The 56,793-nt window shown below is 60.2% G+C and carries 51 protein-coding genes and 1 tRNA gene (1 of these 52 only partly in view); 20 read left to right on the top strand and 32 right to left on the bottom strand.

Annotated elements, in window-relative coordinates; translation table 11 throughout:
- Positions 1-6 precede the first annotated feature (6 nt).
- Complete coding sequence (locus LVD11_RS12085; protein WP_237059350.1) at positions 7-1,425, top strand: rhomboid family intramembrane serine protease; 1,419 nt, start codon at positions 7-9, stop codon at positions 1,423-1,425.
- On the opposite strand, the gene LVD11_RS12090 is transcribed toward LVD11_RS12085, so the two are convergent.
- Together LVD11_RS12090 and LVD11_RS12095 are read right to left on the bottom strand one after the other, a co-directional pair.
- Entirely contained in the window at positions 1,426-2,637 is a 1,212-nt protein-coding gene (locus LVD11_RS12090; RefSeq protein ID WP_237059351.1) for a hypothetical protein, read from the bottom strand.
- Positions 2,638-2,969: 332 nt separating this feature from the next.
- A complete protein-coding gene (locus LVD11_RS12095) occupies positions 2,970-3,938 on the bottom strand; it encodes a tetratricopeptide repeat protein (RefSeq protein ID WP_237059353.1) in 969 nt (322 codons plus the stop codon).
- A gap of 146 nt (positions 3,939-4,084) precedes the next feature.
- On the opposite strand from LVD11_RS12095, the gene pepB reads away from it, so the two are divergent.
- From pepB to LVD11_RS12110, 3 genes are all read left to right on the top strand, one after another.
- Positions 4,085-5,374 (top strand): aminopeptidase PepB, encoded by a 1,290-nt coding sequence (pepB, locus tag LVD11_RS12100; protein WP_237059355.1) that lies wholly within the window; start codon positions 4,085-4,087, stop codon positions 5,372-5,374.
- 98 nt (positions 5,375-5,472) lie between these two features.
- Complete coding sequence (locus LVD11_RS12105) at positions 5,473-6,675, top strand: DUF3667 domain-containing protein (RefSeq protein ID WP_237059357.1); 1,203 nt, start codon at positions 5,473-5,475, stop codon at positions 6,673-6,675.
- Positions 6,676-6,961: 286 nt separating this feature from the next.
- Complete coding sequence (locus tag LVD11_RS12110; protein WP_237059366.1) at positions 6,962-7,795, top strand: helix-turn-helix transcriptional regulator; 834 nt, start codon at positions 6,962-6,964, stop codon at positions 7,793-7,795.
- A gap of 18 nt (positions 7,796-7,813) precedes the next feature.
- On the opposite strand, the gene LVD11_RS12115 is transcribed toward LVD11_RS12110, so the two are convergent.
- The 4 genes from LVD11_RS12115 to LVD11_RS12130 all read right to left on the bottom strand — a co-directional run bounded on the left by LVD11_RS12115 (position 7,814) and on the right by LVD11_RS12130 (position 11,364).
- Entirely contained in the window at positions 7,814-8,221 is a 408-nt protein-coding gene (locus LVD11_RS12115; RefSeq protein WP_237059367.1) for a DUF805 domain-containing protein, read from the bottom strand.
- A gap of 64 nt (positions 8,222-8,285) precedes the next feature.
- Complete coding sequence (locus LVD11_RS12120) at positions 8,286-9,821, bottom strand: PhnE/PtxC family ABC transporter permease (RefSeq protein ID WP_237059369.1); 1,536 nt, start codon at positions 9,819-9,821, stop codon at positions 8,286-8,288.
- Positions 9,818-10,495, bottom strand: coding sequence for an ATP-binding cassette domain-containing protein (locus LVD11_RS12125; RefSeq protein ID WP_237059371.1), 678 nt, complete (start codon positions 10,493-10,495; stop codon positions 9,818-9,820). Before LVD11_RS12125 ends, LVD11_RS12120 begins: the two co-directional genes overlap by 4 nt.
- Entirely contained in the window at positions 10,495-11,364 is an 870-nt protein-coding gene (locus tag LVD11_RS12130; protein ID WP_237059373.1) for a putative selenate ABC transporter substrate-binding protein, read from the bottom strand. Before LVD11_RS12130 ends, LVD11_RS12125 begins: the two co-directional genes overlap by 1 nt.
- A gap of 218 nt (positions 11,365-11,582) precedes the next feature.
- Between LVD11_RS12130 and LVD11_RS12135 the strand changes: the two genes are divergently transcribed.
- From LVD11_RS12135 to LVD11_RS12155, 5 genes are all read left to right on the top strand, one after another.
- A complete protein-coding gene (locus LVD11_RS12135; RefSeq protein ID WP_237059375.1) occupies positions 11,583-12,266 on the top strand; it encodes a CAP domain-containing protein in 684 nt (227 codons plus the stop codon).
- Positions 12,267-12,268: 2 nt separating this feature from the next.
- Positions 12,269-12,955: an ABC transporter ATP-binding protein gene (locus tag LVD11_RS12140; protein ID WP_237059377.1), complete on the top strand. Its 687-nt coding sequence runs from the start codon at positions 12,269-12,271 to the stop codon at positions 12,953-12,955.
- Positions 12,931-15,300, top strand: coding sequence for an ABC transporter permease (locus tag LVD11_RS12145; protein ID WP_237059379.1), 2,370 nt, complete (start codon positions 12,931-12,933; stop codon positions 15,298-15,300). Before LVD11_RS12140 ends, LVD11_RS12145 begins: the two co-directional genes overlap by 25 nt.
- Complete coding sequence (locus LVD11_RS12150; protein WP_237059382.1) at positions 15,293-16,369, top strand: lipocalin-like domain-containing protein; 1,077 nt, start codon at positions 15,293-15,295, stop codon at positions 16,367-16,369. The genes LVD11_RS12145 and LVD11_RS12150 overlap by 8 nt, the downstream gene beginning before the upstream one ends.
- A 244-nt stretch (positions 16,370-16,613) precedes the next feature.
- Entirely contained in the window at positions 16,614-18,572 is a 1,959-nt protein-coding gene (locus LVD11_RS12155; protein ID WP_237059384.1) for a DUF3604 domain-containing protein, read from the top strand.
- A gap of 13 nt (positions 18,573-18,585) precedes the next feature.
- Here LVD11_RS12155 and LVD11_RS12160 read toward each other — a convergent pair whose 3' ends face one another.
- A complete protein-coding gene (locus LVD11_RS12160) occupies positions 18,586-19,071 on the bottom strand; it encodes a DUF2306 domain-containing protein (RefSeq protein ID WP_237059386.1) in 486 nt (161 codons plus the stop codon).
- A gap of 328 nt (positions 19,072-19,399) precedes the next feature.
- On the opposite strand from LVD11_RS12160, the gene LVD11_RS12165 reads away from it, so the two are divergent.
- On the top strand, positions 19,400-20,131 hold the full coding sequence (locus tag LVD11_RS12165) for a DNA recombination RmuC family protein (RefSeq protein WP_237059388.1): 732 nt from the start codon (positions 19,400-19,402) through the stop codon (positions 20,129-20,131).
- Positions 20,132-20,279: 148 nt separating this feature from the next.
- Here the strand turns inward: LVD11_RS12165 and LVD11_RS12170 are convergent, their stop codons facing one another.
- Positions 20,280-20,732: a DUF2721 domain-containing protein gene (locus LVD11_RS12170; protein WP_237059390.1), complete on the bottom strand. Its 453-nt coding sequence runs from the start codon at positions 20,730-20,732 to the stop codon at positions 20,280-20,282.
- A 245-nt stretch (positions 20,733-20,977) separates the two neighbouring features.
- On the bottom strand, positions 20,978-21,364 hold the full coding sequence (locus LVD11_RS12175; RefSeq protein ID WP_237059392.1) for a DUF3775 domain-containing protein: 387 nt from the start codon (positions 21,362-21,364) through the stop codon (positions 20,978-20,980).
- 528 nt (positions 21,365-21,892) lie between these two features.
- Between LVD11_RS12175 and LVD11_RS12180 the strand changes: the two genes are divergently transcribed.
- Together LVD11_RS12180 and LVD11_RS12185 are read left to right on the top strand one after the other, a co-directional pair.
- On the top strand, positions 21,893-22,852 hold the full coding sequence (locus LVD11_RS12180; RefSeq protein ID WP_237059394.1) for a hypothetical protein: 960 nt from the start codon (positions 21,893-21,895) through the stop codon (positions 22,850-22,852).
- Positions 22,833-23,012 (top strand): hypothetical protein, encoded by a 180-nt coding sequence (locus LVD11_RS12185; RefSeq protein ID WP_237059395.1) that lies wholly within the window; start codon positions 22,833-22,835, stop codon positions 23,010-23,012. The genes LVD11_RS12180 and LVD11_RS12185 overlap by 20 nt, the downstream gene beginning before the upstream one ends.
- Before the next feature lie 478 nt (positions 23,013-23,490).
- Here the strand turns inward: LVD11_RS12185 and LVD11_RS12190 are convergent, their stop codons facing one another.
- The 8 genes from LVD11_RS12190 to rpsU all read right to left on the bottom strand — a co-directional run bounded on the left by LVD11_RS12190 (position 23,491) and on the right by rpsU (position 31,089).
- Positions 23,491-24,018 carry an RNA-binding protein gene (locus tag LVD11_RS12190; protein ID WP_237059399.1) on the bottom strand — a complete coding sequence of 176 codons (528 nt, stop codon included), beginning with the start codon at positions 24,016-24,018 and terminating at the stop codon, positions 23,491-23,493.
- A gap of 236 nt (positions 24,019-24,254) precedes the next feature.
- A tRNA-Ile gene (locus tag LVD11_RS12195) sits at positions 24,255-24,331 on the bottom strand.
- An 88-nt stretch (positions 24,332-24,419) separates the two neighbouring features.
- Positions 24,420-25,424: an autotransporter domain-containing protein gene (locus LVD11_RS12200; protein ID WP_237059400.1), complete on the bottom strand. Its 1,005-nt coding sequence runs from the start codon at positions 25,422-25,424 to the stop codon at positions 24,420-24,422.
- A 126-nt stretch (positions 25,425-25,550) separates the two neighbouring features.
- On the bottom strand, positions 25,551-25,940 hold the full coding sequence (locus LVD11_RS12205) for a diacylglycerol kinase (RefSeq protein ID WP_237059402.1): 390 nt from the start codon (positions 25,938-25,940) through the stop codon (positions 25,551-25,553).
- A 119-nt stretch (positions 25,941-26,059) separates the two neighbouring features.
- Positions 26,060-27,931, bottom strand: a complete 1,872-nt coding sequence (rpoD, locus tag LVD11_RS12210) for an RNA polymerase sigma factor RpoD (protein WP_237059404.1) — start codon at positions 27,929-27,931, stop codon at positions 26,060-26,062.
- Between the two features lie 193 nt (positions 27,932-28,124).
- Positions 28,125-30,128: a DNA primase gene (gene dnaG / locus LVD11_RS12215; RefSeq protein WP_237059407.1), complete on the bottom strand. Its 2,004-nt coding sequence runs from the start codon at positions 30,126-30,128 to the stop codon at positions 28,125-28,127.
- Between the two features lie 78 nt (positions 30,129-30,206).
- The gene (locus LVD11_RS12220) at positions 30,207-30,653 is read right to left on the bottom strand and encodes a GatB/YqeY domain-containing protein (protein WP_237059409.1); all 447 of its coding nucleotides are present in this window, start codon (positions 30,651-30,653) and stop codon (positions 30,207-30,209) included.
- 220 nt (positions 30,654-30,873) lie between these two features.
- Complete coding sequence (gene rpsU / locus LVD11_RS12225; RefSeq protein ID WP_020411530.1) at positions 30,874-31,089, bottom strand: 30S ribosomal protein S21; 216 nt, start codon at positions 31,087-31,089, stop codon at positions 30,874-30,876.
- 358 nt (positions 31,090-31,447) lie between these two features.
- Between rpsU and tsaD the strand changes: the two genes are divergently transcribed.
- From tsaD to folK, 3 genes are read left to right on the top strand one after another with little or no spacing between them, the layout of a single operon-like run.
- Positions 31,448-32,485: a tRNA (adenosine(37)-N6)-threonylcarbamoyltransferase complex transferase subunit TsaD gene (tsaD, locus tag LVD11_RS12230; RefSeq protein ID WP_237059411.1), complete on the top strand. Its 1,038-nt coding sequence runs from the start codon at positions 31,448-31,450 to the stop codon at positions 32,483-32,485.
- Positions 32,485-32,865: a dihydroneopterin aldolase gene (gene folB / locus LVD11_RS12235; protein WP_237059413.1), complete on the top strand. Its 381-nt coding sequence runs from the start codon at positions 32,485-32,487 to the stop codon at positions 32,863-32,865. The genes tsaD and folB overlap by 1 nt, the downstream gene beginning before the upstream one ends.
- A gap of 2 nt (positions 32,866-32,867) precedes the next feature.
- Positions 32,868-33,359, top strand: coding sequence for a 2-amino-4-hydroxy-6-hydroxymethyldihydropteridine diphosphokinase (folK, locus tag LVD11_RS12240; RefSeq protein ID WP_237059415.1), 492 nt, complete (start codon positions 32,868-32,870; stop codon positions 33,357-33,359).
- Between the two features lie 87 nt (positions 33,360-33,446).
- On the opposite strand, the gene LVD11_RS12245 is transcribed toward folK, so the two are convergent.
- The 6 genes from LVD11_RS12245 to LVD11_RS12270 all read right to left on the bottom strand — a co-directional run bounded on the left by LVD11_RS12245 (position 33,447) and on the right by LVD11_RS12270 (position 39,832).
- Positions 33,447-34,361: a dienelactone hydrolase family protein gene (locus tag LVD11_RS12245; protein ID WP_237059417.1), complete on the bottom strand. Its 915-nt coding sequence runs from the start codon at positions 34,359-34,361 to the stop codon at positions 33,447-33,449.
- A 219-nt stretch (positions 34,362-34,580) separates the two neighbouring features.
- Positions 34,581-35,684 (bottom strand): type 1 glutamine amidotransferase domain-containing protein, encoded by a 1,104-nt coding sequence (locus LVD11_RS12250; protein ID WP_237059419.1) that lies wholly within the window; start codon positions 35,682-35,684, stop codon positions 34,581-34,583.
- Positions 35,685-35,824: 140 nt separating this feature from the next.
- Positions 35,825-37,072 carry a histidine kinase gene (locus LVD11_RS12255; protein ID WP_237059421.1) on the bottom strand — a complete coding sequence of 416 codons (1,248 nt, stop codon included), beginning with the start codon at positions 37,070-37,072 and terminating at the stop codon, positions 35,825-35,827.
- Positions 37,062-37,751: a response regulator transcription factor gene (locus LVD11_RS12260; RefSeq protein ID WP_237059423.1), complete on the bottom strand. Its 690-nt coding sequence runs from the start codon at positions 37,749-37,751 to the stop codon at positions 37,062-37,064. Before LVD11_RS12260 ends, LVD11_RS12255 begins: the two co-directional genes overlap by 11 nt.
- Positions 37,752-37,869: 118 nt before the next feature.
- Complete coding sequence (locus tag LVD11_RS12265; RefSeq protein WP_237059425.1) at positions 37,870-38,604, bottom strand: pteridine reductase; 735 nt, start codon at positions 38,602-38,604, stop codon at positions 37,870-37,872.
- Positions 38,597-39,832 (bottom strand): multifunctional CCA addition/repair protein, encoded by a 1,236-nt coding sequence (locus LVD11_RS12270; RefSeq protein WP_237059428.1) that lies wholly within the window; start codon positions 39,830-39,832, stop codon positions 38,597-38,599. Before LVD11_RS12270 ends, LVD11_RS12265 begins: the two co-directional genes overlap by 8 nt.
- Positions 39,833-40,346: 514 nt before the next feature.
- On the opposite strand from LVD11_RS12270, the gene LVD11_RS12275 reads away from it, so the two are divergent.
- The gene (locus LVD11_RS12275) at positions 40,347-40,913 is read left to right on the top strand and encodes a response regulator (protein WP_237059430.1); all 567 of its coding nucleotides are present in this window, start codon (positions 40,347-40,349) and stop codon (positions 40,911-40,913) included.
- A 10-nt stretch (positions 40,914-40,923) separates the two neighbouring features.
- Here the strand turns inward: LVD11_RS12275 and LVD11_RS12280 are convergent, their stop codons facing one another.
- From LVD11_RS12280 to LVD11_RS12290, 3 genes are read right to left on the bottom strand one after another with little or no spacing between them, the layout of a single operon-like run.
- Positions 40,924-42,504: a SpoVR family protein gene (locus LVD11_RS12280; protein ID WP_237059433.1), complete on the bottom strand. Its 1,581-nt coding sequence runs from the start codon at positions 42,502-42,504 to the stop codon at positions 40,924-40,926.
- Complete coding sequence (locus LVD11_RS12285) at positions 42,504-43,784, bottom strand: YeaH/YhbH family protein (RefSeq protein WP_237059434.1); 1,281 nt, start codon at positions 43,782-43,784, stop codon at positions 42,504-42,506. Before LVD11_RS12285 ends, LVD11_RS12280 begins: the two co-directional genes overlap by 1 nt.
- A gap of 16 nt (positions 43,785-43,800) precedes the next feature.
- Positions 43,801-45,726, bottom strand: a complete 1,926-nt coding sequence (locus tag LVD11_RS12290; RefSeq protein ID WP_237059442.1) for a PrkA family serine protein kinase — start codon at positions 45,724-45,726, stop codon at positions 43,801-43,803.
- 368 nt (positions 45,727-46,094) lie between these two features.
- Between LVD11_RS12290 and galE the strand changes: the two genes are divergently transcribed.
- The gene (gene galE / locus LVD11_RS12295; RefSeq protein ID WP_237059444.1) at positions 46,095-47,120 is read left to right on the top strand and encodes a UDP-glucose 4-epimerase GalE; all 1,026 of its coding nucleotides are present in this window, start codon (positions 46,095-46,097) and stop codon (positions 47,118-47,120) included.
- Positions 47,121-47,164: 44 nt separating this feature from the next.
- On the opposite strand, the gene LVD11_RS12300 is transcribed toward galE, so the two are convergent.
- Positions 47,165-48,256 (bottom strand): CapA family protein, encoded by a 1,092-nt coding sequence (locus LVD11_RS12300; protein WP_237059447.1) that lies wholly within the window; start codon positions 48,254-48,256, stop codon positions 47,165-47,167.
- Positions 48,257-48,524: 268 nt separating this feature from the next.
- Positions 48,525-48,689 (bottom strand): hypothetical protein, encoded by a 165-nt coding sequence (locus tag LVD11_RS12305; RefSeq protein WP_237059448.1) that lies wholly within the window; start codon positions 48,687-48,689, stop codon positions 48,525-48,527.
- A 349-nt stretch (positions 48,690-49,038) separates the two neighbouring features.
- Between LVD11_RS12305 and LVD11_RS12310 the strand changes: the two genes are divergently transcribed.
- Genes LVD11_RS12310 through LVD11_RS12320 form a run of 3 tightly spaced genes read left to right on the top strand, consistent with a single transcriptional unit; the run spans position 49,039 to position 53,560 of the window.
- Entirely contained in the window at positions 49,039-50,139 is a 1,101-nt protein-coding gene (locus LVD11_RS12310; protein WP_237059449.1) for an MvdC/MvdD family ATP grasp protein, read from the top strand.
- A gap of 33 nt (positions 50,140-50,172) precedes the next feature.
- The gene (locus LVD11_RS12315) at positions 50,173-51,387 is read left to right on the top strand and encodes an HlyD family secretion protein (RefSeq protein WP_237059450.1); all 1,215 of its coding nucleotides are present in this window, start codon (positions 50,173-50,175) and stop codon (positions 51,385-51,387) included.
- Positions 51,380-53,560: a peptidase domain-containing ABC transporter gene (locus LVD11_RS12320; protein WP_237059451.1), complete on the top strand. Its 2,181-nt coding sequence runs from the start codon at positions 51,380-51,382 to the stop codon at positions 53,558-53,560. The genes LVD11_RS12315 and LVD11_RS12320 overlap by 8 nt, the downstream gene beginning before the upstream one ends.
- A 267-nt stretch (positions 53,561-53,827) precedes the next feature.
- On the opposite strand, the gene LVD11_RS12325 is transcribed toward LVD11_RS12320, so the two are convergent.
- The 4 genes in view from LVD11_RS12325 to LVD11_RS12340 are tightly spaced (at most 31 nt apart) and all read right to left on the bottom strand, a layout consistent with a single transcriptional unit that may run on beyond the window.
- Positions 53,828-54,643: a symmetrical bis(5'-nucleosyl)-tetraphosphatase gene (locus LVD11_RS12325; protein WP_237059452.1), complete on the bottom strand. Its 816-nt coding sequence runs from the start codon at positions 54,641-54,643 to the stop codon at positions 53,828-53,830.
- Between the two features lie 31 nt (positions 54,644-54,674).
- Positions 54,675-55,472, bottom strand: coding sequence for a 16S rRNA (adenine(1518)-N(6)/adenine(1519)-N(6))-dimethyltransferase RsmA (gene rsmA, locus LVD11_RS12330; RefSeq protein WP_237059453.1), 798 nt, complete (start codon positions 55,470-55,472; stop codon positions 54,675-54,677).
- 16 nt (positions 55,473-55,488) lie between these two features.
- Positions 55,489-56,535: a 4-hydroxythreonine-4-phosphate dehydrogenase PdxA gene (pdxA, locus tag LVD11_RS12335; RefSeq protein WP_237059454.1), complete on the bottom strand. Its 1,047-nt coding sequence runs from the start codon at positions 56,533-56,535 to the stop codon at positions 55,489-55,491.
- Positions 56,532-56,793, bottom strand: the 3' end of a protein-coding gene (locus LVD11_RS12340) for a peptidylprolyl isomerase (protein WP_237059455.1). Its footprint extends 1,082 nt past the window's final position; only the last 262 of its 1,344 coding nucleotides appear in the window; the start codon falls outside the window, past its right edge; it ends in the stop codon at positions 56,532-56,534. The genes pdxA and LVD11_RS12340 overlap by 4 nt, the downstream gene beginning before the upstream one ends.

A 56,793-nucleotide genomic window follows, 5' to 3' on the forward strand; every position in this document is an offset into this window, starting at 1 on the left:
CTTCCATTGCTGATAATCCCCGTCCAGAACAAGCCCGACTGGCGGCGTCCACCGTTGATGTGCTTCGTGCTGATCGCGATCAACCTGCTGATGTTCGTCTTCTACCAGGGTGGCGATGAAGAGCGCTGGCAGAAAGCCGAGAATTACTATTTCTCCAGTGACCTGCCGGTCCTGGAGGAGCAGCGTTTCCTGATCTACGTGAATGAGGAGCACCCCGAGTGGCGCGTACAGATGGACGCCATGGGGGAGGACTTTGTCTATCGCGAGCTGCTGTGGAATGTCGAGTTTCACCAGTGGTTGCTGCCCCGGCTCCGCAGCGAGGGCGAGACCGAATGGCTGGAGCAGCGGCAGCACTTTGCCGGGCTGCGGGACCGGGTGAGCACGCTGGCGCTGGGGCTGGTGCCGGCGGATCCCGACGTGAAAGGCCTGTTCGGGCATATGTTCCTGCACGGCAGCTGGGATCACCTGATTGGCAATATGCTGTTCCTGCTGTTATTCGGGCTGTCGGTGGAGCTGGCCCTCGGGGGGATCTGGTTTGCCTCCCTCTACCTCCTCGGTGGCCTGGCTGCGGCCGGCCTGCATATGCTGGTGGAGGCGGGCAGTGCGGTGCCCATGGTCGGGGCGTCCGGTGCAGTGTCGTCGGTCATGGGTATGTTTGTGGCCGTCTACGGTGTGCGGCGCCTGCGGTTTTTCTACACCGTGGGCTTCATGTTCGGTGAGTTCAGTGCGCCGGCCCTGGTGGTATTGCCCCTGTGGCTGGGCAAGGAAGTATTTGGCTATGTCTATGGCGATGCCGGGATTGCCTACTGGGCCCACTTCGGCGGGCTGGTAGCGGGGTTTGTCACCGCCCTGGCCCTGGTTTCTGTCCGCGGTGGTGTGCATGCGCTGCCGATGGAGGGAGCGGAAGACGAAGCGGAGTTGCCTTCCGGTGAGCGCCATGCGCTGGAGCGTATCCGCCACCTGCGTGAGGAGGGTCGGCTCGACGAGGCCGCCCGGGCGGCACTGGCCGCGTTGCGCCAGTTTCCCCGTTCCGTGGACCTGATCGAGCTGGCCATCCAGCTGAACGCAGTGGCGCCGGAGAGCGAAGCCTACCACCGGGCCAACCTGGCCCTGTTCGGGCTGGCTGACGATGCATCGGTAGACGGGCACATTGTTGCTGACGGCTACTACCGTTACCTGCAGATGAGCGATAACCCCCGGGCCCTGACCGGGCGGGTGAACCTGTTACTGGCGCGCCGCGCCGCGCGAGATCGCAACTGGGACTGGCTCGAGGAGCTGTTGCACAGACTTAACCGGCAGCAGGTCCAGCACCCCCTGTTGCCGCGCCTGGGGATGGCGCTGGTGGAGCACTACCGCCGGCTGGGCGAGGAGGTGCGGGCGAGGGAAATCCTGCAGCTGACACAGCCCGCCGGGGCAGCTGACTGATCAGTGGGCCAGGATTCCCTGCAGTGTGGTGATCTCGTCCCGCAACTTGCTGTCCGGGAAGTGCTTGCGGATAAAGGTCAGCAGTTTTTGGGCCATGTCCTCGCGATTGAAGCCGTCCACGTAAACCCTGGCTAGCAACAGGTAAGCGGCGTCAAGGTTTCCGTAGCCCGGATCGTCGCGGTGCAGGTTGTTCAGCAGCCGCGCCGCTGCGCGGAATTTCTGCTGCCGGTAGAGCGCCTCGGCAAGGGCGTGGCGCAGGCGGGAATTGTCGATCACCGGGGGCGGATCGGTGGCTATATAGAGCTCCGCGGCCTTGTAGGCGCGGTCCTGGCGCACGAACTTCTCCAGCAGGTGCGGTGCCAGTTCCCGCAGGGCCCCGGTGTCGTGCTGCGCGAGTAGCAGCCGATAGTAGCGCTCGTTAAGCGCCGGGTCCTCGCTGTAGCGACGCAGGGTCTGGACCAGGGCCTGCCGCGCCCCCTGGTAATCCCCCTCGCTGAGGAGGATGTGGGTTTCCGCCAGCGTCCGCGCCCGCTCGAATTCCCCCTCGTCCATCAACTCGGAGTCATCTTCCATGTCGGGCGTGATGCCCAGTTGCTTTTGCCGGGTGAGGCAGATGTAGCCCATCATGGCGCTGGTGACGATATAGAAATACCCGGTGCTGGCGGCGATGGCCGGCAGGATCGCCCACCGGGGCAGTTCATCGCCGATGGCCAGGATCAGGTAACCCGGCGCCGAGGATACGGCACCGGTGGCGAGCCACAACAGCCAGTAGGGCCAGCCGATCACCACGGTGAAATAGAACAATTTCAACGGATTGATGGCCGCCCGCAGGCTGCCCTCCACGGCCAGCACGATCATGGCCGCCGGGGCCAGCAGGGACAGCGCAATCGAGTAGAGTTGCAGCGTGCGCTCGCCCAGGGGAATCAGCTTGTAGCCCACGAAACCGGCGACCAACATCATGGCGATCACTTTCAGGAACATCGGCGCGCTGCGCCCGTCCAGGGCTTCGCCCAATGGTGGTGCCGTCAGGCGCCCGCGGGCCAGGGTCTCAATCACCAGCAGGTTGTAGCGGGTGACCAGAGCCATGGCGCCCACCAGCATCGCCAGGGATACCAGGTTAAGGCCGGAAATCAGCAGGCTTGCGAGGGCGCTGAGCCCAATGACCGTCAACGGGCCCGGTTGCAGGGCGTAACGGAAAAAGAATGGGCCCATCTGCCAGAACGGCCGGGCACTGTTGCTGGCACCGGTATATTCGAGTGCTTGGCGGCAGAGCGGGCAATCGGGCTGGCCGCCTGGGTAATTGGCTGCTGCGCCGGGGATGCAGCTGCGGCACAAATCCCTGCTACAGGACGCACAGTGCCATTCGGCCGTCGCACGGCGGTGGTAATTACAGGACTGCGCCATTGTTCTTTCCCTAGACCAGGCAGAATTTCCTTTTCGCTGGCGCGATTGTAAACGTCGCACTCCGTGACGGGCAATTTCAACGGATTACACGGTCGTGGATAGTGGCGCGCAGGTGGTGACCCGGGGGCACGGCCGGAATTTCAGGCTGGTCGTTGCGTATTGGCTATGCACTTCTGCAATGACTGCACCTGGCGGGTCAGGCGTCCCTGGGGAAATTCCCGGCGCAGGTAGAGCAGTAGCCTGGAGGCGTCTTCCGGGCGCTTGAGTCCCTCGAGATAGATGCGTGCCAGCAGCAGGTAGGCGGCCTCGAGTTGTCGGTAGTGGCTGTCCTCGCGGTGCAGGTTCTTCAGCAGGCGTGCCGCCTCATGGAATTTGCGCTGTTGGAACAGCGCCTCCGCCAGTGCGTGGCGCAGGTGGGATTTGTCGATGGCTGGCCGGGGTGTAGTGGCCAGGTAGAGCTTTGCCGCCTTGTGCCCCCGGTTGAGCCGCACCAGCTTCTCCAGCAGGTGCGGGGCCAGTTCCCGCAATGAGCGGGTGTCCTTCGACACCAGTAACAGGCGGTAGTAACGCTCATTTAATTCCGGATCGTTGTTGTATCGCCGCATGGCGTCCATCAGTACCCGCCGGGCCCCGTTGTAATCCCCCTCGATGGAAAGGTTTTTTACCCGGGCCAGGGCGTCCTCGCGATCCCTGCCCCCCGTTGATTGAGTGGCCTGGCGACCGGTCTTGTTCGGTTGGGAAAGCGCTTTTGCGGCGGCTGTCCGGGATCTCCGCTTGAGGAAAAAAAGCAGTATGAGGACTGCCACCAGTCCCCAGGTCACCGGCAGCAGCCACTGCGGCCCGGCCGGCAGAAAAATGCTGACGGCCGCTGCCAGAGCCAGCAGGATCAGGGGAATAGGGTGGAGCAACACCGCAGGGAGGGCACGGAACCAGCGGCCTGTGCCATTGCCGGCGATGGGCGACAGGGCCCTGCGGCACCGTGGACAGCGATGTGACTGGCCGGGGGTGGCAGTGGTGCCGGGGAAACAGTGCGCACAAAAGCCGCGCGCGCAGTGCTCGCAGGAGAATGCGGCCCGGTTGGCCGGATGGTAATGACAGGCAGTTGCCATAATGACTTCCTGGAATCACTCGCGATGGCGAACAAGGCTGATTTGTGGCGCCGGGACGGTCCGGACCGGCATTGCTGTCCGCGCCTGTTAGAATATTGCGCAAATCGATGGAACAAACTGTAAGCCAATTCACAACAAGGTGGACTATGACGAAAGCAATGCAGGTCAAGCTGGATCAGAACCCCGCGGCAGAGGCCTGGGGCGACAAGGCACTGCTGAGTTTCTCCGGCGCCGCAGCCACGGTGCATACAACCGGAACCAACGGCGATGCCAACCTGGCCGCGCAGCGGGCCGCGCGGCGCCTGGATGGCATGGGGGTGCCGGCAGTGGCGCTGGCCGGCGACGGCTGGGACCTGGAGAGTCGCTGGGCCTTCTGGGCCGGTTACTACAACCCGCTGAAGGACAACCGGCTGGATTGGGGCCTGTCGTCCGGCAGGCAGCTGAAGGAGCTGGAGGCCCGCGAGGCCGCGGCGCGCTGGGTGCGGGAAGTAACCAATGGTACGCCGGAGGATGTGTCCCCGCGGGTACTGGCAGAGAGTGCGGCAAACATGCTGCAGAAACTGGCCCCGGATGCGATCAATTACCAGATCATTGCCGGCGATTCCCTGCTAGAGCAGGGGTTCGCCGGTATCCACAATGTGGGCCGCGGCAGTGTGCGCGAGCCGGCCATGCTGCAACTCGACTATAACCCCGGCGGTGATCCGGATGCGCCGGTGGATGTCTGCCTGGTGGGCAAGGGCATCACCTTCGATTCCGGTGGCTACAGCATCAAGCCCTCCAACAACATGGCGGCGATGAAATCGGACATGGGGGGCGCGGCCATGGTCAGTGGCGGCCTGGCACTGGCGATCGCGCGCGGCCTGAAGAAGCGGGTCAAGTTGTACCTGTGCTGTGCGGAAAACCTGATTTCGGGGCACGCTTACAAGCTGGGGGATATTATCCGCTACAAGAACGGCGTTACGGTGGAAATCCTCAACACCGATGCCGAGGGACGGCTGGTACTGGCGGATGGGTTGATCGCTGCCTCGGAGGAAGAGCCGCGCTGGATCCTGGATGCGGCCACCCTGACCGGTGCCGCCAAGATGGCAGTAGGTCGCGATTACAATTCCGTGATGAGCTTCGAGGATGACAGTGCCCAGCGTGTACTGGACGCTGCAGCGGCGGAACACGAAAAGGCCTGGCGCCTGCCGCTGGACAGCCTCCACCTGGAGCAGATTCCCTCCGGCTTTGCGGAGATCGCCAATGTCGGCATCGATGGCAGTCCCGGTGCTTCCACCGCGGCGGCGTTCCTGGCGCGCTTCGTGCGCGATACCGGGCGCAACTGGGTGCATATGGACCTGTCCGGTTCCTACCTGCCGTCGGCCAATGACCAGTGGGCCCAGGGCGCCAAGGGCCATGGCCTGCGCACCATCGCCCGCTTCCTGCAGGACAGCTGACGGCGGACTGCCACCAGCCGGCCTCGTCCCGCGATTGCGGGGCGAGGGTTGGCGGGCGTGGATATAATCCAAGAATAAAAACAGAAAAGGCACAAGCCATGCACGCTGATAGCGCGATTGCCGATGCGGCCGGGGCCGGGGCCGGGGACACAGGGCGCCCGGTTCAGGGGGAGCCCACGACCGAAAACGGTACAGACACACCGCAAACCTGCGCCAACTGCCATACCTCGCTGCTCGGCCCGCACTGTCACCAGTGCGGCCAGCCGGTAAAGGGGCTGGTGCGGCATTTCTCCAGTGTAATCGGTGACCTTTTCGATACCCTGCTGGCCCTGGATTCCCGGATCTGGCGTACGCTGGTGCCGCTATTATTGCGGCCGGGCTACCTGACCAGGGAATATCTTGACGGGCGGCGGGTGCGCTACGTCAGTCCCGTGCGCTTGTTCATCTTCCTGTGCCTGACCACCTTTTTTGTGATGCGCCTGACCACCGACTGGGGCACCGGGCTGGATACCGACAAGCTGACCGGAAACTTTGCCGGGGCGGAGACGGTGGAGGAAGTCGAGCGAATTCGCCGGGAAGCGCTGGACGGTCTCGACAGCGCCATCGTGGAAGGTGAGGACGAAAATGTCCCCGGCGTGGTGACCGGTGGCCTCGAAGTCGCGCGAGAGGAAGTCAACCGGCAGGCGGACCGGCGCCTTGCGCAGCTGGGCGGGGAAGCAGCCGATGCCGCCCCCCCTGCGGACGCCGGGTCCGTCGACGAAGATGCCGCGGTCTCCGGTGAACCCCACTGGACCAGCGTCGAAGCCTTCAGTCCGGGGCTGAACGAGTGGCTGAGCACGCGACTGCAGCGGGTTGATAAAAACGCGCGCCTGATCCGGGAGGACCCCAACCTGTTCCGGGAGGCCCTGTTCGGTGCCATCCCTTCCATGCTGCTGGTGCTGTTGCCGCTTTTTTCCCTGATGCTGTGGGTCCTCTATGTGTTCCGACGCCGGCTGTATATGGAACACCTGATTGTGGCCCTGCACAGTCATGCATTCCTGTGCCTGGCCCTGCTGCTGGTTGAACTGTTGAGCGAGGCGGAAGACTGGCTGGCCCCCGGCCTGGTGCGGTCTGCGCTGGGCTGGGCAGGGGCGCTGCTGGTGGCCTGGATGCCGCTTTACCTGCTGCTGATGCAGAAACGGGTTTATGGCCAGGGTTGGGGCATGACCCTGTTCAAATACAGCCTGCTGGGGCTCCTCTACAGCCTGCTGGTAGGCCTTGCTACCTCGATTACCGCGCTGGCAACCCTCGCCAGCCTGTGACGGCCGGCAAGGGGCGTGCCTGATCAACGGGAGGCGGGACCGACGGGAGTTTCTCGAGGGGGCTGATCCCGGGTTTCACCTTCCCGCAGCAAACGCAGCGCGGCTAATCACCGTTGACAGAGCCATGATGCCCGTACAAGTCGGCTGCCGGACCAGGCGGTATGCCATGCCCGTTTCCTGTGAAAACGGCTCCCTTCCTGTATCATATTGATCTCGATCGCGAGAGGCCGAAGTAAAATTCTCGATAAATATAAAATAGTTGTTAAGCCGGTTGTCGGGACTGACCATGCATAGTGCCCTGGAGTACGAAAATGTCGACCTGCCTGTGGGGCAGTCGGTCCGGGTGGCGCACTACCGTTTCCCCGCGGGCCATGCGCTGGAAATCGCACCGCATTTTCACGGGTTGCTGGAAGTGATGGTGTTCGTGCGCGCCCGTGGCCACGCAATGCTGGACGGCGAGCGCTATGAAATTGAGCCCGGCAGTGTGTTGTTCCTGCCCTCGCTGGCGGTCCATGAACTCAGCCTGGAGGGCGTCGACCAGGACTTTTTCCTGCTCCAGTTCAGACCCGGCCTGCTGGACGGGGAGGAACCGGAGGCCGACCTGCAGAGGTTTGCTCCCTTCCTGGGCCGGGTGGATGACCAGAACCTGGGCCGCCTGGCGGTACTTCTGGACTGGTGCTGCGACATCAACGAGGAGCCGTCCCAGTTGGCCCTGTGTGACCGGGTGATGCAGCTACTGCTGCACAACCTGGCACAGCTACTGGCCGACCGCGGCACCGGCCGCCCGCCGGTGGCAGGGCGGCTGGAGCCCGTACTGCAGCACTTCAAGGACAGCAGGCAGCTGTCGCTGCCACTGGACGCCGCCGCCACGCTCTGCGGTATCTCCCGCAGCCATTTCTCGCGCCTGTTCCACCAGACCCTGAACCTGCGTTACCAGGACTTTGTTCTCAAGCGCAAGCTGCAGCATGCGGTCTACCTGCTAATAAACACGCGACTGCGCATCGCCGATATCGCCTGCCAGTGCGAGTTCAGTGACAGCGCCCACTTCTGCAGCAAGTTCAAGCGGCTGTTCTCGGTTACCCCGCAACAGTTCCGCAAGGCTGCGGCGGAAAACCGGTAAGAAAACCGGCGCGGCCGCTCAGTCCAGGGTGTTCTGCAGGCCGGTCTTGGGGTTGGGGCCGTACTCGTTCCTGCCCGCCTCACTGTCCAGCAGCATAAACACGAGCAACACGATGGTGCCCAGCACCGGGATCAACGCCAGCAGGAACCACCAGCCGCTGCGGCCGGTATCGTGCAGCCGGCGCACCGTGACGGCGATGGAGGGAATCAGCACCAGCAGCCCGTAGATACCGCTGACCACACCCAGCCCGGTTTCGGGGTGGAAGTTGCCGGTGGCGCTGTCGACCGCGCCCAGCACCAGGCTGATCAGGATGTTGAACAGCACGAAGTACCAGTATTCCTTGCGCCGGGCCCGGCCGCGGAATACCGCATATTTACGCAGGACTGCCAGGTACCAGTTCATCGGGATATCTCCGCTGCCTTTCACGCCAGTTGCCCGGTCGCGGCCACGGGGCCGCATCCTAACCAGAGGTTAGACCAGTCCCGGGCGGTCAGGCACCGGGGAGCGGCCTGCGGTAGGCAGCGGATTCCACTTGCAGCGCCGGTCTGGCCAGGGGCGGTGCCAGCAGGAACTGCCGGCGCAGGCGTCGCGACAACCAGTCGGCCGCGAGGATCAGAGCGGCGTTGACGCCGATCAGCAGGATGGCCACGTCGAAGCGCATGAACTGGAAGGCCGAGTCGATATAAAAGCCCAGCGTGGGGATGCCCAGCACACCCAGCACGGCAGTCTCGCGAATGATGATCTCCCAGCGATAAAAGCAGTAGGCCAGGAAACGCTGGTACAGGGTGGGCACATAGAAGTACGCAAAGCGCCCCAATGGGCCCGCCGGTACCGGTGGCGCTGGCATCTCGTCGCTGTGCCGGCCCAGCAGGTGGCCGATGATGGCGCCATTGTGCAGGGTCATGGCCAGTGCGGCCGGCAGCATCGACGGGCCCAGTACGATCAGGAAAATAAAGTTCAGCAGGTACTCCGGCAGCGAGCGCAGCACCAGCAGCACGCCATCGCCGGCGCGACGTGCCCAGCCACTGACAAAATGGGAGGAGTTGAGCGGCGAAGCCAGCAGTGCGAACAGGGCGGTCAGGACCAGGGCAACCTGGGCCAGCAGCACCGTGTTCCAGGTTCCCGCCAGCACCTGCTCCCCCAGCCAACCCAGCCAGCGCTGGGTTTTCTCCAGCGGCCAGTCCTGGCGCAGCGGTGCCGGCACACACTCCCACAGGAAGCGCATCAGGTTGGCACCATGCCACTCCGCCGCAACCGGCCTGGCGATAAATGCCGTCGGTACCAGCACCAGCAGCCAGCGGGTGCGGAACCAGAAACGCAGGGAATACACCAGTGCCAGTACCGTCAGCAGCAGGGCGCTGGCAGCGCTGTACTCGCCGGTGCGCAAAGCGGTTTCCAGGTGAAAGCCGATGGTGGGCAGGCCAATAAATCCCAGCACTACCGATGAGCGAATCGCACACTCCATGCGGTAGGCGGTGTAGTTGCGCATGGCGTGCAGGGCCAGCGGCAGCCGGGTGTAGCAGAAATGGCTGATACCGCCGCGCCCGGGCGAAACGGCGCTGGCGGGACGCTGGTCGATCTCTTCCAGCTGCTCGCCGAAAACCTTGGCGATGGTGCCACAGAAGGGCAGGGTGATGGCCAGGACACCGGTCAGGGCAGTAAAGCCGAACACCTGGATAAAAATCAGCGCCCAGAAAACCTCATGCACCGAGCGCAGGCCCGCGGCCAGCCGGCGGGCCCAGGGCCGCTGGTAGAAGGCAGACAGCACCAGTCCCAGTGCCGCGGCCAGGGTAACGCCCTGCAGCGCGAAGGCCACGGTGGTCAGGGTGGCATCCAGCCACTGGGTCAGGTCGGCAATGCGCGGGCTGAACAGGCCCGCCAGCATCAGCCGCAGTTCGCGGCCCGGGTCTGGCGCACTGATCTCGATATCCGCCAGCGCCAGGCACAGCAGCGCCGATAGCGCGAAGTAAAAACTGAGCCGGCGCAGGCTGCGGCGCTGGCTGAAAAAGCGCAGCGTTCCGCTCACTGGTAGAGCCGCCGCAGGGCGTCCTCGTGCAGCTGATCCACCGGGGTATCGAACTGGATTTGCCGGTCCTTCAGGCCAATCACGCGGTTGCAGGTGCGCAGCCCCAGGTCGGCATGGTGCAGCGCCACCACCGCGGTTGTGTGCTGGCCGAGCAGGTGCGTGAGCACCTGCTCACCCTGCTGGCGGTCCAGGGCAGACACCGGTTCGTCGGCGAGCAGGAGAGGTTTCCGTTGGTACAGGGCGCGGGCGACGGCCACACGCTGCTGCTGGCCGCCGGACAGTTCATCGGTCTTGCGCCAGAGCAGTTCGTCGATGCCCAGGGCCGTGGCAATCTCACCGATCTCTGCCTTGCGCCCGGCGGAGGGCAGGAACAACGTTTTCAGGTTGGCGAGCCCGGAATAGCGGTCCAGGCCACCGGCATAAATATTGTGGAACGCCTTGAGCTGCGGCACCAGGGAGCTCTCCTGCGGGCACCAGCTGGCGGCGTAGGGGAGCTGGCTGCGCAGGTGACGCAGCAGGGTGCTCTTGCCGGAACCGCTCCTGCCCAGCAGGGCGATGTGGTCCCCCTCACGGATGGCCAGGTGCCCGATATGCAGGGCCAGCTGCTCCGGCTGATCCGTATGCGGGGCCGGGTAGGACAGGTCGCAGTCTCGCAGTTCAATCGCGATCGTCATCAGAACTCGTCGAGCAGGCCGATGGCAGTGGCGGTTTCCTCGATCGCCCGGTAAACGCTGTTATCGGCGGGCACGAAGCGGGAGCGCGGAAACGCCTGCAGGATGGAGTCGTTCTCGAGTTGCAGCAGCGCACGGGTGAGGCGCTGCTTGAAGCCGGCGCCCAGTTGCCGGTCGATATCGCCGCGCACGGTCCACTGGTAGTCGGCGTAGGGGGGGGTGGTCCAGATCACGGATACCTGGTCCGGATTCACTTCACCGTTGTCCACCGCCTTTTCCCATACCGCGTAATTCACCGCGCCCACCTGGTAGGCACCGGACTGCACCAGCGCAATGGTGCGGCTGTGGTCACCGCTGAAGCCCACCCGGGAGAAAATTTCGCCGGGGGCTTTACCGAAGGCTTCACGCAGGTGGAACTCGGGCATCAGCCGCCCGGAGGTGGAACCCTTGGAACCGAAGGTAAAGGTCTTGCCGCGCAGGGTATCGGTCAGGGCCTCGGCTGGTTGCAGGCCGGCGCTTGCGTGGGCGATAAAGTAGGTCTTGAAGAACTGGTCCTCGTATCCCTGGGCAATGGCCTCGGAACCGGGCACGGCACGCCGGGCCTGCACCCCGGACAGGCCGCCGAACCAGGCCAGCTGCACCTGGTTGTTGCGGAACGCGGTAATGGCGGCCGGATAGCTCTTCACCGGCATATAGTTCACGTCCACATCCAGTTCCGCGGAGAGGTAATCGGCCACCTGCTGGAAGCGCCGTACCAGCTCGGCCTCGTTCTGGTCGGGGATGGCGGTGAAGGTAAATTGCGGGCGCTGGTTATCGGCAGCGATGCTGCCCAGGGACACCAGCATTGCCAGCAGGGCAAACAGGTAGCGCATGTTGTGGGCCTTGTTGTAAAGCAGGGAGAACGGGTTGCGGGCGCCGTTTTAGCCCAGGGGGGGGCGATTATACAAGTGATCTGCGCTGCCAGCGCCGTGGCGGCTTGGCCCGGGAACAGGCTGGCGCTAGGACTGCAACCAATACAGGCTGCCGCTGACGCTTGAACACGTGGCACCGCATCACTAAGGTTTGTGAGTCGCACCGCAATGGAATCCCCATGAAACTGCTGCTCCTCGCCAGCCTCTGCGCGCTGGTTCTCTCTGTCGCAAGCCCTGTCTCTGCCGGCCCGGCCTCGTCGGCGGGGGATGTCCATCCCGGTCTGTGCCTGGACGGGGATGCCTGCCCGGAGGTGCCGCTGCACAACGCGGTGCGCAAGCAGCTGAACCGCGGCCAGCTGCCCAACAGTCCCAGGCCCCTGCCGCCGGTGGACATGCTGGTGCACGATTCGGCGCTGAGCCTGACCGCCTTCAACTGGGCCCGGCAGATGTGCGAGCGCGACGCCATGAAGCACAACCGCAATCGGGTGCGGGACTTCCACGCCAACGGTGGCAACCCCCACTACCGGCATATAGGCGAGAACCTGGCCGTGTTCTCCTCCACCCGGCCGGATATTTTCCCGGTGGGGGAGGGTGCCATTCGCCGGGCGGTGGATTACTGGCGGTCCGAGGCCGGTGACTACCGTTTCCGTCCCTTTACTTCCCGCGGACCGGTGGTGGGGCACTACACCCAGCTGGTGTGGAATGCCACCGAGGTATTCGACAGTGCGGGCAACCGGCTGCCCAAGGCGGTGGGTTGCGGTTCTTACCAGTGCCGGTCGGGCAAGTGGTACAAGACCTACATTGCCTGCAACTACGCGCCGGGTGGCAACTATAAAGGGCAGCTTCCCTACCGGCCGGAATAACCATGAATGACATCCTGATACAGGCGCGGGGTCTGTGCGTGTCCTACCGCAATGGCCGCGAGCGGATTAATGTGCTGCGCGACCTGTCGCTGGAATTACGGCGCGGGGAGGCGGTGGCGATTATCGGGCCTTCCGGCTCCGGCAAGAGCACGCTGCTGAACCTGCTCAACGGCCTGCTGCAAGCCGACAGCGGCAGCCTGCGGGTGCTCGACCGGGACGCGGCCGGACTGGCAGAGAACGACTGGGCCCGGCTACGCCGCACGCGCATTGCCACTCTATTCCAGGATGGCAACCTGGTTCCCACGCTGACGGTGGAGCGCAATATTGCCTTTCGCGCCGGACTCGCCGGCCTGCAGCGGCACACTGGCCAGGCATTGCTCGAGCGGCTGGGCATCGCCGATATCGCCCGGCGCTATCCTGACCAGGTTTCCGGCGGCCAGCGGCAGCGGGCGGCACTGGCCTGTGCCTTCGCCATGGAGCCGGAAATCATCCTGGCGGACGAGCCCACCGGCAGCCTGGACCAGGCCACCGCCCGGCGGGTAACGCCGCTGTTCTTCGACGCCATCCGCGAACGGGCGCTGGGCGCCCTGATCGTCACCCACAATACCGAGCTTGCCCGGCGCTGTGACCGGGTGCTGGAACTGCGGCAGGGAGCCCTGGAGCCATGGGACTCGGCACTGTCTTCCTGAGCCACTACCGGCGCCATCCAGGGCAGCTGGCCGGCCTGCTGCTGATCCTGGCCTGCGCCGCCACCCTGTGGAGCGGGGTCCGCTCCCTGACCGGTCGCGCGGAGGACGCCGTGGCCCAGTCCCGGGCGGCGCTGGAGCCACGCCTGAGTGTGTTGCGCGCCGACGGTCATGCCGTGGGGGTGGAGGATTTCGCCCGCCTGCGCCGGGCGGGGCTCTGCGCCTCGCCGCGGCTGCAGGTGTATTTACCGGCGAGCGAGGCGCCCGAAATCGTGGGCATCGATCCGTTCACGGCCGCTTGCCTGCGCCAGTACAGCGGCGGGGCAGCGGTGGTCGAGGAGCTGCTGGCCGGGCCCGGGCGGCCACTGTTGCTCGGCAATGCGCGGGACCTGGCGCGCTGGCGGCAACTCTCCCTGCCGGGCAGCGGCGATTACCGGCTGCAACCGGCCGAGGGGGTGCCGCCGGGCCTGTTGCTGGCGGATATCGCCGTCGCCGCGGAGCTGGCTTCCAGCGGGCGTGCCGAGCTCGAGATCCTGCTGCCGGCGGCTGAATTACAGGGGCGGGCGCTGCCGCCGGGCTATACCACCCGGGTCGAGGACTACGGCGTGGAACCGGAGTCGCTGGTGGAAGCTTTCCTGTTGAACCTGGATGCCCTCGGGGCGCTGGCACTGTTGGTGGCCGCGCTACTGGTGCGCAGCATCTACCGCTTCGCGCTGGAGCAGCGACGCCGCAGCCTCGAGATCCTGGTGCGCCTGGGCGTGCCGGTGGCCCGGTTACGGCTGGTGCTGGCGGCGGAGGTACTGCTGCTGGCGGTGGCGGGCGGCACCCTCGGTGTCTGGCTGGGGGGCATGCTGGCATCCGCACTGGCCGGTGGTTTCCAGTCCACACTGAGCGGGCTTTTCAGTGTGGACACCCTGGCGCAAAGCCCGCCCGCGCTGGAGACCTGGCTCGGCATGGTGCTGATCCTGGCGCTGGTGGTGGGCTGGGCCTGTATCGACCTGCTGCTACTGCGCCGTGGGCAGCGGGACACGGCGCCCGAGGGCGGCCGGCGGCAGCTGGTCCCGGTCCTGGTGGCGCTGGTGCTGGTGGCGGTATCCCTGCTGGTATTGCTGGCGACGGAAAAGCTGTGGCTGGTATTCCTCGCCGCCAGCGGCTGCCTGGTGGGCGCCGGCCTGTTGTTGCCCGCGCTGCTGGATCGGCTGCTGGCGGGGGCCGAACGGCGCAGCCGCGCGGCCGGCAAGGCGTCACTATGGGAGTGGTCCTGCTCCGAGATGCGCGCACTGTGCCGGCTGCTGCAGTTGCCGCTGGTGGCGCTGGCATTCGCCATCGCGGCGTCCATCGGGGTGCAGGCGATGGTCACCGGCTTCGAGTCCACTTTCGGGCGCTGGCTCGACCAGCGCCTGCAGGGCGATCTCTACCTGGATCCCGGCCGGCCCGTGGCGACCGCCACCTGGAATAAACAACTGCAGCGATTGCCTGGGGTAAAAACAGTGCTGCCCATGGTGCGCGGTCGGGGCCTGCTCGACGGCCAGGCGGTGGATGTCATGGCTGTGGACCCGGCTTCGCCGCTGGTGCAGGACTGGCCATTGCTGGCTGCGGTTCCCGAGCCCTGGGCCGCACTTGCTGCACAGGGAGTGATGGTCAACGAGCAGCTGGCGCGGCGACAGTCGCTGGCGGTCGGGGACCGGGTCCGGTTCCGGCTTGGCAGTGATTCACTGTCACGGCAAGTGATTGGTATCTATGCCGACTACGGCAGGCCCGAGGGCGAACTGCTGCTACCGCTGGCGCTGGTGCCGGACTCCCTGCCTGGCCGCTACACCACCTATGTGCTGGGGGTGAGCGACACAGCCACTCCGGGCTGGCAGGACTGGCCGGAGCAATATCCCTGGCTGGCGGGCGGCCGCCTGCGGGACCAGCCGGGCCTGAAGCGCGCCGCCAACGCCGCCTTCGCGCGGACTTTTCGTATGACCCGGCTGCTGAATATCCTGACGCTGGCCCTCGCCGGCACGGCGCTGGCATTGATGGGGCTGGTGATATTCCGCCTGCGGCAACGCAGTTATACGCTGCTGCATGTATATGGCGTGCCGCGGCGGCAGCTGCGCTGGCGGCTGGTGGCCCACAGCATGCTGGTCACCGGCTTGCTGGCAATCGTGGCAACGCCACTGGGAGTTTTCCTCAGCTGGGTGCTGGTGGCGCGGATCAATCCGGTTGCCTTTGGCTGGTCCCTGCCACTGGAACTCTACCCGGGTTTCTGGCTGCAGGTGTGGCTGGCCAGCCTGCTGATCGGTGCCCTGGTGGGCCTGCTGATGCGCAACCCGGTGCGACTGGAGACCCTGAAAAATGAATAGCCTGCTCCGGCTCGCACTGCTTGCTCTGATACTGGCCGGTTGTGGCGAGCGCGCCGGTAACAACGAGGGAGGGGAATCCCTCGGCGCCCTGAGCGACGCCCCCGGGCAGTTTCGGCAGGCGCTACCGGGTATGACCGTCCGCCTGCCGGAGGATATGGGGGCGCACCGGCAATACCGCCTCGAGTGGTGGTACCTGACCGCCAACCTGCAGGGCGCCGGTGGCGAGCGCTTCGGTGTGCAGTGGACACTGTTCCGGTTTGGTCTGGAGCCCGGGCCCTTTGAAAACCCTGAGCCCGGCTGGCACCGCAATGAGGTCTGGCTCGCCCACGCGGCACTCAGCCGCCCGGGTGATCACCGGTTTGCCGCCCGCAGTGCCCGCGGCGGCACCGGCCAGGCCGGCATCACGGTACGGCCCTTCAGGGCCTGGATTGACCACTGGCAGCTGGAAAGTGACGAAGGCAAACCCTGGTCGCTGGCGGTGGACGGTGGGGAGTTCGCCTACCGCCTGCAACTGCAGCCACGTTTGCCCCCGGTATTTCACGGTGAGCGCGGCTTCAGTGCCAAGTCCGCCGGTGGCGGCGGCTCGATGTATTTCAGCTATCCAATGCTGGCAATTGACGGCACGGTGCAGGTCGATGGCCAGGATTTTCCGGTCAGCGGGCGGGGCTGGTTCGACCGGGAGTGGAGCAGCCAGTACCTGAAACCGGACCAGCAGGGCTGGGACTGGCTGGCGCTGCACCTGGAGGATGGCCGTCACCTGATGGTGTTCCGCCTGCGCGGTGCCGACCCCTATTTTTCCGGCACTTTAGTAGAAGCCGACGGCACCACCCGTAACCTCAGTGCCGGCGACTTCAGCCTGCAGCCCCGTGAATACCGCGACAGCCGCTTTGGCCGGGTGCCGGTCGCCTGGCAGCTGCGGGTTCCGGCTGCCAACCTGGACCTGGTAGTCCGTTCCTGGCCCGGCGATTACTGGAACCCGGGCAGCCTGCGCTACTGGGAGGGCCCGGTCAGTGTCAGCGGCAGCCACGCCGGTGAGGGCTACCTGGAGATGACCGGCTACGGCAACTGAATATGCCCGGCGCGCTGCCGGCGTCGCGGGAAATTTCCCGCCCCTGCCTGATTGCACCTCCTCCTTTCCCATATCGCGCCGCGGGTGCAGGCCCGGCGCGGCAATATACCCTGGTTGCGGAATAGCAGATGTAAGTCGCAGGATAGGCGCGCCAGTCACCGGTGCCAGGCGGCGTGGCCTCGAATGCCATCCTATGATTCCTGCAACATTGTGTTTCCCCGATGCCCGGCTGCGGGAGGATTAAATGCATCGCTTCAGCCAGTTACTGCTGCTTTCCCTGTTGCTCACCGCTTGCGGTGGTGAAAACGAAAAGCCCGCGCCGGAACCGGATGCAAGTGCCGGCGCGGAAAATGGTGAGGCGTCGGCAGGGCCAGAAGTCCCGGCTGGCCATGCGGAGACTGGAAGCACTGATAAAGAGGCGGCAACCGGGGAAAGGGATGGCGATGCGGCTGCCGGCAATGTCACCGGCGACATAGCCACAGACGTCTATTTCGGGAACTTCCACGTCCACACCAGTTACTCATTTGATGCAGTAACCAATGGCGCCACCACCACCCCGGATGACGCCTACCGCTGGGCGAAGGGTGAGGCCATCTCCGCCGGGACACTGGGTGGCGAATTGCAGATCGAGCGGCCACTGGATTTCTACTCGGTATCCGACCACGCCGAGTACCTGGGCGTGTTCAAGAAGATGTACGACCCGGAGAGCCCGGCCAGCAAGCTGCCGATCGCGAAGGAAATTACCTCGGACGATACCAAAGTGGCATTCGATGCCTATGCCCGTGTGCTGGACTCGATGCAGCCGGGCAACTCGGACCCGGCCTTGTCGGATCCGTCGATTACCAAACCCATCTGGCAGGAAATGGTGGAGACTGCTGACAGGCACTACAAGCCGGGCAAGTTCACCACCTTCCCCGCCTTCGAGTGGACCTCGAACCCGGACAAGCTGAACCTGCACCGGGTGGTGGTATTCCGCACCTCCGAGGGTGTTCCGGATATGCCTTACTCGGCGCTGGACTCCGACGATCCCCGCGACCTGTGGAAATGGATGGCGAAGATGCGCGAGGGCGGCGCCACCCTGTTTGCCATTCCCCATAACGGCAATGCCAGTGACGGGCTGATGTTCCCGGTGGCGCTCGATGGCGAGCCACTGACGGCGGACTATATCGAGACCCGGGTCCGGAATGAGCCGGTATACGAAGTCTCGCAGATCAAGGGCACATCGGAAACCCATCCGGAGCTGGCGCCCAACGACGAATTCGCGGGTTTCGAGATCTGGGATTACACCCTCTCCTCCACCAGGGTGGAACGCCCCAAGAACAAGAAAGGCAGCTACGCCCGCCAGGCCTATCTCGATGGGCTGGCCATGGCCGCCAAGGGCAGGGGCAACCCCTATGTGTTCGGACTGATCGGCGACTCCGATACCCACAATTCCGCGGCCACCATAGAAGAGGACAACTACACCGGTAAATTTGGTATCGAGTCGAAAGCGGAACACCGGCTGGATGGCCCGGTACCCGGTGATGAGGTGAACAACCAGCGCGTGCGGGAATTCAGCTCAGGTGGCCTTGCCGCGGTGTGGGCGCCGGAAAATACACGGGAAGCCATCTGGGATGCAATCAAGCGCAAGGAAACCTACGCAACTTCCGGCACCCGGATGCAGGTGCGCTTCTTCGGTGGTTGGGATTACGACAAGGACAGTATGCAGGGCGACTGGGCCAGGGCTGCCTATGAAAAGGGCGTCCCCATGGGTGGCAACCTGGAGCCAGGCAGTGGCGGCAGGAAACCGGTCTTCCTGGTGCAGGCGATGAAAGACAGCGCCGGGGCTAACCTGGACCGCATCCAGATCATCAAGGGCTGGGTGGACAAGGACGGCAAGCAGCACAAGAAAATTTACGATGTGGCGCTGTCCGGCGATCGCAAGCCCGGCAGTGATGGCAAGGTGCCGCCGGTGGGCAATACCGTCAATGTGGAAAAGGCAACCTACACCAACGATATCGGCTCCGGCCAGCTCTCCGCAGTATGGACGGACGAGGAATTCGACCCGGCACAACATGCTTTCTATTACGCCCGGGTAATCGAGATCCCCACACCGCGCTGGTCCACCTACGATGCCGCAAAGCTGGGGCGCGAACCGCCCGACAGCCTGCCGGAGACAATCCAGGAACGCGCCTGGACCTCGCCGATCTGGTATTCGCCGTAAACAGGGTGGGCCGCTAGATTGTCTCTTGGGGCTGGATACTCCGTGAGGCCAGCGAGGTAAGGGTCTCCGGCAGGCGCGAATGAATCATCAACCCGCCAGCGGCCACGATGACGAGGGACGGCAAGCCGACGGCGAAGGTGCCGGACAGGGTCGAGTACTCCGTCAGCAGTTGCCCGACGCCAGCGGACACCAGGCCGACATAGGACCAGCTCATAAAGTAGGCGTGAAGGTTCATCCACCCGTAGGCCGGCCTGCGCAGGAAGGCCGGGATAAACCCGGCGCTGAGGGTGGCGAGGCTGATCCAGGCAAGAATATGGAAGGGGCCGGCGGTGCTTGAGTCCTCATACACCGACAGCGCGCTCAGGTTAGCCAGCAACAGGGAGGCGCAGTACAGGTAGCCCGGCCAACGATGCTTCCTCCCGCCTTTTTTCTGCAACAGCGCCACCGCTCCAAATGCGAGACACGCGCAGGCGAGTACAAAGTGAATAGTGCCCAACATGATTCAGGTTCCCTCCCGGCCGGGCCAGCTTGTATGCACCGGCATCTATCCCTAGTTGTTTTCCAGCGCGTGAACCAGCGCCTGTTCCCTACTACCCCGTGGTTTTGCCCAGGCCCCGTGCCCGGATACCGCGCTACACAGTAAGTCGGATTTCCTGACCCCGGTCAAGCCGCCGTTCTCACCCGGGACCGGGCCGGTATCCGCCATCCATGACCCGGCAGCCGCCCTTGGCGCAACCTGCCGCGCCTGATTTACAATGGCCTGCCGGTATTACCCGGCCCGGCGCCAAGACGCCGTGCAGCAGTCATATCCTGAATAGAGACCCAGTATGAGAATCCAGTACCCCGCCAGAATCCTGGCCGCCTTTGCCCTGGCCGCCTCCGTCCTGGCCCTGCTTGCGGGCTGCAGCAGGCCGGAGACCCCGCAGGAGGTCACCCAGGCTTTCTGGGGCGCGGCGGTGGATGGCGATGGCGGCGATGTGGCCCGCTATTCCACTCTGGGCCACCCGGACGCCTTTGACGGCTTCGCCCGCGACTGGGACGGCTACCGCCCGTCCTGGGGCAGGGTGATCATCGATGGCGACCAGGCCAGCGTGGTGTCGGAATTTGCCCGCCCCGATGGCGCGCGCGACAGCGAGCGCTCCTTTGTCACCTACCTGGTGCGCCGCGACGATACCTGGCTGGTGGACTACGACCGCACCGCCCGCAGCGTCAACGGCGGCCTGTTCGGCGACATGTTCAACCAGTTCGACCGCCTCAGCCGCGAGTTCTCGCGGCAGTTCGACCAATCGACCAAGGACGCCAACGCCGAGGTGGAGCGCATGCTGGAAGAACTGGAGGGCGCCGGCCAGGAGCTGGGCAAGCAGGCCTCCGAGGCGCTGGAACGCTACTCTGAGGAGCTGGACAAGGCCCTGCAGGAAATGGAGCAGTCCATCGAGCAATCGCTGGAGGAAGACCAGAACAGCCTACCGGCGCCGGAACAGAAGCCGATGGATTCTGCAGCCGTTGGCCCGCTACAAGGTAAGAGCACGGTCTTCGAATGGAACCGGCTTCCTGCCTGATTGATATCTGGCCTGGTAATCCTTCCAACTAAATAGAGAGCCCCGCGGTGCACGGTGTACATGCACTGCGGCTGGCTGCTCATTCATGGAAATGTCACCTCGGCCCTGTAGGCCACCTGCGTCAATTGAGTTGCGTCTGCGGGGGGCGTTACTCGACCTTGAAGTCCGGTATACGAATGCTCTGCATCGCCAGATGCACTTCACGCAAAAAGAACGCAAGCCCGGCAATCAGCGCCAGCATCGCGGCAGCAAACAAGGCTCCGACGACGCTACCCAGTGGTGCATCAATCATCACACCAACAAACAGCATCGCGATCACCACGCACAGCAAGAGGGCTGAAATCGTGGAGGCTGTAATGGCAACACTGGAGTAGTGTCTGCGGCGATCAAGGGCTCGGAGTTCTCCAGCAATCGAGTCCGGCTTGATTAGCGAGAAGTCAATCTCACCCTCTGCCAGGGCCCTGCCGCGATCGATGATCCTGGCAAGGCGGCCAGTCATGACGGCGAGCATCCCGGCAATCCCGGTCAGCAGGAAAGCGGGCGCCAGTGCAAGCTGGATCGCGCTTGCACTGGCATTGAGGATTTCAGGGGTTGAAGCCATATTGCTAGCTCGTCACGAGGCACATATTTATTGGCGATAAAGTGCTTATCTTTCAGGTGCACACCCGGTCGCATTCTCGACCTGCTGCCCGGACGCTCAAGGCATTGGATAAATGGCACGGGTTTTCGCGATAGCGTACCGGACTTTTCCGCAGGTCTCCACCGGCCGGTTGATCGGATTATCAGGCGCGAAAACCAGCCAAAGATATTGGGCGGCTCACCAGCGATGAGTGACCAGGCCAAGCGCTATTCGTTGCAGCGGTAGCCGAATAGCTCGAGCCCCTTCTCAAGATAATCGGCCAGCAACGGGTGGCCGACCAGGTACTCTGCGGTTTGCGGTGTCCAGTCATCGGCGGCCTGCGCCAGCGCATCCTGCCACTCCCCCAGGCTGTAATCCTCGCGGCCTATCCACAGTAGTGCGACCAGCTCCTGCTGCTGGTCCGGCTCAAGGTCCTCGACGATGGACTTGAACTCCTGGAAAGTCTTGTCGCCCCCGTGGCTGGCCAGGATCTGCCGTGCCCAGTCCCCACTGGCATTGTCCGGCTCGTCGGGAAAGCTTACGCCCTCTTGGGCGTGAAATTCCTTCGCAAGGTCGATGAGGCGGCAGGTTGTGTCGACGTTAAGAGTGAGCATAGTGTTCTCCGTCAGGCAAGACTATAGCGCCGCAGCGGCGGGTATTGCTCCGGCCACGCTGTCGGCATTTCTGAAGATTAGGCGCTTTTGCCGGAGGGTGGATGTAGCGGGGCGCGGTGACTTCACCGCCAGGCAAGCCGCTAATATTTGATCGCGCTTGGGCCTCATTTAGTGCCAATGTGAAAGGCTGTTTGTGCGAGCTGCGAAGTCCTCCGTCAACTGAAGCGAGTTTCTAACCTATTGAAATTATTATGTTTTCAATTTCGTGGTGTGCACATGTACCCCCAATGTCCTTGTGTTTGACTTGATAAGTAAGATATTGCTCATCTTTCGACCAGCAAGCAAAGTTTAACGCACATGTGTTCAGTGATAGAATTCACGCTTAGAAATATTGCCTAGGATACCAAGCTAAAAAGCGACTTTTGGCTGCCCTGGGTGATTAATAAAAAACAATATTATGCGTATTTCTACCCGGCGGTGACTTTTTGTGTGTTGCGGCCTAGGTGGGAGTTTTGGGGATGTACAATTGTGGGGAAAGCTACGCAAATCAATGGCGGCTTTAGCGTCTTTGTAGACCAAGTACGTGACTTTTATGGGGCTTGGTACGGAAGGCTAATTATAGATGTGCTTGTTTATCTCCCGGCCTCGCTCATTGGTCTTTATGTATCTGTAGATAAATTTAGAGAAGAAATAAAAAAAATTCTCCCAGATTTTCTGGTTTCGGCCTTAGACACTCAACTTGTATTCTTTTTTTTGGGTGCTTTAGGTTTTATTTATATTTTTCGAGAGATTCTGCCTAATATTTTTTCTGGATCTGAGTCTCCACAAAAACAGGTCACTGTCGAAGGTGCGATTTCTCTAATCGAGACTTTTGGGAGAATTGTTTCAGCCAAGCTGACACGGTTTAGCGATACTCTTTCTGGGTATTCTAAAAAGGGTCAAGTGCCATCGGCTAGCGAGATTTTTAATTCTATCACTAAGCCTGAGCAGCAGATTTTATTTACAATTAATGCTTTACAAGTCTTCCTTGAGAGCATTACTAAAAACGTAAATATTGATGTCAGGCTTGTTGAGGTGAAAAATAAGTTGCCGACCGTTTGGTATGCTCATGCGCCAGAAGAGCGGCCGCCAGAGACAGACATTGAAGACTTGCAGCACCCTGATAGTGCATTAATGAATTGTGTGAAGTCTTCAAAGATGATTGTTGTGCCTGACATAAAAAAAGAGGCGGCAAATCCGGGCAAGAGAAAATACGTTTTAATGGAGGAAGAGAGTGGTGGGTCAGCGATATGCCTGCCAGTTTACCATCCTGCATCGAAAACATACCCATTCGTTATAACAATTAGAGCTGATAAACCTAATTTGTTCAGCCCGAAAAGAAAGAATTTTTATAGGTGGCTTTTGTCACAGTTTGCGCAGAGAATTCAACTAGAATACAGTTTGGTTTTGCTCAAGGAGGCGCAGTCAGATGATTCGCAAAAAAGATGAATTGGTTGCCAAGCCGCGCTCTAAGAACGTGAAAGTAAAAGTGTTGATGGATAATGAGACTAGAGCATCAGTAAGGCAGATGAAAGAAGAGTTTGAGCGCTCTATTAAAAAAGATTTGGATATTTTAAGAAAAAATGGATTGCTGGTAACAAATAGCTAAATCTGTATTTGTCTATTTTAAAAGCAATTTGTTTTTTCTTTGTGTTTATTCTTATTCAGTAATCGGGTAAAGGTCCCGGCTTGATTTTTCTTGCCTAATTCTTCGGTTTTTATTTTTTAGGTGGGTGTCACTCTTTACTAAACTGAGAATATAAATGTGTACTGCAATTTTTGCATGTAGCATTTATGTATTTATTGCCCGCCCATTTTTTTGTACTTCAAGCATCGATGTCTGTCTCTAGGGTCTGCCTGCTGTTGCCTGATGGTTTCAGGATGGTCATGTGTTGCGCTTGGAGAATGGGGTTGGCTTGCGGGAGTGGTTTTTTGCTCAGGTGTATCTTTCGTAGTGTCGGATTCTTGAAGTAATGATTGGCAAAGAAAGTCTCGCACTGAATGTGTTCTGGGGTGGTGTAGCCATTTGCCAGTTCTTGGCAACTTAGCTGGATAATTGGGGTCAGAGTAAAATATTGACACCAGTATCAACTGCGTGGATCCGGCAAAGAATCCATTCCCTCACGTCGAGCTTGTTTCAGGCAGACCCGTAATATGTCCCGTCGCATCAAAGGGCACCTGGCGTATACGGCTTCTCGTTTCGTCAACCCCCAGAACTCCACCTCGTCGGGGATCACATGGAAGTGTGTCCGCACATAGAATTCGGCCAGCGACTCGCCCGTCTTGGGATTCAGGTCGCGCTTTATGGCGAAAATCTTCTTGTAGCTGCGTGGGGCCAGGTAGAAATAGAGCATCGCCTGGTCCCAGGTGGTCAGCTTGGCAGAGGGGATATTGCCGCTCTCGGTCCAGGTGTGTGACTTGCATTCGACAATCACCTTCTGCTCCCGGCAGCCTAAATCAAACTTGTGCTGCTTCTGGGTAAGGTGGCCGATAGGAAGCCAGAAAGGGCGGGTGAGAGCCGGGTATGAGGCGGTCAGTAGCGAGTGCACCAGCTCTTCGAAGTCGGCGCCCACGGCGGCATTGCTCGCGGCATTTTTGCGTTGGTGATTTGTCATCGGGCTGTATGCGCATTGTATCGACGAAGGGCTTTGGCTAGCTCAGGAGTAATGCCAATAGCTGACTCGTCACTGTTCGCGCTTTTCTGTTTGTTATTGTTTCTGCACGTGTGCCACGCGGGGCGACGGGATCTATTTTTCCGCATGCTGTGACGTACAGTTAGTCTGATTTTCCAGGTCGCGTCAACCGGAAGCTTATCGCCTGGGCGCGAATGGGAATGGAAGGGGGAGAGGAATGGTGGGCCCTCCGGGACTTGAACCCAGGACCTGCCGATTATGAGTCGGATGCTCTAACCAACTGAGCTAAGGGCCCCCATGGAGTGCCTGCGGAAGTGGCAGGCGGTCGGGAAAAGTACTCGATTTTTCCCGTTAAATCAACGGCTTTTGCCTGTCGCGCGGTGCTACCAGGCCCAGTTGAAGCCCAGGCCGGCGCGCAGGCCCTGCCAGTCGTGATCGTCCACCGAAGTGCGGTAACGGAGGTCGAGGGACAGGTCCCCCATGGGTAGGGTGAGCAGGCGTGTGCCCACACCCAGTTCCATCCAGCGGGCGCCGCGCTGGTGGCGCAGGTCTGCGGCGCTGGAGCTGTAGAGTTCGTCGTCGCCATCCAGGATCTGCCACAGGTTGGCATAGGCGAAGTGCGGGCGGTCGCTGCGGTAGGCGCGCACCCCCGCACGGAGTGCCAGCTCCGGGGTGACGTCGGAATCGACCGCGTAGCGGCCGGCGTCGATCACTGCCAGGTTGGTGTAGTTGGCCAGCAGCTGCAGCTGGGGCTCGATGCCGTAGCGCTCGGTCAGGGCAAGGTCGTAGCCGGCTTCCGCGGCCAGAGCGAGCTGCACGCCGTGGGTGTCGCCGCTGGCGCCGCGATAGGTGTCGGTCTGTACGCGCAGGTAGGCGACCTTGGCCTGCAGGTCCAGGTAGCGGCCGGTGTTGCGCAGGTCGCTGAAGTAAGCGCCAACAAAATAGCTCTGCAGGTCGTTGGTGCCCACCTGGCCATTGCTGCCATCGCGGCGGCGGGCAAAGCTGTCGCCGGAGGCGAAACTGCTGCCGGCACTGATACCGGCCTGCTGGCTGCCGGCACAGGTGGGGCCGGCGAAGAAGTCGTGGCTGGCACGGAAACCGGTCAGGGTACCGTCGAAGCGGCTGGGGGCGTCGCCGCGCCAGTCCAGTTCCAGCCCGCCGTGGTGCAGTTGCAGGCGGCTGTTGCTGTAGCCGACCGGCGCATTGCGCCATTCCTCGCGGCGTTGCTGGAAGCCGCCCAGTTGTTCCAGTGAAACCTGCTGGGCGAGCCGCTTGACCTGGGCAAAGACGGCGAGCTCGCCACGATCGGCGGCCTGGGCGTGGGAGAGCGCGGGGGCGACGCAGAGCAGGGCGAGCAGCCCCATGGCCGGCAAAAACTTTGGTGCCATAAACCTTCCGTGGTTAATGCGTTAGCGGCGGTGGATAAAGTTTAGACGGGAGTGCCAATTGGGTTGCGCCGGGACGGCGCGTTGGCGGGGTTTTCCCCGGGAGCGGTTGGGCCTGTCCGGCCGTGATCAGCCCGCCCAGCGCGGCAGCAGGATGCACACCCAGGTGAATAGCCACATCAGCAGCGACAGGGATACCGCGGCCGAGCCGGTGTCCTTGGCGATCTTTGACAGCGGGTGCTTTTCCGGGCCGATGCGGTCGATCGCGGCCTCCACGGCGCTGTTCAGCAGTTCCACGATCATCACCAGCAGGGTGACGCCCATCAGCAGGGCGCGCTCGATGCCGGTCTCGCCCAGCCACAGGGCCAGCGGGATCAGGAAGATGGCCAGGCTCACTTCCTGGCGGAAGGCGGCCTCGTTACGCCAGGTGGCCAGCAACCCCTGCCAGGAGTAGTTGGTGGCATCGATCAGGCGCGGGATGCCGGTCTTGCCCGGCTTGTTGACGAACTCTTCCTGCATCGCGGTTTCCCTCCGGCGTTCATTTCCTGTGGCATTGGTATTGGTCGGGCGCGGTTTCCTGGCCACGACCGTGTAACCTGTTGGTAAAAAAAAGCCCGGCGGTGCCGGGCTTTGGGTGCTTATCCTTCGTCGAGGAAGCTTCGCAGGTGCTCCGAGCGCGACGGGTGTCGCAGCTTGCGGAGTGCCTTGGCCTCTATCTGGCGGATACGCTCGCGGGTCACGTCGAACTGCTTGCCCACTTCCTCGAGGGTGTGGTCGGTGTTCATGTCGATACCGAAGCGCATGCGCAGTACCTTGGCCTCGCGCGCGGTCAGGCCGCCGAGCACGGAGCGGGTGGCATCGTGCAGGCCGGTCTGGGTGGCGGTATCCACCGGGGACGACTGGTTCTGGTCCTCGATGAAATCCCCCAGGTGCGAATCCTCGTCGTCGCCGATGGGCGTCTCCATGGAGATCGGTTCCTTGGCGATCTTGAGTACCTTGCGGACCTTGTCCTCGGGCATTTCCATGCGCTCGCCCAGCTCTTCCGGGGTCGGCTCGCGGCCCATCTCCTGCAGCATCTGGCGGCTGATGCGATTGAGCTTGTTGATGGTCTCAATCATATGCACCGGGATACGGATGGTGCGCGCCTGGTCCGCGATGGAGCGGGTGATGGCCTGGCGGATCCACCAGGTGGCGTAGGTGGAGAACTTGTAACCGCGACGGTACTCGAACTTGTCCACCGCCTTCATCAGGCCGATGTTGCCCTCCTGGATCAGGTCCAGGAACTGCAGGCCACGGTTGGTGTACTTCTTGGCGATGGAGATCACCAGGCGCAGGTTGGCCTCAACCATTTCCTTCTTGGCGCGACGGGAGCGGGCCTCGCCGATGGACATGCGGCGGTTGATCTCCTTGATCTGGCCGATCTCCAGCCCGGCCTGCTCGCGGCACTGCGCCAGCTTGCGCTGGCAGCGGATGATGTCTTCCGCCAGGTGGCGCAGGTTGTCGGAGTAGTCGCGCTTCTTCTTGACGATCGCGGGGATCCAGTCCTCGTTGGTCTCGTTGCCCGGAAACTCCTTGATGAACGTCTTACGCGGCATCTTGGCGCGCTTGATGCACAGGTGCATGATGGCGCGCTCCTGCAGGCGTACCTCGTCGAGGATGCTGCGCACCTGCTGGTAGAGCGGGTCGAACTGGCGCGGCGCCAGCTTGAAGTAGCGGAATACCTCGCCCACTGCCTCCAGGGCCTCGCCGGCCTGCTTGGAATCGCGGCCGTGCTTCTTGATGGCCGCATCGGCCTTCTTCTGCGCGGCGATCAGCTTGTTCATGCGCTCGGCGAGCTCTTCCGGGTCGATGCCACCGACGTTCTCTTCCTCCTCCTCGGAAGAATCCCCGTCGTCGTCATCGTCGGAGTCGTCGTCATCGGACTTGTCGCTGCTCGGTGCGGGGGCGGCGGCCTGGCCGGTCTGGGCGCCCGGCGGTACGTCGTCGGCCGGGTCCAGCCAGCCGGCGATCACATCCGGGATGCGGCGCTCGCCTTCCTCGATCAGCTTGTACTCGTCGATCACCTGCTGCACGGCGCCGGGCCAGTAAGCCATGGCGGCCATCAGCTCACGCAGGCCTTCCTCGATGCGCTTGGCGATGGCGATCTCGCCCTCGCGGGTCAGCAGCTCCACGGTGCCCATCTCGCGCATGTACATGCGCACCGGGTCGGTGGTGCGGCCCACATCGGATTCCACCGCGGCCAGGGCGGCGGCGGCTTCGGCGGCGGCAATCTCGTCGGCGGAGCTGTCGCCCTCGGCCATCAACAGTTCTTCGGCATCCGGTGCGCTCTCGAACACCTTGATACCCATGTCGTTGATCATGCCGATGATGTCTTCCACCTGATCGGGATCGGAGATGTCCTCCGGCAGGTGGTCGTTTACTTCTGCATAGGTCAGATAGCCCTGCTCTTTGCCGCGGGCGATCAGTTCCTTAATGCGGGAAGTTGTCTGCTGTTGGGTTTTGTCGGTCATGCACAACCCTGAAATCTTGGGGGTTAAAAAGTCGGGACAAAGACGCGGGATTATAGCGTATTTGCGATAGCAATAACCACTCTGGCTGTCAAGTGACGCCTGGTGCGAAGGTCTGTTGTGCTCGGTTCCCGATCCCGTCCGGGTTTATCGATATGGTGCTGGGCCCTGGCTTTTCAAGGCCCGGCACCGCTAACTACTCTTTCTTGCGCTGCCAGTTGGCCAGCAGCGCCCGCTGTTCCTCACTCAGCTGGCCGCCGCCTGAGCGCAGCTGGTCCAGCAGGGCGCGCTTGTGCTGGCGGTTCTCGGTGCGCTCCAGCTGCTGCAGGCAGTCGCGGAATTCGGCCTGTGGGTCATATTCCAGCCCGGCGTCGCCGCGGGCCAGCTGGCGCACGCCGCTCACCAGCTGGGAGGCGGCCAGTTCCGCCAGGGTGTTGCAGGAGTCGGCGCCGTGATGGGCGCGCCAGTACCCCAGCAGCTGGTTCAAATTGTAGTCTGGCCGTTGCCGCAACAAATCCACCAGATCGGCGAACAGGGCCAGGTCCTCCAGCCCGCGGTTGCGGAAGGGGGCGCTGTCTGTGATCTGCGCGGCCAGCTCCGGGTGGTGCAGCAGCAGGGCAATCAGCATGCGTTCCGGCGGCAGCCGGTACTGGCCGCTGCGTCGCCGGGGGGTAACTGCCGCGGGTGCCGGCTCCGGCGGAGCCATTTCCGGGGACTGATCAAATTCGTCCCCGTAGTCCGGCGGCGGGGGCGGCATATCGCCGGGGCCCGGGTCGGGGGCTTCCGGCACTGGTGCACTTCGCGGGGCGGGTTCCGGCGGGCGCGCGGCCGGTGCCGGCTCGGGGGCGCGGCCGGGGCTGCGGGCCTTTTCCGCCTCGATGATCTCCTCGAGCATCTCGCGGTCGAGGCCGGTGCGCGCCGCCAGTTGCTGGAACATCAGCTGGCGATAGACGCCGGCCGGCAGCAGGTCCAGCAGGGGGGCGGCCAGCTTGGACAGGCGCGCGCGCCCGTCCATGGTCTGCAGGTTGATGCCTTCGCCCACCAGGTCGAACAGGAAGTCTTCCAGTGGCCGCGCCTGCTCCTCCACCAGTTGTGTGAAGCGCTCGCCACCCAGCTGGCGCACCAGGGTGTCCGGGTCTTCGCCCTCCGGCAGCAGCAGGAAGCGCACGCTGCGGCCATCCTGCATCTGGGGCAGGGCGGATTCCAGCGCCCGCTGGGCGGCCGCGCGCCCGGCGCGGTCGCCGTCGAAGCAGAACACCAGCTCGCCGGTATGGCGGAACGCCAGCTGGATATGCTCCTCGCCGCAGGCGGTGCCCAGGGTGGCCACGGCGCAGCGGATGCCGAACTGGGCCAGCGCCACCACATCCATATAGCCCTCCACCACAATCAGCCGTTCCAGGTCGCGGTTGGCCTGGCGCGCCTCCCACAGGCCGTAGAGTTCCCGGCTCTTGTGGAAGATGGGCGTTTCCGGGGAGTTCAGGTACTTGGGCTTGTCGTCCCCCAGCACCCGACCGCCGAAGGCGATGGTGCGGCCGCGCTGGTCCCGGATCGGGAACATGATGCGGTTGCGGAAGCGATCGTAGTGGTGGCGGCCGCGCGAGGCGCTGTTGCCGTTGCTGTCCTGGCGGCGGATGGCCAGGCCGGCCCGCTCCAGCTGGTCAGCCTTCTCCGGCGTATCCGCCAGTTCGTTCAGCAGGTTGTCCCAGCCCGGCGGGGCCAGCCCGATGCCGAAGTCCCGGGCGATCTCGCCCGACAGGCCGCGCTGCTTCAGGTAAGTGATTGCTCGCCCCGCCGAGGAGTGCGTGCGCAGCTGGGCGCGGTAGAAGTCCGCCGCCCGGTCGGTCAGCTGGTAGAGGCTCTGGCTCTCCCGCTGGCGCTGCTCGACCCCGGGGGCCAGCTGTTCCCGGGGAACTTCCAGGCCCTGGCTGGCCGCCAGCTTTTCCACCGCCTCGGGGAAGCCCATACGGTCGTATTCCATCAGGAAGCCGATGGCATTGCCGTTGGCACCGCAGCCGAAGCAGTAGTAGAACTGCTTGTCGGGGCTTACCGTGAAGGACGGGGTTTTTTCATCGTGAAACGGGCAGCAGGCGGAATAGTTTTTCCCGGTCTTGCGCAGTTTCACCCGGCTGTCGATCACCCCGACGATATCCGCCCGTGCGAGCAGGTCGTCGATAAAATGCTGGGGGATCTTGCCGGCCATTCAGGGGTTCCGCGGGAGTTGCTGGGGTTGCCGGGCGGCGCGGTGGTGGCCGTCTGGCGTGCTATCGGGTTGGCCCGCTCAGCCGAGCTTGGCCTTTACCAGTTTGCTGACCGTGCCCATGTCGGCGCGGCCCTGCACCTGGGGCTTCACCTGGGCCATCACTTTGCCCATGTCGGCCATGCCGCTGGCGCCGGTGTCCTTCACCGCGGCGCCGACGATCTCGGAAATCTCCGCCTCGCTCAGCTGTTCGGGCAGGAATTCCTTGATGACGTCGATCTCCGCCTGTTCCACGGCGGCCAGCTCGGGGCGGTCGGCCTTTTCGTACTGGGCGATGGAGTCGCGACGTTGCTTGGTCATCTTGTCCAGCAGGGCGAGGATGCGCGCGTCGTCGAGCTCGATACGCTCGTCCACCTCGACCCGCTTGATCTCGGCATTGATCAGGCGCAGGGTGGCCAGGCGATCCTTGTCACGGGCCTTCATGGCCTCCTTGGTGGACTGGGCGAGGGTGTCCTTGAGAGTGCTCATTGCTAATCGTCCGGTTTCAGGGTTGTTATTGACCCGGCCCGACGGGGTGGGTCTGTTATCCGGGCCGCCGGGTGCGGGTGCAGCGCTTCCCGGCGGGTACATTTCGAGTCCAGCACAACGCAAAACGGCGCGCGAGTCCAGCTCGCACGCCGTTTGTCGATCACCGCCCCGGGATTGTAGCCCCGGCCGGCCTCCCTGTGAGCAGCCTCATGGCTGCTGCTTAGTAGAGGCGCTGGAACTTGCGGTTTTCGCGCTGCAGCTTCTTGGCGTGACGCTTTACAGCAGCGGCAGCCTTACGCTTGCGAACGGCAGTCGGCTTCTCGTAGAACTCGCGACGACGTACTTCAGACAGTACACCGGCTTTCTCACAAGAGCGCTTGAAGCGGCGCAGGGCGATATCGAAGGGTTCGTTGTCTTTGATTCGTACAGAGGGCATAAGTTACCTGTAAAATTCGTTTCTCTCGGCCTTCCGGCAATTGCTCTCGCAGATGCAATCCGGGGGCCGGTTCACAGCGAGGGCGCAAATTCTAAACACTTGATCCGGGGATCGCAAGCCTGTAAACGCCCGGTTTGTAGCCATTTCCGGTGGTGTCTGCGAGACGGTGGCGCCGGTCTGCCCATATATAGGAAGCACGTGGCCCGGACCGGGGCGGAAATGACGCCTGGGGCGGTCTGGCGGGGACTGTTCACCACCGCCCGGTGCCCGCGGCCTCCCCTCCTGGGAATGCCTGCACCCTGACTACCCTTTCAAGTATGATAGGCGCCCTTTGATGCAGCCACGAGTGTGAGACCAAGTGCGGATTCTGGGTATCGAAACCTCCTGCGATGAAACCGGTGTGGCCCTGTACGACAGCGAGCGGGGCCTGCTGGGGCACGCGCTGTTCAGCCAGGTGGACCTGCACGCCGACTACGGCGGCGTGGTGCCGGAACTGGCCAGTCGCGACCATGTGCGCAAGCTGCTGCCCCTGGTGCGCCAGGTAATGGAGCGGTCCGGTACCGCGCCGGCGGACCTGGACGGCATTGCCTATACCGCGGGCCCGGGACTGGTAGGCGCGCTGATGGTGGGTGCCTGTGCGGGCCGCGCACTGGCCTACGGCTGGGGCGTGCCCGCGGTGGAGATCCACCATATGGAGGGGCACCTGCTGGCGCCGATGCTGGAGGAAAACCCGCCGGCATTCCCCTTTGTCGCCCTACTGGTCTCCGGCGGCCACACCCAGCTGGTGGATGTGCGCGGCCTGGGGGAATATGAGCTGCTGGGGGAATCCCTGGACGATGCCGCCGGTGAGGCCTTCGACAAGGCCGCCAAGATGCTCGACCTGGATTACCCGGGTGGACCACGCCTGGCGGCCCTGGCGGAAAAGGGCGATCCGTCACGATTTACCTTTCCCCGGCCCATGACCGATCGCCCGGGACTGGACTTCAGCTTTTCCGGCCTCAAGACCTACACCCTGACCACGGTGCGCGACCACGCCCTGGAGGATGGCCTGCCCGATGCGCAGACCTGCGCGGATATTGCCGCGGCTTTCCAGGAAGCGGTGGTGGATACGCTGGTGATCAAGTGCCGGCGTGCGCTGAAGGCGTCGGGCCGCAAGACCCTGGTGGTGGCGGGCGGTGTCTCTGCCAATAAGCTGTTGCGCGAGCGCCTGGGAAAAGCGCTGGCCAAAGAAGGCGCCGGGGTCTATTACCCGCGCCAGGAATTCTGCACCGACAACGGTGCCATGATTGCCTACGCCGGCTACCTGCGTCTCAACGCCGGGCAGCGGGCGGACCTGGGCGTGGAAGTGCGGCCGCGCTGGCCGATGACGGAACTGCAAGGAGGCCTGGCCGGCTGATGGATATCGTCTATATACGGGACCTGAAGGTGAACACCATTATCGGGATCTACGACTGGGAGCGCGAGGTGCGCCAGACCGTGAGCCTGGACCTGGAAATGGCGTTCGATATTTCCGAGGCGGCACGCACCGACGATATCGAGCATACCCTCAACTACAAGGCAGTGGCCAAGCGGCTGATTGCGTTTATCGAGGGTAGCGAGTTCCTGCTGGTCGAGACTATGGCGGAACAGGCGGCGGCGATTGTGCGCGACGAGTTCAGCGTGCCCTGGCTGCGCCTGCGACTGTCCAAGCCGGGCGCCGTGCGTGGTTCCCGCGATGTGGGTGTGATAATCGAACGCGGCGAGCGCCCGGCCAGCGGCGCCGCCGCAGGAGTGTGAATGTGGCACAGGTATACCTCAGCCTCGGCAGCAACATCGATCGCGGCCGTCATATCCGCGCCGGCCTGGATGCGCTGGCTGCGGAGTTCGGCAACCTGAGTGTATCGCGGGTATTCGAGAGCGAGGCCGTGGGTTTCGACGGCGACAACTTCTACAACCTGGTGGTGGGCCTGCACACCGACCTGCCGGTGGGCCAGCTGGCCGTGCGCCTGCGGGAGATCGAGGATGCCAATGGCCGGGTGCGCAGTGGCCCGAAGTTCAGCGCGCGGACGCTGGATATCGATATCCTCACCTACGACGACCTCGCAGGCGAGTTCGATGGCGTAAAGCTGCCCCGCGGTGAAATTGTAAAAAATGCCTTTGTGCTGCAGCCCCTGGCCGAACTGGCGCCAGCGCAGCGCCACCCGCTCACCGGCGAGACCTTTGCCGAGATGTGGGAAGATTACGACAAGGACAAGCAGAAACTCTGGCCGGTACATTTCCCCTGGCCCTGATTAACTTTGCCCTGCACCCGGGCCCCAGTGCCAATGCCGGGGCGTGGGGCTGCGGGCCCACCCGCAGGGTGCAACGGCTGCGCTGCCTTACAGCCAGCCGCCCACCGCTTCGATGTAATCACCTGGCAGTATATGGCCTCCTGTAAAGGCCTGGTGCTGCTTGTCCTTGCTTGCAATCGCATCGTACAGGTGCAGGTTGTCCTCTCTCGACGCATACTCATCATCATCTGCTGTGATCAGGAGAACTCCGGGCTTTTTAATCAGGCCGGCGAGGTTCTTGGGCGACACGACAGCCGTCTTATCGTCTATATGTGGCGGCACCATGGCGATAACCCGGTCCACGCGCGGGTCGAGGGCCGAGGCCAGCAGGGCGACCTGCGCCCCCATGCTGTAACCTGCCAGGGTCAGGTTGCCACCGTCCAGGTCCGGTTGCTGTGCGATCCAGTCCATCAGGACCCGGTAATCGAGGACCGTGTTCCGGATCATTGCCTCGTAGTCGCGTTTGTTCCCGAAGTAATGCAGGTCATTCATGATCGATCCCAGGGTGCGGTTGGGATCTTTCCTGGTGCCGTGAAAACGGGCGTCGATGGCGACCACCACATAGCCTTTTTTACTGGCGAGTTCGGTGATTTCATTTACCCGGGTCACCGTGGGGCGTCCCTTGAAGGAGTCCACCCACCAGCGCTGATAGCCTCTCCCCATGGCCGCCATGCCCACCAGCACGGGGTATTTTTCCTGTCTTACGGGCGGGTAGCTGATGCGGCCGTTGACCAGTGCCCCGTCAAAGCTCCGGTACGAAAACTCAAACTGGCCTTCCCCGGTTTCCTGCATGGACATTCCGATATCCGCCGGCGCCCGGTAAGCATAGGACGCCACAATTTCATCCCGGGCTACCGGCTCCTCTTTCAGCGCTATGAAGGCATACCAGAGTGCGGCAAGGCAGCCGATTGCCAACCCTGGCAGCAGGATCATTCGTTGCGAAAATTTCAGTCTCATACTCATGATGTGGTTCTCCTGGTTGATAGGAGAAGTCTGCAGGTGGCCCGGTAAAATTCAGGTGAAAATTCCGGTCAAAAGCGTGTGCGATGCAGTATTACCATGCAGGGGGGGAAGACTGGCCCACTGGCGGTGGGCTCTATCAGCCCACCTGGGCTGGCAGAAAGGCAGTGAAGGCTCCGGACCGGCTCACACGAAAATACGAAGCTGGGGCGACGGTCCTGGTTACACCTGCTTCCCCTGCTGCCACTTTTTTGCAGCGGACAGCAGCCGGACGATATCCACTGCCTTGCCGACCCGTCCCTGCATCACCGCGACAATGCCGTGCATCGCCAGCAATCGCCGGTTGATTACTTCCCCCTTACCGCTGGCAGCCTGCTGGAATGTTTCCAGCCTGGCCCGGGCGCCGGCGTGGCCATCGGTTTCATAGGCCAGTAGCAGCTCCACGGTGTTTTCTTCACTGGTAACTTTTCGCGGGGCCGGTTGATAGCCCAGTGTCTTCACCATTTGCTCGGCGAGCGCCCATACCGACCAGGGGTTTTGCCCGGTGACCAGCCTGCCATCGGTGCTGACCTGGCGCAGGTAGGCCGGGCCCGCCTCGAACACGGCGCCATTCTCACGCAGCCGCGATTCGAGCAGGAAGGGAAATACCTGCTCCGCGTCCGGGATCAGGAACAGTTCCTCTTCGTTGGTAAAGCTGCTGACGCGTCTCCCCTGCAACAGTGGCACTCCCGGTTGCAGTTGGATGTCGGCAAGCGCTGCCGGTCCGTGGCAGACCGCGCCGATGACACCGCCGCTATCATGGATGGATGCCACCAGGTTATGGATATCGGCATTGCCGGGGAAATCGAACATGGCGCCCTTGCCACCGACAAAGAAGATGCCGCGGTAGTCACCAGCATTGGCCTGTGCCACCGGGATGCTGTCTTGCAGCTTTGCCTTCACTTGCCGGTCATTCAGGAATGCGTATTCGATCGGCCCCATATCGTCCCGGTCGATCACCGCCGGCGGCTCCCCGCCCTTGGGGCTGGCGATATCCACGGTAAAGCCATTGGCGATAAATACGTAATAGGACCGCGCGAGCTCGGTCAGTTCGTATCCGGTGTCCTTGCCGTGCCCACCCATGGTAGAGGCACTGGTCACCACCATCAGGATTCGGCCGCGGTCACCGGAGGGCCGGGGTTGCTGGAGATAGGGGATATTCCCGGGCTGTGTTTGCGCCAGGGCCTGGTGATCCGGCGGTGGGGGGATCAACCCCTTTAGCCAGAAGCCGGTGCCGGCGAGCAGTGTCACGCTGAACAAGATTGTTACCAGGATTTTCTTGACCATGATGGTTCTCCTTACTGTTTCAGGAGCATCGTGGCGCAGTGCGTGTGAAGCGCTGGTGAAATCCCTCGAAAAATATCGTGGCGAATGGGCGCGGGCCCGGCCATCGCGGTGCTGGAAAATGGGGCGGGCCAGGCCGGATGTCAGGCGGGATGGATGGAGATTGAGAACTGCTGCCGTTCACAGCTGGCCGCGTAGCCCCACCCCTGTGCGTTGAGAATCCGGCTCGCCAGGTACAGTCCCTGGCCCAGGCCGTCACTGCCCGGCCTGCGGGTGCCGGCGAGGAAGAGCTTTGCAGTATCGGTAGTTTCCTCAACCGGGTTGATAAAGCTCAGCCCACTGCCGCTGGTATGAATCTGCAGTGCGGGCCCGGCGGCATGGCGAATGGCGTTGTCCAGCAGGATATCCAGCAGCAGCTCGGTAAGGCGGGGGTTGCCATTGACCGGCAGGTTGTCCGGCAGCGCGAGATCCAGTTGGAAACTCCCTCCTGCGGCGATCTCGCGTCGGGCCAGCAGCCGTTCTTCCAGGAGGGGGCGCAGATCGAAAGTGGAGCGCTCGACCGATTCGGCGCGCGCCAGAGCGAGCAGGGTGGTGACGGTTCTCTCCATAGCCGTCAGTGTGGACCAGAGTTCATGCTTCTCACTGTCCTGCAGTTCGCGCTGCCGGGACAGGGCGATGGTGTTGGTGGCGATGGCCAGGCCGGTGCGCAGTTCGTGACTTACATCGCGGGTAAACTCGGCTTCCCGCTGCTGGGCCTGTTGCAGTTCATTGAGGCTGCGCTCCAGCGTCTGCGCCAGGAAGCCGATCTCGTCCTGGTTGCCGGTGGCAGAAAGGGCGACCGGCTGGCGGCCATTATGTTGCTGTTGTACTTCCCGGGCGAGACGCAACAGGGGGCGGATGGTGCCGGCGGCAAGGCGATGGGCCAGCCACAGGGCCAATGCGGTTGTGGCCAGCAGTGCTCCCAGGAGCAGCCACAGCAAGTGGCCGGACTGACGCGACACGGTGAGCAGGTTGCCCACGTCCGCCGCGAGCACCGGCCCACCTTCCAGTCCCAGTCGCCGCAGGTGGTAATGCTGTTCCCCGGTAACAAACAGCTCAGCGCTTTTGCGGCCGCCTGCCAGGGCGGCCTGGAATGTATCGGGAGCATCTCCGGCGGAGGGGTACAGGGTGAAATTGGGCAGCCGTGGTGCCGGCAGGGTGCCATTGCTATGGAATTGCCGCTCGATATAGCCGGCCTCGTCTGAAATCAGGTTGTCGAGCAGCTGGTCCTCGATGACGTAGGCTGCCAGGACCCCGATACCGGTATAGACCAGGCAGAGCACCAGGGTGAAGCTGCCGAATACGGTAAACACCCGGCGTTGCAGGCTCGCCTGCGGCTGTTCAGCCTTCACCGGGCTGCTCCAGCCGGTAGCCGATATTGCTGATGGTGCGCAGCATGGGGCTCGCGAATGGCCGGTCCAGCTGCCGGCGCAGGCTGTAGATATGGGATTTCAGCGCGTCGCTGTCCGGCGGGTTATCGCCCCAGATGCGGTGGCAGAGTTCCGCGCGGCTCAGCGGCTCGGGATAGGCACAGGCCAGTTCCCAGAGGATATTGAAGGTAATGGCGGTGAGCCTGAGGGGCTGGCCATCGCGTTCCGCCTCACGCCCGCGCCCGCGGACCTGCAGTGCGCCGATCCTGATTTCGTCATTGCGGTGCAGCTCCCGCCGCCGCGCCAGGGCGCTGCACCGCAGTGCCAGCTCGCGGGGGTCGAAGGGCTTGCAGAGGTAATCGTCGGCACCGGAATGGAAGCCCAGGGCCTTATCGTCGAAGGCATCGCGGGCCGTGAGCATCAATACGGGGGTCGTGACCGTGGCGCGCTGGCGGAACTGGCGGCACAGTTCCACACCGTCCATGTCCGGCAGGTTGAGGTCCAGCAGGACCAGGTCGTAAACCTGTTCCAGGGCCAGCTTCAGGCCGAGCCGCCCGTTACCGGCAAAATCCACCTGCCAGCCATGCCCCTCGAGGAATTCGCCGGTCTGGCGGGCCAGGGTGGGGTTGTCTTCGATCAGGAGTATCTTGAGGCTGTTCACCGGGAACCTCAGTCCATTTGTTGACCCAGAACGTGATTGTGGCAAGTTCACGGTGAAATGACAGTGAAATGGGGCCGGGTTCGTCGGGCTGCATCCGGTCGGCACTGCGCCGGCCAGTTCAGATATTCAGGCTGCGGCCGCCGTCTACCGCCAGGACCTGGCCGGTAATGTAATCCTGGCCGCTGACCAGGAAGCGTACGGTGCGGGCGATGTCCGCCTCGCGGCCGGTGCGCCCCATGGGAATCCGGGACAGGATTTTGGCCTGGGTGTCGCTGTCCACCAGCTCGTCCTCGATTTCCGGCCAGAGAATCGCGCCGGGAGCTACGGCGTTCACGCGTACGTCTGGTGCCAGCTCCCGGGCCAGGCTTTTGGTGAGCATCACCAGGCCGGCCTTGGCGGCACAGTAGATGGTGTGCTGTGGCATCGGTCGCTCGGCGTGGATATCGGCCATATTGACGATGCAGCCGTGGTCACGCGCGAGGCTCGGCGCCAGCGCCTGGCTGAGGAAGAACGGCGCCTTGAGGTTGCTGTCCACCAGCTCATCCCAGGCCGACTCGGTGGCTTCGCCGATGGGGGTGGGATGGAAGGCCGAGGCGTTGTTTACCAGAGCGTCGATGCCGCCCCATTGCGCCATCGCCTCCGTCGCCAGGGCTTCGCAGTCGGCCTTGTTGCCGAGCGGGCTCTGTATGGCAACGGCGGATTCCGCGCGAATACCGTTAAGCTCTTCGGCCAGTTCTCGGGCGCTGTTGCCGGAACTGCGATAGTGGATCACCACCCGGTGGTCCCGGTGAAGTTCACGGGCGATGGCGCGCCCCAGGCGGGCGGCGGCACCGGTAACGAGGGCATTACGCATCTGCGTCCTTTGGGTCATATTCTTCTTTTACTGCGGCGATGGCATCGATCCTTGCCCGGTCCAGGGCGGCGCCCAGTTCTGCACCCTCGTAGCCCTGTTCGAGCAGCGGCTGCACCGATACCTCGTCGGCGGCCGCGCGCACGGCGCGCAGGAAATCCGGCTGCGGGTAGTCGCGGTCGGCCAGACCCTCCCGCCCGCGGGCGTCGGCCTCGCAGGCCAGCAGGAAATCCTCGAAGCGCTCCGGGCGGCGCAGGGCGTCGAGGGCGCGCAGCATTTTCATCAGCGTCTGTGGGCGCAGCTCGAAGGCGCGGTGGCAATGCAGGTGGTACTCACACACACCAGCGGCCAGTGCGGTGAGCTGCCTGGGGACCCGCCAGCGCTTGCACACATCGCGGACCAGAGGCAGGCCGGCACGCTCGTGGCCCCGGTGGCTGGGGAGCACTTCCTCCGGCGTGATGCCCTTGCCAAGGTCGTGCACCAGCACGGCGAAGCGCACTTCCAGGCGGGCTGGCGCAGCGCGTAAGGCCAGCAGTATGTGGTCGCCGGTATCCACCTCCGGGTGGTGCTTCGGCGGCTGCGGCACCCCGAACAGGCGGTCCACTTCCGGCAGCAATACCTTCAGGGCGCCGCATTCGCGCAGCACGTTGACGAATACATCCGGGTCCTGTTCGGTGAGCGCCCGGCTGACCTCTTTCCATACCCGTTCAGGCACCAGGTGCTCGACCTCGCCGGCGTCCACCATTTCGCGCATCAGTGCCATGGTCTCGCCAGCGACGCGGAAGCCCAGATGATGGTAGCGGGCGGCGAAGCGCGCCACCCGCAAGACGCGCAGGGGATCCTCGGCAAAGGCCGGAGATACATGGCGCAGTAGCCGGGCATCCAGATCTGCACGACCATTATAGGGATCGATCAGGTCGCCGTTGTCATCCTCGGCCATGGCGTTGATGGTGAGGTCCCGGCGCATCAGGTCCTGCTCCAGGGTGACATCGGGGGCGGCGTGGACAGTGAAACCGCCGTAGCCGTGGCCGCTCTTGCGCTCAGTGCGGGCGAGGGCGTATTCCTCGCTGGTGTCCGGGTGCAGGAATACGGGGAAGTCGCGCCCCACGGGGGTGAAGCCCCGGGTTCGCATGTCCTCTTCAGTCGCGCCCACGACTACCCAGTCCCGCTCGTGTACCGGGCGGCCCAGCAGCCGGTCGCGGACCGCTCCTCCCACCAGGTAGATCTTCATTGTGTGGGCCTCGCGGCGGGAAAACTGCTATGCCGGTTTTGGCTCTGAACCACTGTAAATCCTTGCGTCCGGCGCCGTGGAGAGCGTTGGGAAAAGAGGGGAATATGAGTCGGCAAGATAAAAAAAAGGCCCCGAAAAAACAAGGGGGCCCAGAGTCTTAGGGTATACGCGTCGGCTGATGAGCCGAAAAAGACTGTGCCCGGGGATGGGCTGAGTCGGTGGGCGACTCGGGGGTGGCACAAGTGTGACCACGAGATGATGTCAATTCTATGGAACCTGTCTTAACTGTCAACAATTCATTTCGAGATTTTATTGAGGGACTTGGGATTACATTCGTTAATACACTATAAGGCCGAGCTAACGGCTGATTTTGCTAAAGCGAGCAGCATATTTTATAAGGGTGAGTCGATATCGCAGCATAAATGCGCGCCGGCGGGGCTTTGTGGCGCCGGACGGTGACGCAGGTATCGATATGGCCTGTCAGTAACCGCAGATGTTGGGGGAAATAAGAACGATGAACGAACTGCATGTGCTCACGACCGGGGAGGCGGCGCGTTATTGCGGGGTAAATTTCCGCACCGTGATTCGCTGGATTGAGCGCGGCCAGCTGAAGGCCTACAAGCTTCCGGGCCGGGGTGATCATCGAATCTGTGTAGAGGACTTTGTCGGCTTCCTGCGTGATAACTCGATGCCGGTACCGGCGGAGCTGGCGGCGGCGAGCCGCAAGGTCCTGATTTTGGCGCAGAGCCAGGAACTGGTCGCAGCGGGCCGCCAGGCTCTGCAGCAGGGAGGGTGCGAAGTCGATGTGGCCGGCAACAGCTTTGTGGCGGGCACTATGCTGGCGGCGTCCAAGCCTGCCCTGTTGGTGATCGACGTCAGCATTGAGCGTAATAATGCCTTCGGGATCATTGATCACCTGCGATCACGCAACGAGTATGCGAATGTACGTGTGCTGGTGGTAACCGAGGCGACGGAAAGTGATTCGCAGCGCTGGCTGGATGCGGGCGCGGACGCTGTAATCCAGGGCCCGGGCGACCGCGCCGAACTGGTCGCCAAGGCGAAACTGCTGCTGGAAATATAAGATCCCCGGTTCAGATGGGTTTGGGAATCAGCATCGATTCCTCTTCCCGTTCTGTCCGGTCGCGCCCGACATCAGGGCAGTGATAGCTTGCGGTGATCTCATCGCCGTTCAGGCTGTCCAGGTGTACATCGAACCCCCACAGGCGGTGGATATGCCGCAGCACCTCCTTGGTATCCTTGCCCAGGGGGCGGCGGCGATGCTGGGTATGGTGCAGTGTCAAGGAGCGGTCGCCGCGGTTTGCTACCGAAAACACCTGGATATTGGGCTCGCGGTTGCCCAGGTTGTATTGCCCCGCCAGGTTGGCCCGCAACTGGCGGTATCCGTCTTCGTCGTGAATGGCATTTACCACGATTTCATTTTCACGGTCGTCATCACTGATACAGAACAGCTTCATATCCCGCATGACCTTGGGGGACAGGAACTGCAGGATGAAGCTCTCATCCTTGAAGTCACGCATGGCAAACTGCAGGGTTTCCGTCCAGTTGGTGCCGGCGATGTCGGGAAACCACTCCCGGTCCTCTTCTGTCGGCGACTCGCATATTCGCCGCAGGTCACTGAAAATACTGAATCCCAGCGTGTACGGGTTGATGCCGTTGTAATAGGGGCTGTCGAACGCCGGCTGGTAGATCACGTTGGTGTGGCTCTGAAGGAACTCAATCATGAACCCTTCGGTCACGCGCCCGCGCTTGTACAGCTCGGTCAGTAGCGTGTAATGCCAGAAACTGGCCCAGCCTTCGTTCATGACCTGGGTCTGGCGCTGGGGATAGAAGTACTGCGCGAGCTTGCGGACAATCCGCACCAGTTCACGCTGCCAGTTCTCCAGCAGCGGGGCGTTTTTCTCGATAAAGTAGAGGATGTTCTCCTGCGGCTCCTCGGGGAAGCGGTGTGGGCTGTTGCCCTCATCGTCCTCTCCCATTCTGGGGATGGTCCGCCACAGGTCGTTCAGCTGGCGCTGGCGGTATTCCTCGCGCTCTTTCTGGCGCCGCTCCTCCTCGACCGCGGAAATCGGGTAGGGCCGCTTGTAGCGGTCGACGCCGTAGTTCATCAGTGCGTGGCAGGAATCCAGCACGGCTTCCACCTCGGCCTGGCCGTGGCGCTGCTCACACTCGCGGATATAGTTCTTGGCAAAGATCAGGTAGTCGATGATGCTGCTGGCATCGGTCCAGGAGCGGAACAGGTAGTTTCCCTTGAAAAATGAGTTGTGGCCGTAGCAGGCGTGCGCAATCACCAGCGCCTGCATGGTCATGGTGTTCTCTTCCATCAGGTAGGCAATACAGGGATTGGAGTTGATCACAATCTCGTATGCCAGGCCCATCAGGCCGCGCTGGTAGTTATTCTCCACACTGATGAATTGCTTGCCGAACGACCAGTGGTTGTAGCCCACCGGCATACCCACCGAGGAGTAGGCGTCCATCATCTGCTCGGAGCTGATTACCTCGATCTGGTTGGGGTAAGTGTCGAGGCCGAATTCCTCCGCGATCTCGGCAATCGCGCGGTCATATTCCCGGATAAGCTCGAAGGTCCACTCGGAGGAAGTGGATATGGGGCCTTCGGCCTGTGAATCCGAGGAAGAGCTGAAATGATCGAACATTACGCGCTCACCTTCTGGCTGAACAACTGGCGGAATACCGGGTAAATATCCTGTACATCGACAATCTGCTCCATGGCGAAATGCTCGGGGAACAGGGCCTTGACGCTCTCGTACTCCTCCCACAGCGCCTGGTGGTCCCTGGGCGTGATCTCCACGTACGAGTAGTACTGCACGTGCGGCATGATGTCGTCGATGAGGATCTTGTGGCAGGTACTGGAATCGTCGTTCCAGTTGTCCCCATCGGAGGCCTGGGCACCGTAGATGTTCCACTCACTGGCCGGGTAGCGCTCGCGCATGACCGTGCGCATCAGCTTGAGGGCACTGGAAACGATGGTGCCACCGGTCTCCCGTGAGTAGAAAAATTCCTCCTCGTCTACTTCCTTGGCACTGGTGTGGTGGCGGATGAAAACCACCTCGGTGTATTCATAACTGCGCTGCAGGAACAGGTAGAGAAGCAGGAAGAAGCGCTTGGCCATGTCCTTGGTGGCCTGGTTCATGGATCCGGAGACATCCATGAGGCAGAACATCACAGCGCGGGAGCGCGGGCGCGGTTGCTTGATCAGCAGGTTGTACTTGAGGTCGAAGTCATCGAGGAAAGGGACTCGCTTCACGCGGCTGCGCAGGTCGGCGATTTCGCGCTGCAACAGGTCGATGCGGCGCTGGTCTCGCAGGGTGACATCCTTGCTTTGTTCCTGCTCAAGCTCCTCTTCCAGCAGGTGGAGATTGCGGCGCTTGCTGCCGGTCAGGGCGATGCGCCGGGCGTGAGCCGCCTTTAGCGACCGGACCACGTTCAGCCGGCCGGGCGTACCCTCATTGCTGATGCCGGCGCGCACAACCTGGAAAGACTCGTTGCCAGCAAGGCGTCGCTTGACCATATTGGGCAGCTGGAGTCCCTCGAACATAAAGTCGAGGAATTCCTCCTGCGAAATCTGGAACACGAACTCGTCCATGCCCTCGCCGCTGTCACTGGCGTTGCCACCGCCACCGCCGGAACCGGATTGCTGCCCCTGCCGCGGGATGCGGTCCCCGGTGGAGAATTGCTTGTTGCCCGGCAACACGCGATCGACATGGCCACCGGGACCGTGGGAGAAGACAGGCTCGCTAATATCCCGGGTGGGGATGCTGATGCGCTCGCCCTTCTCCATATCGGTGATGGAGCGACTGTTCATCGCCTCGCCGACAGCCTTCTTGATATGCGCTTTATAGCGCTGCAGGAAACGCTGCCGGTTCACCGTGCTCTTGTTTTTACCGTTGAGCCGACGGTCGATGATGTAGCTCATAAACCCCTACAGCCGGTTACTGCGATTTGCGTACCCGCAGGTACCACTCCGATAACAGCCGAACCTGTTTCTCGGTATAACCCCGTTCCACCATGCGATCGACAAAGTCGGCGTGCTTCTTCTTGTCGTCCGCAGAAGCCTTGGTGTTGAAGGAGATAACCGGGAGCAGGTCCTCGGTATTGGAGAACATTTTCTTCTCGATCACTGCGCGCAGCTTTTCATAGGAGCGCCAGTCCGGGTTTTTGCCCTGGTTGTTGGCGCGGGCGCGCAGCACGAAGTTGACGATCTCGTTGCGGAAGTCTTTCGGGTTGGAGATGCCGGCGGGCTTCTCGGTCTTTTCCAGTTCCTCGTTCAGTGCGCCGCGGTCGAGAATCTCGCCGGTCTCCGGGTCGCGGTACTCCTGGTCCTGGATCCAGAAATCGGCGTAGGTGACGTAGCGATCAAACAGGTTCTGGCCATATTCGGCGTAGGACTCCAGGTAGGCGGTCTGGATTTCCTTGCCGATAAACTCCACATAGCGCGGTGCCAGGTATTCCTTGATAAAGCCCAGGTACTTCTCCTGGTATTCGGGCGGGAACTGCTCCTGTTCGATCTGCTGCTCCAGCACATAGAGCAGGTGTACCGGGTTGGCGGCCACCTCGGTGGCGTCGAAATTGAATACCTTGGACAGGATCTTGAACGCGAAACGGGTGGAAAGGCCGTTCATGCCCTCGTCCACACCTGCGTTGTCCCGGTATTCCTGAATGGTTTTCGCCTTCGGGTCGGTGTCCTTCAGGTTCTCACCGTCGTAGATGCGCATCTTGGAGTAGATGCTCGAGTTCTCCGGGTTTTTCATCCGCGATAGCACCGAGAACTGCGCCAGCATGCGCAGTGTATCCGGCGCGCAGGGGGCCCGGGAGAGCGAGCTGTTCTCAAGCAGCTTCTCGTAGATCTTGATCTCTTCCTGAACCCGCACGCAGTATGGCACCTTGACGATATAGATGCGGTCGAGGAACGCCTCGTTGTTGCGGTTGTTACGGAAGGACTGCCACTCCGATTCGTTGGAGTGGGCGAGAATCACGCCATTGAAGGGAATGGACCCCAGGCCCTCGGTGCTGTTGTAGTTACCTTCCTGGGTTGCAGTCAGCAGCGGGTGCAGCACCTTGATCGGCGCCTTGAACATCTCCACAAACTCCATCAGGCCCTGATTGGCCCGGCACAGGCTGCCGGAAAAGCTGTAGGCATCTGGATCGTTCTGGGGGTAGTCCTCGAGCTTGCGGATATCCACCTTGCCCACCAGGGAGGAAATGTCCTGGTTGTTTTCATCGCCCGGCTCGGTCTTGGAGATCGCCACCTGGTCGAGGATTGAGGGCCGCACCTTCACTACCCGGAACTTGCTGATATCACCCTCGTACTCGTGCAGGCGTTTCATCGCCCAGGGAGACATGATGGTATTCACGTAACGGCGGGGGATGCCGTAATCCTCCTCAAGAATCTGCCCGTCCTCTTCGGGGGAAAAGAGGCTGAGAGGCGATTCGAATACCGGTGAGCCCTTGATGGCGTAAATCGGAATCTTCTCCATCAGCGCCTTGAGCCGCTCCGCCAGGGAGGACTTGCCGCCACCCACTGGACCGAGCAGGTAGAGTATCTGTTTCTTCTCCTCAAGGCCCTGCGCCGCATGGCGGAAGAAGGACACGATCTGTTCGATGGCTTCCTCCATGCCGTAGAATTCACTGAAGGCCGCGTAACGCTTGATCACCTTGTTGGAAAAGATACGCGACAGGCGTGGATCGCGGGAGGTGTCGATCAGCTCTGCCTCGCCGATTGCCATCAGCATGCGCTCCGCCGGGGAGGCATAGGCGCTGGGGTCTGCCTTGCACAGCTCCAGGTAGTCCTGGATGCTGAGCTCCTCTTCCTGGATCGACTCGTACCTTTCCTGGTAATGGTTGAAAATCGTGTTCATTAACAACTCCCTGTAGCGTGTCGGGCGACCTTCGTGTTCCAGTCGGGGCTCGGGCTCGCGGGATACTGCGCCGGTGGTGACCAGGCCATGGACTGTCGGCGAGATGGTGGCGCCCTGGGGCGACACTGGTGCTGAATCGCGCTGGTGCGCTTAAAGCAAAATCTATCTTTATTTCCGGTCCCGAGATGACCGGGCGGCGCTGCCGGGACGCGCCGGGCGAGGAAAATCACTTTTTGCTCTCGCTTTTCCAGCATAGCTCCCCCTTAAAGGGAGACGCCGGAGAGACCCCAATACAGGTTGAAACAGGCGGCAGTTTTGCGCTCTACTTACGCCCTTTCCCAAGAACTGAAAAACTAAGGGCCAGACCCATGGCAATACTTGTGACCGGCGGGGCCGGCTACATTGGCACCCATACCTGTGTGGAGTTGATCAGTGCTGGCTTCGAGCCAGTGGTGCTGGACAATCTCTGCAACAGTAGCGAAGCCGCCCTGCAACGGGTCGAGGCCATTACTGGCCAGTCAGTTAGTTTCCATCGCGGCGATATCGCCGATGCAGCAGTGTTGCGGGAAATTTTTTCCCGTTACCAGATCGACGCGGTGATTCATTTTGCCGGCCTGAAGGCTGTGGGTGAGTCCGTGGCACAGCCCCTGCGCTATTACGAGAATAATGTTGCGGGCACTTTGGCTCTCTGTCGGGTCATGGAGGAGTTCGGCGTCAGGCAACTGATTTTCAGCTCCTCGGCGACGGTGTACGGGGATCCAGCCAGTGTACCGATCCGCGAGGACTTCCCCACCGGCGCCACCAATCCCTACGGTGCCAGCAAATTGATGGTGGAAGACATTATGCGCGACCTGTGCGCGGCCCCTGATGCGGGCTGGAAGGTCAGCCTGTTGCGCTATTTCAATCCGATCGGTGCCCACGAGAGCGGTAGTATCGGTGAAGACCCCCAGGGTATTCCCAACAACCTACTGCCCTATGTGGCCCAGGTGGCAGTGGGGCGCCTGCCCGAGCTGCTGGTGTTCGGCGACGATTACCCGACTGTGGATGGCACTGGCGTACGGGACTATATCCACGTTGTGGACCTGGCCCGCGGCCACGTAGCGGCATTGGAGAAGCTGGGGCGCACGGACACAGGCAGCGGCTGTTACACCTATAATCTGGGGACCGGGCGGGGCAGCTCCGTACTGGAAATCGTCCGTGCCTTCGAGCAGGCTTCCGGTCGCCCGATTCCGTTCAAGGTGGCGCCGCGCCGCCCCGGCGATATCGCCGAATGCTATGCCGACCCTACAACGGCTGAGCTCGAACTGGGCTGGAGGGCGGAATATGGCCTGCAGCGTATGGTGGAGGATACCTGGCGCTGGCAGTCGCAGAATCCGCTGGGTTACAAGGGCTGACTTTGGCTGAAAGGGGCACCCACGTCTGGACAGGTCGTGGGCTGCTACCAGTCCAGGAAAAAACTGGCGTCCCCCGCGCCCGGCCGAAAATGACATCCGAAAGCACTGTATTCCCGCTCCAGCTCTTCCCTGAGCCATTGCCGGTTCGCGTCTGAAGCTCGCTCCAAGCGCAGCCGCCGTGACCGGAATGGGATCAGTTCGAGCGATAACAGCTGCCCACCTTCACCGAGTTCCACGCAGTAGAGAAGCCGCAGGTCCGGCCGGAACTCCTCCTGGCCACCGATACCCTCGTAGTCGTTGATCAGGTCACCGCAGCCATACAGGATGGGCCTGTTGCGATAGACCTCAATTGCTTTCGGGTGATGGGAAGAGTGCCCACACACCATATCGACACCGCCGTTTATCAGCCGGTGGGCAAAATGTTGCTGCTCTGTCGGTACCGCGTGACCCCAGTTACCACCCCAGTGTATTGACACCATCGCGATATCACCGGGCTGCCGGATTGTGTCGATCCGGTGAGCAATATTGTCAGCCGTCTCAGCTGACAGTTGGTCTGCACGGCATACCCCGGCCTTGCCAGTGTTGGCCGCCCAGACAGGGGGAATGCCGCTGCTGCCGTGACCACACGCAAATACCAGTAATCTCTGCGCTCCACACTTGGCGGTAACCGCGGTGCAGGCATCCCCTCTAGTTTCGCCGGCGCCAGCTGTCTTAATCCCTGCCTTATGGAGACAGGCCAGTGTCTCAGTCAGTCCCGCGTAGCCCCAGTCAAGCACGTGGTTGTTGGCAAGCGTACAGACATCGATACCCGCGACGGTAAGGCAATCCAGGTTGCGGGGGTGCATCCGGTAGTGAATTCCCTTGCCGGGCCAGCAGTCGTCACTGCCAGTGATGGCGGTTTCGAGGTTGATGATGCGAAGGTCTGGGCTGCGGGCGTCCATCATCGCAAGGGCGTCACCCCAGATGTATTCCGGTGCCACCGGCGTTGAGATGCGGCCACTGCGATTCTCCGCGAGAACTACATAGTCACAGGCGGACCGAAGCCACGATTCATAAATCTGGGGATTGCCGGCCCCCGGTAGTATCTGATCGACCCCCCGCCCGGTCATTACATCACCGCCGATTATGAGTTTCATATTCGAACGAGCACCTAGACTCGGTAATCCATCGAATAACACAAAGTGTAGTGCGCGATTTACGAGAAGATCGACCTAAAGCATGCTTTTTTGTAGCAGACGCGAGAAGAATTGTGACTAAAAACGAAATTGGAAAGGAGATTTGAGGTAAGAAACAAAAAGATAATTTCTCAACTGGCCACTGGAAGTAACTATTTTAAGTATTAGGGGGTCAATGCGATCTCAGACAAAGATATGTAACGAAGGGGCGGAAAGCCGCCCCTAAAACTTAATTTAATCTTTCGTACTTGGGTTCCCACTGGTCGGGGGTAGGTGAAGTCCCCGCACCAACAGCTGCCGCTTCGTCTTTACTCAGCTCACGAGCAAGCTTCCGACCGAGAAGAATCTTTTCTTGCTTATTTTGGTTACGAACTTCTTCTTTCTTATTTTTCATGCTTTTACCTTTTAAAGTATTAGTTGGTTCGTTACTTATGTACTACTAAAAGTGCCTGAACGAAATGCCGAGGCCCAATTACGCTAAGCTCAAAAAATTTAAATGGCAACCCTACCCCTGGCTATAAATATTTTTTGTTTTCGGCTTTGAGATGCTGGTCACAATTGCACGCCGATTACACGCTATTACATTCTATTTTAATTGCATTGCAAGCAAAGATTTTCCATTCAAAGCTGACTTTATGAGAATAGAAATCCTGCCGCGAATCGGGTATAAATCATAAAAGCACTTTTATTACACCTAAAGAGCTAAAGAGTCTCCAAATAAAAATAAATAACAGGTTCGAGCTATGAAAATTTTAATCTCGACAATCTTTAAGGATCTGCATGCAGATGCAGTAACTTGGTGGTTTTCAGACAGTAAGCATGAGGTTGTTTTGTGGGCTAACTCTGATATCCCGGTTAAGCAATTATTGTCAATCCATATCAGCAATGAGAGAAGAGAGCGGGTCGAATCGAAAGGTGAAAATGTAAATATAACATTTTCAGATTTTGATGTTGTTTGGTCTAGGAGACTCTATGTCCAAGAAATTTCATCAGAATACGATGCCGCTGATCGAGCAGTTGCTAAAAATAATTTAGAAAGCTTGGTTAATTCCGGATTTTACTTAGGTGGTGAAAGTCCATTTTGGGTAAATGACCATAAGTCGGCAGTTTATTCGGAGTACAAGGCAAACCAATTAAGTGCTGCCCGAAAATGTGGGCTAAAAATACCCGATACCTTGATATCGAATGATCCTGATGATGTCAGAGCATTCTGTAAAAAGCATGGTGGAACAGTGATTTTTAAGCCTCTAGATGTGATGTCGTGGAGGTCAGCCAAAGAAAACCTAACTGTATTTACGACACCTATCAAGATAGAAGATTTGGACGATGATGATTCCGTGAAAAGTTGCCCTGCTATATTTCAGGATTATGTCGAGAAGGATGTAGAGCTGAGAATTGTAGTTATGGGGCGCACCTGTGTTGCGATTAGTATTGCCTCTCAGCTGCAGAAGTCGAGTCAGCATGATTGGCGGCTCGGTGAGATTGAGGGAGAAAGGCCTCCTATGGAACTGTTCGAGTTGCCTTCGGATATACACTCTAAATGTATCAATCTGGCTAAATCTATGGGATTAGCCTACGGTGCTATCGATATGGTTCTGACTCCATCTGGAGATTATATATTTATAGAAATTAACCCTATGGGCCAGTTTTTATGGATGGAGGAGTCAGTTCCTCAGTTGCCTTTGCTTGACATTTTCTGTCAATTCTTAATTTCGGGTAGCGCCGACTTTATTTGGCAGGGAAATTATTCAGGTAAAAGTTTGGAGCAATATTACAAAAGCAAAAGCTACTATAAGTTTTCAAATAATATAGATGTTAAAAATGTGCCAATAGAAATCATTTAATTTTTATCCAGAAACGCAAGGGTGTCCTGATAAATGATTTCTAAATTCTTATTCAGGGAAAATTTTAGGCGAAAATCCAGGGGTGGGTTCTACGGAGAAGTTTTTTTTCCGAAGCCTGCAGGGTATGGGGTCTATACCTTGATTTCGGCGGGGATAATGTTTTTTTTGATATTTATCGTCTATTTCATTCCGATAAAAAAAGTCGTGTCTATAAAAGGAAGGATACTTCCAGTGGATGGCTATGCGGAAGTGAGTGTCAGGAATTCTGGAACATTGGCGAATTGGTATGCTGATCCCGGGGGTAAGGTTGAAGCTGGGGATTTGATTCTTCAAGTTTGGAAAGGCGGGGATTCAAGTTACTCAAAAGAAGAAATGACTCTTGCTGATGAAGAAATTAGGCTTGTTGAGCGCCAGTCACAAAATGTTAGAGATCTTCACCAAATTAAAGTTGATAATCTAAAGATGCAGATTGAGCAGCTTCAAAATGAAGTTTCAAGTGTCTCAAACGTTCGTGCTATTCAGGGTAGTATTGTTGAATCATTGGGAAATGATCTAGAAAAGATGAGTTCTCTCCTTAAGAATGGGCTTGTTTCAAGAATAAAGTATGAAGACCTGCGAAGAGAATACTTGTCAGAAAGTAAAGAGCTGGCGATAGTCCGAAATAGGTTGAGTGAAATAAAGGCGGTTCTAAGATCGGAAGATTCGCGCGTGAGAGAATTAAAAAAGGACAGGGATAGAAAGCTAATTCTATTAGAGAAAGAGAGAAAAAAATTAATTAGAGATAGCAAGAAAATTGTAGATCGCTATCTGTCGCCAAGATCTGGATATCTCGCTATTAACAATTTAGGGGTTGGTTCTGTCGTTTCAGAGGGGGAGTACTTGTTTTCGATAGTTTCGGAGGACGATAAGTTAACTGTAGAGTTTGTTCTCCCTTCCGAGGTTAGGTCTCAGGTTAGCCTAGGCAGTGAGGTTTTCATGGAAATTGGTGGGTTTCCTAAAGAAAGATACGGAACTGTGAATATTAAAATAGAGAGCATTAGCGCCGCAGTCGTCTCACCTGATAAATACGTTGGGCATTTAGAGTTGGAAAAACCTTCATTTGTCGCTAAAGCCACTATTTCTCGGAAAGTGAATCTTTCGTCCTTAGGGAGTTTAATGCTAGTTCCCGGGATTTCTGTTGGGGGTTATTTGGTTGTTAGTGAGTCAACTATCTTTGACTCTTTGGTGAGGGGAAATAGCTTTGATTGATGGGCTGAATGCGCAAATAGAAAGAATGCGAAGCTCTGGCCGGCGCCTGCCTATTGTTTATCAAGGAGAAGCTGCTGATTGTGGTCTTGCCTGCCTGGCAATGGTTGCATCCTACTTTGGCAGGGATACAGATCTAGAAGATGTGAAAAAATATTTCACAGTCTCGAAGAGAGGCATGACGGTAGAGTCCATAATGCTAGTCGCTGAGAATTTGGGTATGCATGCAAGGCCTTTACGTGCTGAGCTTGAGTATTTGAGAGATGCGGAGCTACCGGCCGTTTTACATTGGGATATGAACCACTTTGTAGTGCTTTCGGCTATCAACAAGGACAGTATCGATATTATTGATCCGGCAATTGGCGAGAAGAAAGTTTCTTGGGAAGAGGTTGATGAGCGTTTCACGGGGATACTTATTGAGTTTTCTACTGCAGCTGATTTTTCAAAATTAACTAAGAGGAATGATTTCTCTATAGCGGACTTGGTTACAAATCAACGTGGCTTATGGTCTGGCCTGGCAAAGGCAGTGTTCTTATCTTTGTTGCTGCAGTTCACTGTGCTGGGACTGCCGATATATATGCAGTTCTCTGTCGATAATTTTATATATACGGAGGATTTGGCAGGCTTAAATTTAATTGCGCTGGGTATTTTTTGTCTGGCTGTCGTAACACTTGTAACTCAGCTCGTTCGAGGTTTGTTACTGCTTCATTTGGGACAGTTGTTAAGTTTTCAATTGGCCAGAAATGTTTTTTCACACATGTTGAGATTGCCCATTTCATTTTTTGAAAAGAGAGATATAGGTGATCTAATCTCTAGGATGAATTCCTTGGTGCCGATTAAAGATTTCTTAACGACAGGTGTGCCAGCGGTGGTTATTGATGGCTTTATGAGCCTTTCGACTATTTTACTAATGTTTTACTTCAGTGTTGAATTGTCTTTGATAGCCATTTTGGGGGTTTTTATCTATTTTTCTGTTAGATGGATATATCTATCTAAAGAAAAGCTTCTGGAGAGGGAGCATTTGGTCGCGCAGGCAGATGAAACAAGCAGCTTTATTGACGTGCTAAATGCTGTCAGTAGTATCAAACTTTTTGGTAAGGAAAAATCCCAGCAGGCAAAGTGGGAAAATAAATTTACACTTACCATAAACAAAGCTTGGAGTATAGAGAGAATTTCTGAGCTGATGAAGGCTCTTCTACAGTTCACATTGAACTTAGAAACTATCGCGATAGTTTATTTCGGCGTAGTTTTAATTGGGCGGGATGATATATCAGTGGGCGTGTTGATTGCCTTTCTAGCTTTGCGCCTAAACTTTTCCGACAGATCTAAGGCCCTTGTGGATAAGTGGGCGGAGTATAAGCTTACGAATGTTCACACTGGAAGACTAAAAGATATAGTTCAGTCTAAGAAGCAGTCCGAAAGGGATAACATTAATTTTGATAAAGATATACGTGGCGATATTTTAGTCAGAGATGTGTCTTTCAGCTATGGAACAGGAGAGCCCAGGATATTTGACAAATGTAAATGCGCAATAAAAGGTGGTGCAATCACTGCAATTGTCGGGCCGTCCGGAGCAGGGAAAACAACCCTCTTCAAGCTTCTGATAGGAATATTACAACCGAGTGTAGGTTCTATCTCAGTTGGGGGAGTGGAGTTGACGGAAAGGAATATTATTTCATTTAGGCGGCATGTCGCTGTAGTCTCTCAAGATGATAGGCTTTTAAGAGGGTCCTTGGCGGAGAATATTGCTTTCTTCGACGAAAGAATTGACATGGATTTGGTTGTCCAGGCTGCTGGTTTAGCATGCGTTCATGATGATATTTCTTCTATGCCTATGGGCTACGAAACACTAGTGGGAGAGTTAGGGTCCGGGTTATCTGGCGGTCAGCTACAGCGTGTTTATTTAGCCAGAGCGCTTTACAGAAAGCCTGATATATTGTTTGTTGATGAGGGAACGTCAAGCCTGGACTTGGAAACAGAGCAGAAAATTAATGCCAATCTAAATAGGATGCATCTAACCAGGGTGCTCGTTGCCCATAGGCCTAATACAGTCAGCTTTGCGGACAGAGTTCTTGTGGTCGATGGCCAAAAAGTAACTGAGGTCTCTGCTGGAGAATGGAGCAAAAAAATGAACTCTATCCCGTCCCAAGAAGATCATGAATCTCAAGAAGCTTAGTCTACTTTAGGGGTGGGTGACTGATTTGTGGGGCTCTGTAAGTAAATAGGACACGCAGTAAACCATTTATATAAAATTCAAAGAGCGTGAGCGGCCTAAAAATTTTCAAATGGTACCTAGGTTATCTTGTTGTTTGCGGTTTAAGTATTATTTTGGCAGTAATTGCGCTTACCTATTGAAGGGGCTCATTGTTGACGTGGAGTAGTATCGTCAAGTCTCTGAGGTTTAAGAGTCACTGCTCCTGTAAGCTTAGGATTAATTAGTTATTTATCTCTCGCCGCAATCCGCACAAAAAAACTTCTCATCACTAAGCCGCATCGCGGTCAAATACCCTCCCCACACACAGCCCGTATCCAGCGCATAGACGTTCTTCGTGTCAGCCCGCCCCTCAAGCGCTGCCCAGTGGCCAAATATGATCTTGTCGTTTCTGGTTTTGCGGTCCGGGAAGCTGAACCAGGGGTGGTAGTCGTTGTGCTCGGCTTCGGGGCCGCGCTTGGTTACCAGGTCCAGGGTGCCGTCGGCCTTGCAAAAGCGCATGCGGGTGAAATAGTTGGTGATTGAGCGCAGGCGCTCTATACCCAGCAGGTGGTCATTCCAGCAGTGAGGCTCGTTGCCGTACATGCCGTAGAAGTAAGCCTTGGCCAGGGCGTCATCGGCGAGCGCATGGTGCACTTCCCGGGACAACTCAATAGCCCTGGTGACACTCCAAATGGGCGGAATACCGGCGTGTACCATGGTGAAGCCCTTCTTGTGTACCACCAGTGGCAGTCCCTGCAGCCAGCTCAAAAGCTTGTCTGCATCCTTGGCCCGGAGGACTTTGGCCAGATCGTGCTCCTTGTCTGTCAGGCGCTTGGCGCCGTGGGCCAGCGCCAGGAGGTGCAGGTCGTGGTTGCCCAGTACGGCGGTCACCTGGGAGCGGTGCTCGTAGAGGAAACGCAGGGTACCCAGGCTGTCGTGGCCGCGGTGCACCATGTCACCGGCCAGCCACAGTTTGTCCCGGTCGGGGCGGAAATGGATTTTATCGAGCAGGCGCATGAACGGATCGAAGCACCCCTGGATGTCGCCTATTGCGTAGGTCGCCAAAACGCTGTCCCTGTGTTTCTGTTATTCCGATTCAGGATTTGAGAGTTGCACAGTAGTTTGCCAGTTCGACAAACTCTTTCACACTGAAGGTCTCCGGGCGGCGGCTGGCATCCAGCGGCAGGGCCGTGATGTCCAGCTCGGGGTAAAGCGGTTTGAGGGCATTGCGCAGCGTTTTGCGGCGCTGCTGGAAGGCCACGTTGACGATGCGTTCCAGCAGCGCCTCATTGGTTGCGGCCAGCTCCGGTTTCTCGCGGGGTGTCAGGCGCACGATAGCGGATTCCACCTTGGGGGCCGGGCGGAAGGATTGCGGCGGTACCGGGAACAGGCCCTGCACGCGGCAGTGATACTGCACCATGACGCTCAGCCGCCCGTAAGCCTTATTCCCCGGCGTGGCGCTGAGACGGTCAACCACCTCTTTCTGCAGCATAAAGTGCATGTCCTTCACTTTGCCCCGGAAAGACAGCAGGTGGAACAGCAGCGGCGTGGAAATGTTGTACGGCAGGTTGCCTACGATCCTGAGTGGCTGGTCCTGCGCCAGGGTCCCGAAATCGAATTTCAGGGCGTCCTGCTCGATGATCTCGAAATCGGGGTAATCCCGGAACTTGAACTCGAGCATGGGGATGAGGTCCCGGTCCAGTTCGATCGCCTTCAGGGAAGGACAGCGCTGCAGCAGCAGCGCGGTGATGGCGCCCTGGCCTGGGCCGATCTCCACCAGCCGGTCGGTCTCCCTGGGGCCAATGGCGCGCACGATGCGCTCGATAATGTTTTCATCCACCAGAAAGTTCTGGCCGAAGCGCTTGCGCGCTTTGTGCTGGAAAAAGTTGTCCATAGAAAAATGCTGTAACTCAGAGATTGCGCAGCCTGGCCATCTGCACCGCCTGGGCGAGTGCGGCGCGCAGGCTGCCACTATCGGCCTCGTTGCGGCCGGCGATGTTGAGCGCGGTGCCGTGGTCAACCGAGGTGCGGATAAAGGGCAGGCCCAGGGTGATGTTGACGGCGTGGCCAAACCCCTTGAATTTTAACACCGGCAGGCCCTGGTCGTGGTACATGGCCAGTACCGCATCGCAACGGGCCAGTTGCGGTGGGGTAAACAGGGTGTCGGCGGGCAGGGGGCCGAGCAACCGCAGGCCCAGGGCCCGCAGTTTATCCAGGCTGGGTGCTATGGTTTCGATCTCCTCCCGACCCAGGTGGCCACCCTCCCCGGCGTGGGGATTGAGGCCACATACACCGATGCGCGGCTCGGCGATGCGAAACTGATCGCGCAGACTGCGGTGCAGGATGGTGATTACCTGCTCGAGCCGCTCTGTGGTGATGGCAGCGCTGACGTCCTTCAGAGGCAGGTGTGTGGTCACCAGGGCAACCCGCAGGTCGCCCGCGGCCAGCATCATGACGACCCGCTCGACCCCGGCGATCTCGGCGAAGAGCTCGGTGTGCCCGCTGAACGGTATGCCCGCATCGTTGATAACTCCCTTGTGCACCGGCCCGGTTACCAGGGCGTCGAAGGTGCGATCCAGGCAGCCCCGCGCGCCCGCGTGGAGGGTGTCGAGTACGTAACGGGCGTTGGCGGGATTGAGCTTTCCGGGGCGGGCTGGCGCCGCAAGGGAAACCGGGTGGATGTAGAGGGCCCCGGGTGGGGTGTCCGCTGGCGGCTGGGCCGGATCGAAGGGGATCAGTTGCAGGGGCAACCGCAGCTGTGCGGCGGTTTCCTCAAGTAGTCCGGGATCTGCCACTGCCACGATCTGTGTCGGGCCGTGGTGCCGATAGCCGTGCTCACTGCCATTGCCGGCGGCAGGGTCCACCGCGCGCTCGGGGCCCAGGCTGGCCAGCTTGACTGCCAGCTCCGGACCGATGCCGCCGGGTTCCCCCGGGGTGAGCGCGATGCGCGGGATCATTCCTGCGCCTGGCTGTCTTCTCCGGATGCCTTGTCACCGGCGTCCGGCAGCTTGATATCCACAAAGGCCTGGTCGCGGATTTCGCGGCGCCAGTTCTGCAGCTCTTCCTCGTAACGGCGATTGCGCAGCAGGTTGGCCGCTTGGTTGCGGATGTACTGGTCGGTCATGTCCTGGTTGCGGCGCCCGTCCACGCGCAGGATATGCCAGCCGAACTGTGACTTGAAGGGCATGCTCATTTCACCCACAGGGGTGTTGTTC

It is taken from the genome of Microbulbifer sediminum (genome assembly GCF_021729035.1).
Taxonomy (GTDB): domain Bacteria; phylum Pseudomonadota; class Gammaproteobacteria; order Pseudomonadales; family Cellvibrionaceae; genus Microbulbifer; species Microbulbifer sediminum.

What these genes read in the sequence shown, in the direction of transcription:
- LVD11_RS12205 (WP_237059402.1), bottom strand. Translation starts at nt 25,940, where the DNA reads ATGCAGGAAGAGTTCGTCAACAAGCCGGGCAAGACCGGCATCCCGCGC.
- rpsU (WP_020411530.1), bottom strand. Translation starts at nt 31,089, where the DNA reads ATGCCCTCTGTACGAATCAAAGACAACGAACCCTTCGATATCGCCCTG.
- LVD11_RS12130 (WP_237059373.1), bottom strand. Translation starts at nt 11,364, where the DNA reads ATGCGCTACCTGTTTGCCCTGCTGGCAATGCTGGTGTCCCTGGGCAGC.
- LVD11_RS12220 (WP_237059409.1), bottom strand. Translation starts at nt 30,653, where the DNA reads ATGAGCACTCTCAAGGACACCCTCGCCCAGTCCACCAAGGAGGCCATG.
- LVD11_RS12275 (WP_237059430.1), top strand. Translation starts at nt 40,347, where the DNA reads ATGAACGAACTGCATGTGCTCACGACCGGGGAGGCGGCGCGTTATTGC.
- LVD11_RS12095 (WP_237059353.1), bottom strand. Translation starts at nt 3,938, where the DNA reads ATGGCAACTGCCTGTCATTACCATCCGGCCAACCGGGCCGCATTCTCC.
- folB (WP_237059413.1), top strand. Translation starts at nt 32,485, where the DNA reads ATGGATATCGTCTATATACGGGACCTGAAGGTGAACACCATTATCGGG.
- LVD11_RS12175 (WP_237059392.1), bottom strand. Translation starts at nt 21,364, where the DNA reads ATGCTCACTCTTAACGTCGACACAACCTGCCGCCTCATCGACCTTGCG.
- LVD11_RS12245 (WP_237059417.1), bottom strand. Translation starts at nt 34,361, where the DNA reads ATGAGTATGAGACTGAAATTTTCGCAACGAATGATCCTGCTGCCAGGG.
- LVD11_RS12170 (WP_237059390.1), bottom strand. Translation starts at nt 20,732, where the DNA reads ATGGCTTCAACCCCTGAAATCCTCAATGCCAGTGCAAGCGCGATCCAG.
- rpoD (WP_237059404.1), bottom strand. Translation starts at nt 27,931, where the DNA reads ATGACCGACAAAACCCAACAGCAGACAACTTCCCGCATTAAGGAACTG.
- pepB (WP_237059355.1), top strand. Translation starts at nt 4,085, where the DNA reads ATGACGAAAGCAATGCAGGTCAAGCTGGATCAGAACCCCGCGGCAGAG.
- LVD11_RS12135 (WP_237059375.1), top strand. Translation starts at nt 11,583, where the DNA reads ATGAAACTGCTGCTCCTCGCCAGCCTCTGCGCGCTGGTTCTCTCTGTC.
- LVD11_RS12105 (WP_237059357.1), top strand. Translation starts at nt 5,473, where the DNA reads ATGCACGCTGATAGCGCGATTGCCGATGCGGCCGGGGCCGGGGCCGGG.
- rsmA (WP_237059453.1), bottom strand. Translation starts at nt 55,472, where the DNA reads ATGGACAACTTTTTCCAGCACAAAGCGCGCAAGCGCTTCGGCCAGAAC.
- LVD11_RS12110 (WP_237059366.1), top strand. Translation starts at nt 6,962, where the DNA reads ATGCATAGTGCCCTGGAGTACGAAAATGTCGACCTGCCTGTGGGGCAG.
- LVD11_RS12250 (WP_237059419.1), bottom strand. Translation starts at nt 35,684, where the DNA reads ATGGTCAAGAAAATCCTGGTAACAATCTTGTTCAGCGTGACACTGCTC.
- LVD11_RS12265 (WP_237059425.1), bottom strand. Translation starts at nt 38,604, where the DNA reads ATGCGTAATGCCCTCGTTACCGGTGCCGCCGCCCGCCTGGGGCGCGCC.
- LVD11_RS12315 (WP_237059450.1), top strand. Translation starts at nt 50,173, where the DNA reads ATGATTTCTAAATTCTTATTCAGGGAAAATTTTAGGCGAAAATCCAGG.
- LVD11_RS12160 (WP_237059386.1), bottom strand. Translation starts at nt 19,071, where the DNA reads ATGTTGGGCACTATTCACTTTGTACTCGCCTGCGCGTGTCTCGCATTT.
- LVD11_RS12285 (WP_237059434.1), bottom strand. Translation starts at nt 43,784, where the DNA reads ATGAGCTACATCATCGACCGTCGGCTCAACGGTAAAAACAAGAGCACG.
- LVD11_RS12125 (WP_237059371.1), bottom strand. Translation starts at nt 10,495, where the DNA reads ATGACGATCGCGATTGAACTGCGAGACTGCGACCTGTCCTACCCGGCC.
- LVD11_RS12090 (WP_237059351.1), bottom strand. Translation starts at nt 2,637, where the DNA reads ATGGGCCCATTCTTTTTCCGTTACGCCCTGCAACCGGGCCCGTTGACG.
- LVD11_RS12140 (WP_237059377.1), top strand. Translation starts at nt 12,269, where the DNA reads ATGAATGACATCCTGATACAGGCGCGGGGTCTGTGCGTGTCCTACCGC.
- LVD11_RS12290 (WP_237059442.1), bottom strand. Translation starts at nt 45,726, where the DNA reads ATGAACACGATTTTCAACCATTACCAGGAAAGGTACGAGTCGATCCAG.
- dnaG (WP_237059407.1), bottom strand. Translation starts at nt 30,128, where the DNA reads ATGGCCGGCAAGATCCCCCAGCATTTTATCGACGACCTGCTCGCACGG.
- LVD11_RS12190 (WP_237059399.1), bottom strand. Translation starts at nt 24,018, where the DNA reads ATGACAAATCACCAACGCAAAAATGCCGCGAGCAATGCCGCCGTGGGC.
- LVD11_RS12145 (WP_237059379.1), top strand. Translation starts at nt 12,931, where the DNA reads ATGGGACTCGGCACTGTCTTCCTGAGCCACTACCGGCGCCATCCAGGG.
- LVD11_RS12185 (WP_237059395.1), top strand. Translation starts at nt 22,833, where the DNA reads ATGATTCGCAAAAAAGATGAATTGGTTGCCAAGCCGCGCTCTAAGAAC.
- LVD11_RS12305 (WP_237059448.1), bottom strand. Translation starts at nt 48,689, where the DNA reads ATGAAAAATAAGAAAGAAGAAGTTCGTAACCAAAATAAGCAAGAAAAG.
- LVD11_RS12155 (WP_237059384.1), top strand. Translation starts at nt 16,614, where the DNA reads ATGCATCGCTTCAGCCAGTTACTGCTGCTTTCCCTGTTGCTCACCGCT.
- galE (WP_237059444.1), top strand. Translation starts at nt 46,095, where the DNA reads ATGGCAATACTTGTGACCGGCGGGGCCGGCTACATTGGCACCCATACC.
- LVD11_RS12165 (WP_237059388.1), top strand. Translation starts at nt 19,400, where the DNA reads ATGAGAATCCAGTACCCCGCCAGAATCCTGGCCGCCTTTGCCCTGGCC.
- pdxA (WP_237059454.1), bottom strand. Translation starts at nt 56,535, where the DNA reads ATGATCCCGCGCATCGCGCTCACCCCGGGGGAACCCGGCGGCATCGGT.
- LVD11_RS12150 (WP_237059382.1), top strand. Translation starts at nt 15,293, where the DNA reads ATGAATAGCCTGCTCCGGCTCGCACTGCTTGCTCTGATACTGGCCGGT.
- LVD11_RS12270 (WP_237059428.1), bottom strand. Translation starts at nt 39,832, where the DNA reads ATGAAGATCTACCTGGTGGGAGGAGCGGTCCGCGACCGGCTGCTGGGC.
- LVD11_RS12300 (WP_237059447.1), bottom strand. Translation starts at nt 48,256, where the DNA reads ATGAAACTCATAATCGGCGGTGATGTAATGACCGGGCGGGGGGTCGAT.
- LVD11_RS12280 (WP_237059433.1), bottom strand. Translation starts at nt 42,504, where the DNA reads ATGTTCGATCATTTCAGCTCTTCCTCGGATTCACAGGCCGAAGGCCCC.
- LVD11_RS12200 (WP_237059400.1), bottom strand. Translation starts at nt 25,424, where the DNA reads ATGGCACCAAAGTTTTTGCCGGCCATGGGGCTGCTCGCCCTGCTCTGC.
- LVD11_RS12310 (WP_237059449.1), top strand. Translation starts at nt 49,039, where the DNA reads ATGAAAATTTTAATCTCGACAATCTTTAAGGATCTGCATGCAGATGCA.